Below are 54,945 nucleotides of genomic sequence, written 5' to 3' on the forward strand. Positions count from 1 at the left end.
CACCCGGCCCGGGGCGGATCGAAAACCGCACCGCCCAGCACCACCACACCTCGGGCAACAGACAACCACCGGCAGACGGCACCCGGCCCGGGGCGGATCGAAAACCGCACCGCCCAGCACCACCACACCTCGGGCAACAGACAACCACCGGCAGACGGCACCCGGCCCGGGGCGGGGCCGTGGAGGGTCGTCCCCGCAGGGGACCGGGCGGCCGGGAAACCGTGACCGGGCGCGGGAGCCAAGGCCGCCGGCCCCGAGGAGTCGAGCCCGGAGGGGCCCCGCCCCACCACCCGCGACGGCACCCGCCCCGCGAAACCCGGCGCACCCCGCGGCACCCCGCCCCGCGGAACCGAGCACGCCCCGCGAAACCCAGCGCACCCGCGCCCCCACGCCCCGCGCCGCCCCGCGAAACCCAGCGCACCCGCGCCCCCACGCCCCGCGCCGCCCCGCGAAACCCAGCGCACCCGCGCCCCCACGCCCCGCGCAGGCAGGCGCGACCCCGGCGCGCCGGGGCGTGAGGCAACGCACACCAGGGCCAATGAACCCGATCTCGGCAAAGCGCCTCTTCTCCCGCGGTTCGCCTCACACCCACGAAAGCCGCCACCGATGCCCCTCCGCCGCCCCGGCCGCGCGCCCAGCGCACCCGCGCCGCGCGCCAGCGCCCCCGCCCGCGCCCGCTCCAGACGCCGCCTCTTCCTCGTGGCGCCCTTCGCCGTGCTCATGGGCATCACCGGCGGCACCCTCGCGCTCACCACCGGCTCGTCGGACGCGTCCGACCTGCCGAGCCGCGGCGTACCGGAGTCCGTGGCGGTGAAGCCGGTGCGGACCGCCGGGGAGTCGGTGGTCCAGATCGTGGCGCACCCGGACGACGACCTGTTCTTCATGAACCCCGACACCAGCCAGTCGCTGGCGACCGGCCGCGCCCTGACCTCCGTCTACCTCACGGCCGGCGAGTCCGACGGCCGCAACGCCCGCCGCCAGGACCCGCGCCCGCCGGCCGACAAGGCCGCCTACGCCGAGGCGCGCCAGAACGGCATCCGCGCCGCGTACGCCGAGATGGCGACCGGGAACCGCACGAGCCCGTGGGACCGCACCTCCATCACCACCGCGGGCGGCGGCCGCGCCGAGCTGGACACGCTGCGCGCGCGGCCGCAGATCAGCCTGGTGTGGCTGCAGCTGCGCGAGGCGGGCAGCATCACCGGCGACCGCCCGCACAGCCTGCACGGCCTGTGGGACGGCCGGGTGGAGCGCCTGGAGTCGCAGCTGGCCGCCGGTTCGCCGGTGGGCGAGGACTTCTCGTACAGCAAGACGCAGGTCATCGAGACGATCACCGGTGTCCTGCGCCGCTTCGAGCCCACGTTCGTCCGGATGATGGACCCGACGCCGGGCATCAACGAGCGGACCGGCGAGCTGTCCGACCACCAGGACCACATGTACGGCGCCCGGTTCGCGCAGGCGGCGCTCGCGCGGTACGCGGACGAGCCCGGCCGCCCGCACTTCGCCGTGCAGAACTACCTCGGCTACTCGACCGGCAGCCTGCCGCACTCCCTCGACCCGGCGAGCGTCGAGGCGAAGCTGCGCGCGCTGCGGACGTACGCGTGGACGGACCACACGGACTACTGCGAGGACCCGGCCGGCTGCGGCGACCGGAAGGTGGCGGCCCGCCCCGCCGGGCACGGCTGGGCGCACTCGGTCCGCTACACGCGCTCGGACTCGACGTCGTGGGTGCAGCGGGGCGCCCGGCCCGGGGAGCTGTACGCCTTCGCGGTGCTCGACGGCCGCCTCGCGGTCTGGCACAAGGCGGGCAAGCGGGCCTGGACGGGCCCGGTGATGCGGCCGGGCGGCGGCATGGACGGCGGTGTGACGTCCGTGCGGCTGCCGGACGGCCGGATCGCGGTGCTCGGTACGCGGACGGAACTGGACGAGGACGCTCCGGAGGCGTACCGCCGTGAGGTGGTGACGGCCGTGCAGACGGCGCCGGGCGGCGGGTTCGGGCCGTGGCGCTCGCTGGGCACGCCGGAGCGGGACGACGCGACGGGGACGTCCGACATCAGCGCCCCGGCGGCGCTGGTGGACCGGGCGGGCCTGATGACGGTGTACGTGCGCGACGCGGGCCATGGCCTGGCCGTGACGTCGCAGCGGCCGGACGGCACGTGGACGGCCTGGGCGCCGGCGGGCGGCACGGGTCTGCGCGGCAATCCGGTGGCGGCGACGGACGCGGCCGGCCGCGGTCATGTCTTCGCGGCCACGGCGAGGACGGTCCTGGCGTGGACGCAGGCGGCGCCCGGCGGTCCGGTGACCGGCCCGGTGAGGACCGGCCTGCCGCCGACCACGGTGGCGCTGAGCGCGGTGCCGGACGGCACCGACGGCGTCCGGCTGTGGTTCCGCAAGCCCGACTCGGGTGCGGTGCGCACGGCGCGCTTCACGGACGGCTCGGGAGTGGCATCGCCGGTACGGGAGCTGCCGGGCGGCCTCGCGGGGTACGGCGCGGTGGGCGCGGCCGGCGACCGGCTGGCGCTGCGAACGGCGACGGGCGCGGTGGCGACGGGTCCGGCGGGAGCGCTGCGGGCGGGTGGCGGGCGGACGCTGTTCGGCGGCGCCCCGGCGGCCACCCCGTACGGCTTCGCGACGCTGGGTCTGGACGGCGGGCTGCGCTGGGACGAATGGGGCCGGTCCGAGCGATGAGTCCGCGCGGGGCGGGGAGTCGGGCTTTCATGGACGTGCAACCGACGGAGGAGCGCTCATGAACTGGACACTCGAGGTCGTCCTGGTCCCGGTCACCGACCTGGACCGGGCGAAGGAGTTCTACGGCACCCGGTGCGGCTTCACGGTCGACCTCGACACCGAGGTCGCGCCCGGGGTGCGCATCATCCAGCTGACACCGCCCGGCTCGCGCTGTTCGGTGGCGCTGCAGAGCGGCATGCCGATGGCGCCGGGCGAGGCGCCGATGATCCCGGGCTCGCTCCAGGGGGTGCAGCTGTGCGTGACGGACATCGAGGCGGCGCGCGAGGAGCTGGTGTCGCGGGGCGTGGAGGTGAGCCCGGTCCGGCACCTGGGCCCGGAGGGCTGGGCGGAGGGCAAGGGCGGGACCTGGAACTCGTTCATGTTCTTCAAGGACCCGGACGGCAACGGCTGGACGGTGCAGGAGGCGCCGTCGGAACTGTCGGAACGCTAGGGCGTGTCCGCGAAGTCCCGTCTGCCCGGCAACGCCTAGGAGGCGGCTGCGAGCTCCCAGGGCCACGCCGGGTGCCCGCCGGACTCCAGGAGCGGGATCAGCCGGAACGCCGCATCGCTCAGGCCGCCGAAGGTGTGGCGGTGCGGCCCGGCGGCGCTGTGGCCCGTGGAGTAGCCGGCCAGGTTCCACGTGTAGACGGGGATGTGGTCCGGGACGGCGGCGAGCGGGTCGACGAGGGGCGTCCAGTAGGCCTGTTCGTCGGTGACGATGACGACCCGGTCGTGCTCGGCGTAGTGCCGGGTGACGGCCTCCGCGGTGTTGGTGCCGCCGAGGTCGTGGAAGCGGTCCAGTGCCCGCAGGACGGACTCGCCCGGCGCCGGCTCGACCGGCCGGCTGTCGGTGCCGAACTCGACGAGGTCGGCCCGCTCGGCCCGCAGCGCCAGTGCGGTACCGAAGATCGCGGCGGAGTCCGCGCGGTTGAGCTGGGTCCGCGCACTGGGCAGGTCGAACATCGAGCCAGACCGGTCCACGAGGATCAGGGTCCGCCCGGGCAGGGCGGGCACGTTGGCGAGGGAGTGCCCGAGGGCCGTCTCCAGGGCCTGCTCCCAGCGGGGCGAGGGCGCGTTGCGGTGGGCGGCCAGGTAGCGGAAGGGGAACTGGCGGGAACGCAGCACCTCGGCCGGGTCGGAGATCCGGCGCGCCACGTCCTCGGCCACCCGGTCGCCGACGCCCGCGAGGTCGAAGTTGCGCAGGTTGCGGACGAGCGCCATCGCTCCCATCGACGGGATCACGGCCTCCCAGACGGCGGCGTCCAGCGGCCCGTGCAGCCAGCCGGCCAGCGCTTCCCAGGTCATGCCGGCGGCGGCGAGCCGCTCGGCCCCGTCCGGCGCGGTGACCAGCGCGTACCGGTCGCCGGCGGGGACGGACATCAGGGCGTGGTGGGCCACCAGAAGGGGTTCACCGGCCGGGGGTACGGCGCGTTCGGGGTGGTGGCGCCGGTCGAGGGCGTACCGGAACAGGTCGCCCTGCCAGGGCTTGCCCGGCGCCGGGGCGGGGTGGGTCAGCTCCAGGACGTCACCGAAGCGGAACCCGCGTGAGCCGGTGTCGTACTTGAGCAGCGCGCGGCCGGTCCAGAGCCTGCGTACGGCGTCCCCGATGCCCCGCCTGACCGGCTGCGGCAGCCTGCGCCCGTACCGGGAGGTCCAGTACGCGAGGAACTCGCCGGGTTCGTCGGCCCGTTGCAGTACCGCGTCGACGGCCTGCCGGGAGTAGCCGGCGGCCCGGGCGTCCAGCCGGGCGCGCACGAACTCGGCCGCGCCCACCAGGGAGGCCGTCCGCATGTGGGCTTCGGTGCGGAGCCAGCGCAGCAGCCCGAGGGTCCACCGCGGGTCGCTGACCGCGAGCTCCCGCACCAGCCGGGCGTACCGCTCGTCGCGGGAGGGGGCGCTCTCGTAGAAGCTGTGCTGTCCGGACATGTTGGCGACGGCGAGCAGGAAGAGCTCGGACTTCGGCTCCCGGACGTACCCGGCGCCGCCCTCGTGGTTGACGCCGTGCGGCGGCGCGGGGAAGACGGTCCGCCGGAAGGCCCGCGACGGCGGGACGACCCACTGGCCGTACGTGGAGAGCGGGGATGTCGCTCCGCCCGCGGTCAAGCCCGGTATCTCGGCCCGGATTTCGCTCCTGGCTTCGGCCTTGGCTCGCTGACGGTTGAAGCGGGTCATGCAGTGGTCCCCCTGGAGGCCGGGGTCGGAGGGGCACGCCGCGGCTTCGCACACGGCACGGCGGACGCCTCCCGGGATCAGACTGGGCACCGGTGTGTTTTTGTCAGGAAGTAACCGGGGCGCGGCGCATCGGAAGGCGTCGGAGAGGAAGTTACCCGGACCGTCCCGTGCGTGCATCCGATTTATCGGGGGGCCGTGTTCCGCACATGCCCGACGGGGCGCGGGGGCAGATCGCTCCCACGCCGTCCCGTGCCTGCAGCGGCGGCATATTCCTCTGCGCAGCCGGCAGCCCGATGCCCTTCGTGGACCGTCACCGGCTGTCTCCGGACGACCCACCGGCGATCCGCGCCAGGCTTCCGGTATCACCCAGGGGGGACTGGACGGTCGTCGTCGCCCGGCGCGTGCCGGGGTCAGCCACCCGCTGCCGCCGCTGCCTCTACTGCGGCCCTGTCGGTCTCGGTAGGAGCTGTCCGGCCGATCACGTGACCGGCCGGACAGCTGTAGTTCAGCGGTAGTCGTCCTCTTCGAGGTCGACTACCCGCGCCTCGGCTGGCGGCCTGCCTTGCCGCAGGAAAACAGCCGTCGGCTCACCAGCGCTCGAACGCGGTGAAGGCATGGTCGCCGGCCGCCCCGGCGACGATGATCCGCCCGTCGTGCTCGAAGAAGTAGCCGCTGGGCGCTTCCTCACGGAAATGACGCTCGTCGAGTTCCTCACCGTTGCCGGCGTCGTACACGAGCAGCTCGGTGATGGCGCTGGACTGGGTCGACCACTCGCACAGCACGGTGACCCGGTCGCCCCGCACGGCCAGCCCGGCCGCAGGCTCGTCCAGCTTGTTGTTCCACACCTCTCCGCCGGTCTTCAGATCGAAGGCGATCAGCCGGTAGTGCCGTCCCTTGTGATAGGTCCACGCCAGCGCGTACATCCGCTCGCCGACGACCTCCGCCGCGTCGATCTGGCCGTAGTCGCCGCTGAGCTCGATGCCCGGCTGAGGGTGCCCGTCCTGTCCGAAGGAGACGAACGTGCCCGTCGCCTCGCCCGAGTTGATGCTCGAGGACCGCACGACCCTCAGCACCAAGGGGTCGGCCGACTCGATGACCACGCTGGAGTTCGTCGACACGGGGCGACGGGCATCGATGGGAACGTTCCACTTCAGGGCGCCGGTGCCGCGATCGAAGGCCGCCGCCATCAGCTCGACGTCCTCGCCGCTGTTGGAGCCCGGGTCGTCCGCGTCCTCCCCGCCGCAGGCCAGGACGGCGTGGACTTGTTCCTTGCCCACGAACGTGTCCCACACCCCGCACGTGCCGGGAACGGCCGCCGTCCAACGGACCTTGCCTGTGCGGAGGTCGAGGGCGCGCAGGGAACGGTTGCCACCCGGCGTCCGCGCCTCCTGCTCGGTCCGATCGTGTTCGATCAGGGCCAGGCCGCCCCCCGCTTCCAGGAACTCGTCCCCGGGGAAGTGGCCGTCCGAGACGGTCCGCGGAACGCTCCACAGCTCTCGCCCGTCCTTCGTGTCGAAGGCGAGGACGGTCGAGCAGCCCTTGCCCTTGCCCAGTGCGGCGGGCTTGCCGCTCCCGCCGCTGGTGGCGCGGTTCTCCGTACCGTACGCGACGAGGAGGACCCCCTCGTCCGCGCGAGGCGCGCTTCCGCAGATCTGGGCGCGGCCGGGCGGTACGAACTCCCAGAGCTTCTTCCCGTCCTGCCCGTCGGCGATGCCGAAGCCGGTCACCGCATCGAACCGGCCGCGGACGGCGACGTCCCCGACGACCCAACTGCGGTTGGCCTTATCGTCGCTGGGCCGGTCTTTCGGGGTGGCCCAGGTCCGCACCATGGCGTCGCCAGGCAGATAGCCCTCGAACGACAGGAACCAGGCGGTGATGGACCCGATCACCCCCAGCACGAGCCCGATCGCCACTAGCGCCTTCATGAGCCCTGCTCTGCCCGACATCACGCGCTCCCCCTACCGTGCATGGCACACCCCCCTGCCAGCGGCATTCCGGAGACCCGCCCGACACATTGATCTTCGAACGACGGTCAGGCTAGGGGCAGGGCCTCCCAGCGGTCCATGCCGATCCGGCGCGGGTGGAAAACGTGCCGGCCGAGGGCGAGTGCGAACGCCGCCGGTGGCGCGGCAGTCGGCGGGACGGGCCCCTCCGACGTCCGGCGCGGGCAGATTCGGATAACTCCGCGGAGACCTGCGGAGGCGCGCTCGGCGGGCCGTCGACGGCGTACACAGGGCCTCCCGCGACGTCGGACGGCCCACGGACGGGCCGGGGCGACCGGAACGGGGATGGGCCGCCGGCAGTCCGCCGCCGGCCCAAACCCTCGCGTCAGGGTCGTGCTGCTTCTGACCTGCGCTTACAGCACCGGCAGGTTCTTCCGCAGCTCGAAGGCCGTCACCTCCGAGCGGTACTCCTCCCACTCCTGCTTCTTGTTGCGCAGGAAGAAGTCGAAGACGTGCTCGCCCAGCGTCTCCGCCACCAGTTCGCTGCGCTCCATCAGGGAGATCGCCTCGCCGAGGTTCTGCGGCAGCGGCTCGATGCCCATCGCGCGGCGCTCGGCGTCGGAGAGGGCCCACACGTCGTCGTCCGCGCCGGGGCCGAGTTCGTAGTTCTCCTCGATGCCCTTCAGGCCCGCCGCGAGGAGGACCGCGTACGCCAGGTAGGGGTTGGCGCCGGAGTCGACGGAGCGGACCTCGACGCGGGACGAGCCCGTCTTGCCGGGCTTGTACATGGGGACGCGGATGAGGGCGGAGCGGTTGTTGTGGCCCCAGCAGATGTACGAGGGCGCCTCGCCGCCCGAGCCGGCCGTGCGGGCCGAGCCGCCCCAGATGCGCTTGTACGAGTTGACCCACTGGTTCGTGACGGCCGAGATCTCCGCCGCGTGCTTCAGCAGGCCCGCGATGAAGGAACGCCCCACCTTCGACAGCTGGTACTCCGCGCCCGACTCGTAGAAGGCGTTCCGGTCGCCCTCGAAGAGGGACAGGTGGGTGTGCATGCCCGAGCCCGGGTACTCCGAGAACGGCTTCGGCATGAAGGTGGCCTGCACGCCCTGCTCCAGCGCCACCTGCTTCATGACCAGGCGGAACGTCATGACGTTGTCGGCGGTCGACAGCGCGTCGGCGTACCGCAGGTCGATCTCCTGCTGGCCCGGCGCGCCCTCGTGGTGGCTGAACTCCACGGAGATGCCCATCGACTCCAGCATCGTGATCGCCTGGCGGCGGAAGTCCATGCCCACGTTCTGCGGGGTGTGGTCGAAGTAGCCGGAGTTGTCGGCGGGGACCGGCTTGGAGCCGTCCAGCGGCTTGTCCTTCAGCAGGAAGAACTCGATCTCGGGGTGGGTGTAGAAGGTGAACCCGAGATCGGAGGTCTTGGCCAGGATGCGCTTGAGGACGTAGCGCGGGTCCGCGAAGGAGGGGGAGCCGTCGGGCATCAGGATGTCGCAGAACATCCGGGCCGTGCCGGGGGCCTCCGCGCGCCACGGGAGGATCTGGAAGGTTCCCGGGTCAGGCTTGGCGATCATGTCGGACTCGTACACCCGGGCGAAGCCCTCGATCGCCGAGCCGTCGAAGCCGATGCCCTCGTCGAAGGCCTGCTCCAGCTCGGCGGGGGCGACCGCGACCGACTTCAGGAACCCGAGCACATCGGTGAACCACAGGCGCACGAAGCGGATGTCGCGCTCCTCGAGCGTCCGGAGCACGAATTCCTGCTGCTTGTCCATTTCCCACACCCATCCTCGCTGATCAAACCAGCATGCCACCACTCGGTTTCGTGCACGTTGCAGACCCATACTGCCTGCCGGGCTGTGGCGGACGTAACGGTGGCCTCGCAGACTGGGCCTTATGGACCGTGGCGCGCAGGAACTGCCCGGCACCCGGCTGCCGGCCTGGCTGCGCCTGCTCCCGTGGCTGACGATGGTCCTGCTGGTGATCGTCCAGCTCACGACGCCCGAGAGCGTGCAGCTGGGCTTCGCGTTCGCGGTGGTGCCGCCGCTGACGTCGCTGGTGTACGGCAGGCTCGGCACCGCGCTGGTCGCGGGCACGCTCTTCGTCCTGCTGCTGCTGCCCGCGATCCGGGCGGACGACGTCTCGTACGGCGACCTCATCGCCTTCGTGCTGATCGGCGCGGTCAGCGTCCTGCTGGCGTGGCTGCGGGCGCGCCGGGACGCCCAGCTCGTGTCGGTCCGCACGGTCGCGCAGGCCGCTCAGTTCGCGGTGCTGCCGCCGCTGCCGGAGCGGGTCGGTCCGGTGCGGTGCGGGGCGCTGTACCGGGCGGCGGAGAGGGGCACGCTGGTCGGCGGGGACCTGTACGACGTGCGGGACGGGCCGTACGGGGTGCGGGCCGTCGTCGCCGACGTGCAGGGCCACGGGCTCGCGGCGGTCGGCACGGTGGCGGCGCTGCTCGGTACGTTCCGGGAGGCGGTGCTGGACGAGCCGGAGCTGGGCGGGGTGGCGGCCCGCCTGGACCGGCGGCTCGTGGTGGACGCGGCGGCCCGCGGGGGCCTGCACGGCGAGGTGTTCGCGACCGCGGTGCTGATGGAGTTCCCCGCCGGGGACGCGGGTGCTGTGGGTGCTGGTGCCGGGGGCGGGGACGCCTCGGCGGCCGTGCGGGTGCTCAGCTGCGGCCATCCCGCGCCGCTGCTGGTGCGCGGCGACGGGGCGCGCGAGGTGGCGCTGGAGCCCGGTGCGCCCCTGGGGCTGGGGCTCGCGGAGTTCCGGCCGCCCCCGGCGGTGGTGGTGCCTCTGGGGCCGAAGGACGTACTGCTGGCCCACACCGACGGGGTCACGGAGGCCCGGGACGCGACGGGGTCCTTCTACCCGCTGGCCGCGCGCGTGCCGCGGGACGCGGAGGCCCCGGTGGAGCTGGTGCGCTCGGTGTGGCGCGATCTGTCCGCGTACGCGGGCGTCATCGGCGACGACGTGGCGCTGCTGGCCCTCAGCGCGCCGGGCCGGGTGTCCGCGAGGACCTGACGCCCCGCTCCGGGTCTCCCCGAGGACCCGACGCCCCGCTCCCCGTCTCCGCGAGGACCCGACGCCCCGCTCCGCGCGGGAGCCGCGACGGACGGGCACGGCCGATCCGCGACGGAGGGGCATGGTCCGATCCGGCACACGGCCGTTAACATCAGCGGCCATGGGGGGCCTGCGGCTCATACGCATCGTGCGTCCCATGGCGCTGCCGGGCGCCGTGGTGGCGCTCCTCGCCGCGCTCTTCGTCTGTCTCGGCGGCGCCGACCGCGCCGAGGCCCACCGGGGCCACGCCGACGTCCGTATGACGCTCGCCGCCGGACACGTCACCGAGTACAGCTGCCCGTACGACCGCGACGGCTGCACCCTCTTCCCGTACCTCACCCCCGCCGTCCTCACCGCCCCGCCGCTCGACCCGCCCCAGCAGGCCGACGCGCTCACCCGGCTGGGCGAGGCTCACGCGCCGGATCCGGCGGAGCGCACCGGGGCCCGGCCGCGCGCGCCGGACCTGCACGTCCTCCAGGTGCTGCGGACGTAGGACCTGTGTTCCGGACCGGACCGCGCCAGCCCGGCACGATCCGGAGGACAGGCGCCGGGGCCCGCCGCGCCCCGCATCCCACCCCCGTACCTCCTGACGAAGGACATCGAGATCATGGCTGCCCACCGCAACGCCTCCACCGCCGACCGCCGCGCCCGAATAGAGGAGATGCGCCGCGCGGAGAAGGCCCGCGAGCGCCGCAACCGCATCATCACCATCACCCTGAGCACGGCCGTCGTCGCCGGCCTGGTCGGCTTCGGCGCGTACGTGCTCGACAAGAAGGGTGACGAGAAGGCGCAGGAGGTGGCGTCGGCCAAGGCGCCCATCGAGGACGAGAAGTCCTGGGACCCGAAGAAGCTCGGCCGCAACCACCCCACCACGCCGGTCTCCTACCCGATGAAGCCTCCGGTCGGCGGCGACCACCACCCGGTGTGGATGAACTGCGACGGTGACGTCTACAAGAAGCCCATCCGCAACGAGAACGCCGTCCACTCGCTGGAGCACGGCGCGGTGTGGGTGACGTACACCAGCAAGGCGCCGGCCGCCGAGGTGAAGAAGCTGGAGGAGAAGGTCGGCAAGACGCCGTACACCCTGATGAGCCCGTTCGAGGACCAGGCCGGCGCGATCATGCTGAGCGCGTGGGGCAAGCAGGTCACCGTGGACGGGGCGGACGACCCCCGGGTGAACCGGTTCTTCACGAAGTACGTGCAGGGCCCGCAGACGCCCGAGCCGGGCGCGGCGTGCACGGGCGGGACGGGTCAGTGACGTTCACGCTCACCCGTACGCACTGGGCGGCCCTCACGGCGGTGGTGCTCGCGCTGCTCTTCGCCGGGGCGGCGGCGGTGGCCTCCGCCGGGGAGGGCGGCGAGGCGCGGCCGCCGCGCACGCCGGCAGCGGACTCGGCGGAGGCCGGGTTCGCCCGGGACATGTCCGTCCACCACCAGCAGGCCGTGGAGATGTCGTTCATCGTGCGGGACCGCACGACGGACGCCGAGGTGCGCCGGCTGGCGTACGACATCGCCAACACGCAGGCGAACCAGCGCGGCATGATGCACGGCTGGCTGGACCTGTGGGGGCTGCCGAAGGTCGCCATGGACCAGGAGCCGATGGAGTGGATGGGGATGCCGTCCCACCACGGCGGCGCCGGCCCGGGGCTCATGCCCGGCATGGCGACGAAGGCGGAGCTGGACCGGCTGCGGGCGGCGAGCGGCAGGCAGGCGGAGGTCCTGTACCTGCAGCTGATGACCGACCACCACAAGGGCGGGGTGCACATGGCGCAGGGCTGCGTCGAGAAGTGCGGGGTCCCCGTCGAGCGGCGGCTGGCGCAGGGCATGGTCGACGCGCAGGAGTCGGAGATCCGGCTCATGGCCGACATGCTGGCGCAGCGCGGGGCGAAGCCGCGCGGCTGAGTCCCCGGGCGGGCTCCCCCGCGACCGGCGGTCAGCGGTCGCGTGGGGGCCCGCGCGCGGCGACAATGGGAGGCGCTCGGGGACGTACGGCGTTGTGACGCGTTTACGGAGGTACGGCACCCCCATGACCACCGCCAAGGACATCATGCACCCCGGGGCCCATTGGCTCCCCCGGCACGAGACCCTCGACCGCGCCGCGCAGATGATGCGCGACCTGAACGTGGGGGCCCTGCCCATCGCGGACGAGAACGAACGGCTCTGCGGCATCCTCACCGACCGCGACATCGTCGTCGGCTGTGTGGCCATGGGGCACGACCCGTCGCGGGTGACGGCGGGTGAGATGGCCAAGGGCACCCCGCGCTGGATCGACGCGAACGCGGATGTGAACGATGTCCTGCGGGAGATGAAGGGCCACCGGATCCGCCGCCTCCCGGTGATCGAGAACAAGCGGCTGGTCGGCATGATCAGCGAGGCCGATCTCGCCCGGCACCTCTCGGAGTCGCAGGTCAAGGGCTGGGCGGAGCGGGTGTACTCGGAGGGCTGAGCCGCCCTCCGCCGGTTTCGCGCGGGGGCGTGATGCGGTGTCGCGTCACGCCCCCGCCGCGCGCTGCGCCAGCACGGCGGCGGCCACCGCGTGGCCCTGCGCCGGTTTCGCGCGGAGGTGTGACGCCGTGTCGCGTCACGCCCCCGCCGCGCGCTGCGCCAGCACGGCGCCGGCCACCGCGTCCGGGCGGTCGAGCATCATCAGGTGGCCCGCGCCCGGTACGGCCTCGAAGCGGGCGCCCAGCCGTTCGGCGAGGGCGCGCTGGCGCGAGGTCCAGCGGCGGGACTCGGGCGCGGCGAGAAGGGTGACGGGGACGCCCGCCGGGAGCCGGTGGTGCGCGCGCAGGGCGAGCAGCTCGGCCGCGACGGCCCGGTAGCCGGCGTTCTCCAGCAGGGCGCCGCGCAGCACGCGGGAGGTGGCGTAGCAGCGCCGGACGAGCGCGGCGGGGGCCGGGTCGGGGGCGCATCCGGCGCGGGAGAGGCGGACGGCGGCGCGGCGGGCGGCCGGGCCGAGGGCGGCGGCTGCGCCCGCGGCGGAGAGGACGGCGGCCAGGGCGCGGGCGGTGGCGGCGCGCACCGCGGGTGCGGCGGGCACGCGCGCCTGCTCCTCGACGGAGGTGTCGACCAGGACGATGCCGGCGGTGCGGCGGGGGTGGAGGCGGGCGAACGCCTCCGCGTGGAACCCGGCGATGGAGTGCCCGACGACGGTGGCGGGGCCGTCGAGGCCGAGCGCGTCGAGGAGGCCGGCGATGCGGTGGGCCTCGCCGGTGGCCGACGGGGTGACGGCGGCGGGGCCGCTGAGCCCGTGGCCGGGGCGGTCGAAGCGGACGACGGTGCGGTGGGGCGCGAGCAGCGGGACGACGGGGTCCCAGTCGAACCAGCTCAGGGCGAGCCCGGCGCTGAGGACGCACACCGGTCCGCTGCCCTCGACGACCACATGGTGGGGTATCCCACCGATCCGTACGAACGTCATCGTCTCCCCCTCGCGACCGACGCGGCCAGTACCGCGAGCCAGCCTGCCACGAGCAGGACCTGGAGGCGCTGCCCGGCCCCCAGGGACCAGGTTCCGTGCCCGCTCTGGAAGGCGGCCACGGCGGTGAGGGTCCAGGCGGTGGCGGCGAGGGCGCAGCCGGCGAGGAGGGGTCCGGTGCGGGCGAGGGCCGGCCACCGGCGGTAGCGGCGGGCGGCGAGGGTGAGCGCGACGATGCCCAGGAGGGCGCCGGCCACGGCGACGCCGGAGGTGACGGCGTGGACGGTGTGCGCGGCCGGCAGGAGCCCGGCGGCCTCCCGGGCGGCGCAGGCGGGGTCGGCGGTGGGGGCGCAGGCGAGCGGCAGGCGGGCGTCGGCGACGGTGGCGGCGCCGAAGAGGGCGAGCCCGGCCCAGCCGGCCGCCGCCCAGGGCCGCCGGTCGCCCGTGCGGAGGGCGTACAGCGCGGCGGTGAGGACGAGGGCCCCGGCCACGAGGTCGGTGGTGCGGAAGAAGGCGCCGTAGGGCTGGTCGGTGGCGGCGAGTTCGCTGACGTACGCCTGGAGGGGGTCGAGTCCGGTGGGGAGGAGGATCTCCAGGGCCCAGGCGCTGTACGCGGCGGCTCCCAGGGCGAGCAGCGCGCCGAGGAGCCGGCCGCCGCGTTCCGTCGCGCTCATGGCCTCATGATCACCGCTCGGGTGCGCCGCCGCACCCGTCGGCGCGCGTGGGGTGGGCCACACCGCCGCCGCCAGGACATCGCGTCGCTCTGACGATTAGACTGGCGGCGTGCCTCAACTTCGCCTCGCACTCAATCAGATCGACTCGACCGTCGGCGATCTCGCCGGCAACGCCGAGGCGGTCGTCCACTGGACCCGGCACGCGGCCGAGCAGGGGGCCCACCTCGTCGCGTTCCCCGAGATGGTGCTGACCGGCTATCCCGTCGAGGACCTGGCCCTGCGGTCGTCCTTCGTCGAGGCGTCCCGGGCCGCGCTGCGGGCGCTGGCCGGGCGGCTGGCCGACGAGGGGTTCGGCGGGCTGCCGGTCGTCGTCGGCTACCTGGACCGCTCCGAGAAGGCCCAGCCGCGGTACGGGCAGCCGGCCGGGGCGCCGCAGAACGCGGCGGCGGTGCTGTACGGCGGCGAGGTGGTGCTGTCGTTCGCCAAGCACCACCTGCCCAACTACGGCGTCTTCGACGAGTTCCGGTACTTCGTGCCGGGCGACACGATGCCGGTCGTCCGGGTCCACGGCGTGGACGTGGCGCTGGCGATCTGCGAGGACCTGTGGCAGGAGGGCGGCCGTGTCCCGGCCGCCCGCAGCGCGCGGGCCGGGCTGCTGCTGTCGGTCAACGCCTCGCCCTACGAGCGGAACAAGGACGACGTCCGCCTGGAGCTGGTGCGCAAGCGCGCCCAGGAGGCCGGCTGCACCCTCGCCTACCTGGCGATGATCGGCGGGCAGGACGAGCTGGTCTTCGACGGCGACTCGATCGTCGTGGACAAGGACGGCGAGGTGATCGCGCGGGCCCCGCAGTTCGCCGAGGGCAGCGTGATCCTGGACCTGGACCTGCCGGCGGCGTCCGACGACGCGCCCACGGGCACCGTCGACGACGGGCTGCGCGTCGAGCGCGTGGTGCTGTCGCAGGAGCCGCTGCCCGCGTACGAGCCGGAGCTGACGGGCGGGTACGCCGAGCGCCTCGGTGACGACGAGGAGGTGTACACGGCGCTGGTGGTGGGCCTGCGGGCGTACGCCGCGAAGAACGGCTTCCGGTCCGTGCTGGTGGGCCTGTCGGGTGGTATCGACTCGGCGCTGGTCGCCGCGATCGCCTGCGACGCGCTGGGGGCGGGGAACGTGTACGGCGTGTCGATGCCGTCGAAGTACAGCTCGGACCACTCCCGGGACGACGCGGCCGAGCTGGCCCGCCGCACCGGACTCAACTTCCGCACGGTGCCGATCGAGCCGATGTTCGACGCGTACATGTCGTCGCTCGGTCTGACGGGCCTGGCGGAGGAGAACCTCCAGTCGCGGCTGCGCGGCACGATGCTGATGGCGATCTCCAACCAGGAGGGCCACATCGTCCTGGCGCCGGGGAACAAGTCGGAGCTGGCGGTCGGGTACTCGACGCTGTACGGCGACTCCGTCGGCGCGTACGGGCCGATCAAGGACGTCTACAAGACGTCGGTCTTCCGGCTGGCGACATGGCGCAACCGGGCCGCCGAGGAGCGCGGCCAGACCCCGCCCATCCCGGAGAACTCGATCTCCAAGCCGCCGAGCGCGGAGCTGCGGCCGGGCCAGGTCGACACGGACTCGCTGCCGGACTACGACGTCCTGGACCGGATCCTGGAGCTGTACGTGGACCGCGACCGCGGCAAGGACGCGATCGTCGCGGCGGGCTTCGACGAGGAGCTGGTGACGCGGACGCTGCGGCTGGTGGACGTGGCGGAGTACAAGCGCCGCCAGTACCCGCCGGGCACGAAGATCTCGGCCAAGGGCTTCGGCAAGGACCGGCGCCTGCCGATCACCAACCGCTGGCGCGAGACGGTGAAGTAGCCCCGAACGGCGAAGGGGGCCTCCCGCGTGGTCGCGGGAGGCCCCCTCGGCCGTGCCGGTGCCGGCGGTGTCAGAGCCGGACGCGCGCCGCGATCGGCAGGTGGTCGCTGTCCGTCGCGGGCAGCGACCACGACGCCACCGGCTCGACGCCCTTCACCAGGATCTGGTCGATCCGCGCCATCGGGAACGCGGCCGGCCAGCTGAAGCCCATGCCGTCGCCCGCCGCGCCCTGGGTGGAGCGCATCTGGGACGTGACGGCGTTGAGGGAGCGGTCGTTCATCGTGCCGTTGAGGTCGCCGAGGAGGACGACCTTGTCGAGCCGCTCCCTGGCGATGGCCTCGCCGAGCGCGTCGGCGCTGTCGTCGCGCTGGTTGGCGGTGAAGCCGGCGTTGAGCTTGACCCGTACGGACGGCAGGTGGGCGACGTACACGGCGAAGTCCCCGGTCGGGGTGGAGACGGTGGCGCGCATGGCGCGCGTCCAGCCCATGCGGATGTCGACGGGGCGGCTCGCGCTCATCGGGTACGTGCTCCACAGGCCGACCGTGCCCTGGACGGAGTGGTACGGGTACTTCTCGGCCAGCGCCTCCTCGTACACCGGCACCATGGACGGCTTGAGCTCCTCCAGCGCCACGACGTCCGCGCCCGCCGCGGCGACCTCGCGGGCCGTGCCTTCGGGGTCGGGGTTGTCGGCGTTGACGTTGTGGGTGACGACCATGAGGTCGCCGCCGGTGCCCGCCTTGTCGGTGACGAGGCCGCCGAAGAGGTTCAGCCACACCACCGCCGGCAGCACCAGGGCGATCAGCGCGGTCGCCGAGCGGCGCAGCAGCCCGGCCACCAGGAGCACCGGGAGGAAGACGCCGAGCCACGGCAGGAACGTCTCCGTGAGGCTGCCGAGGTTGCCGATCCTGTTGGGGATCTGCGCGTGGAAGATCATCAGCAGCGCGAGGAGCACCGCGCACGCGGCGAGCAGCACGCCGCGGCGCCACAGCCCCGGATCGTGGCGCAAGCGGTCGGCCACCGACCGGAGCCGGGACCCGGTGCGCCCGCGCCCCGCGCCGCCGCTTCCCGTCGCCGTCACGTCCACCTGCGCCATTCCGTCGTCCTCACTGCCTTGCTTGTCGTGCTCACCGTCCCCCGGCCCCCGACCCTAGGGGATCGGGCGACGGCCGTACTGCCACGAGGACGATTGCCGCGGCGCACGGGGTTCCGGAGGGTGCGGGCGAGGCGGCAGCTGTGACAGAACGCTCACATTTGCGATCAGTCGTCCGGCGGGCGGGCGGTGGCCTGTGGACGGTGGCCGGTGGGCGGCGGCACGCCCGGCTCACTGCCGCACCGGCGCCTCCCGCGCGTCCCCGCGCCCGGGGCCCTTGCCGTGCGGCGCGTGCGGCACGGGCCCGCCGTGCCCGAGGGGCCGCCGCGCGGGCAGGGCGGCGGCCACCACCACCGTGCCGGCCAGGGCGACGGCCGTCGACACCAGGGCCGTGACGTGCATGGCGCCGAGGAAGGCGTCGTAGGCGGACGGGAGCAGCTCGCGCCCCGCCGGGCCGAGCCGTTCGGCGGCGGCCAGGGTCCCCTCGATGGACTCCCCCGCCGCGTCCCGCGCCGCCCCCTCCGGTACCGCGCCGAGCCGGTCCTCGATGCCGCCGCGGTAGGCGGTGGAGAGCACCGAGCCCAGCACGGCGACCCCGAGCGCGCCGCCCACCTGGCGGAAGGTGTTGCTGATCGCGGAACCCGAGCCGGCCCGCGCCCGCGGCAGCGACTGCATGACGGAGACCGTCACGGGAGGCATGACGTGCGCCATCCCGACGCCCTGGACGAACAGCACCAGCTCCAGCACCCAGACGGGCGTCGAGGCGTCGTAGAAGGCGAAGGAGGCGAGGCACGCGGCGATCAGCAGCATGCCGGCGGTGCACACGGCCCGGGCGCCGAACCGCGCCACCGCCAGCCGCGCGCGGGGCGCGAAGAGCATCTGCGCGACGGCCAGCGGCAGCACCAGCAGCCCGGCCTGCAGCGCGCTGTAGCCGCGCAGGCTCTGGAGGTAGAACGCCGACATGAACGTCACGCCCATCAGCGCGAAGAACACCAGCGAGATGGCGGCGACGGCCCCGGAGAAGGGCGGCTTGCGGAAGAGGGCCATGTCGATGGCCGGGTGGTCGGTGCGCAGCTCGTGCAGGACGAAGCCGGTGAGGACCGCGAGCCCGCCGAGCAGCGGCCACAGGGAGGTGGGGTCGGTGAAGTCGGCGAGCTCACCGCCGCGGATGATCCCGTACACCAGCAGCACCAGCCCGACGACGGACAGGACCACGCCCAGCGGGTCGAGCCGCCCGGGGTTCGGGTCCCGGGAGTCGGGGACGAGCAGCACCATGGCGATCAGGGCGACCGCCACGACGGGCACGTTGACCAGGAAGATCGAGCCCCACCAGAAGTGCTCCAGCAGCAGGCCGCCGGTGACCGGTCCGATGGCGATGCCCAGGCCGACGCTGCCGGCCCAGATGCCGATGGCCCTCGGCTGTTCGTCGCGCTCGAAGACGTTCATCAGGACGGCGAGGGTGGCGGGCATCACGAACGCCCCGCCGAAGCCCATGAGGGCGCGGTAGGCGATCAGCTCGCCGGGGGCGTCGGCCAGGGCGGCGAGGGCCGAGCCCGTACCGAACACGACCAGGCCGAAGAGCAGGGCCTTCTTGCGGCCGATCCGGTCGCCGAGGAGGCCGGAGGTGAACAGCAGGCCGGCGAAGACGAGCGTGTAGGCGTTGATCGCCCACTCCAGCTCGCTCTGGGTGGCGCCGAGGCCGGTCGGGGCGGGGGCGGCGACGGTCTTGACCGCGACGTTGAGGATGGAGTTGTCCAGCACCACGATGAGCAGGCTGAACATCAGGACGCTGAGGATCACCCAGCGCCGGCGGTGGACGGCTTCGGGGACGGTGGGGTGCACGGCGGGGGGAGCGGCGGCGGAGGCGGGCTGATCTTCCGGTACGGGCATATTCCGACCGTAATGCCGTGTTTGGTACGAGACCGTCCGGTGGTGGCGCGGCTTACGCCACCGGAGTGCCGGAGTGTTGCGGGCCCACTTCCCCCCGCGCGGCACGAAGTGCCACCATGGACGTGGTCCGGGGACGCCGTCAGGGCGCCTCGAGATGACGAAGGAGCCGTTTCCATGACGCTTCAGGCTGCCCGCACGCAGCCCGCCGACAGCAGCAAGGCGCTGTACGGCGGCAAGGGCACTCGCCGCATCACCGTGCTGGACCTCGCCGCCGCCAAGGAGCGGGGCGAGAAGTGGCCCATGCTGACCGCCTACGACGCGATGACCGCCTCCGTCTTCGACGAGGCCGGCATCCCGGTGATCCTGGTCGGCGACTCGATGGGCAACTGCCACCTCGGCTACGACACCACCGTGCCCGTCACGATGGACGAGATGACGCTGCTGTCCGCCGCCGTCGTACGGGGCACCAAGCGCGCCCTCGTCGTCGGCGACCTGCCCTTCGGGTCGTACCAGGAAGGGCCCGTCCAGGCCCTGCGCTCCGCGACCCGGCTGGTCAAGGAGGCGGGCGTCGGCGCGGTCAAGCTGGAGGGCGGCGAGCGCTCGCTGCCGCAGACCGAGATGCTGGTGCAGGCGGGCATCCCCGTCATGTCGCACCTCGGGCTGACCCCGCAGTCCGTCAACACCATGGGCTACCGCGTGCAGGGCCGCGGGGACGAGGCCGCGCACCGGCTGCTGCGCGACGCGAAGGCGGCGCAGGACGCGGGCGCCTTCGCGGTCGTCCTGGAGCTCGTGCCGGCCGAGCTGGCCGCCGAGGTCACCCGGTCCCTGCACATCCCGACCATCGGCATCGGCGCCGGGCCCGACACGGACGCGCAGGTCCTCGTCTGGACCGACATGGCCGGGCTCACGGGCGGCAAGGTGCCGCGGTTCACCAAGCAGTACGCCGACCTGCGCCGGACGCTCGGCGACGCGGCCAAGGCGTTCGCCGACGACGTGGTCGGCGGCGCGTTCCCGGCCGAGGAGCACACCTTCCACTAAGGGGTGTCCCACGGCACCCCTGGGCCGTGCGCACGGCCACCGGGCCACTCCCCGCACAGACGACAGCCCGCCGACTTCCCCCATCGGCGGGCTGTCGGGCGTATCCGGCCGTTCGGAACTAGCCTCGGAAGAGGAGGCGAGAAAACATGGCCGGAATCGTACGCAAGAGTTTCGAATCCCCCGATGAAACGCGTCCTTTCGAGGGCGACAAGGGCAGGCTCGACCTGGTCAGCACCGACCGCGGCCCCGTGGGCCGGGCGGTGTTCGAGCCGGGCTGGAAGTGGTCCGATCACGTCAAGCCCATCGCCGGTACGGACAGCTGCATGGCGGCACACGCCTGCTACACCGTCAGCGGCCGGCTCAGGATCGTCATGAACGACGGCACCGAGGACGAGGTGGGTCCCGGCGACTTCTTCGCCGTCGAGCCCGGTCACGACGCATGGGTCGTCGGCGACGAGCCGTGCGTGGTGCTCGACTGGGTCGGCTTCGGCGACTACGCCAAGCAGTAGCGCCCGCCGGCCGGCCGCCGGCCGCTGAAAGCGCGCCGGTCGCGGCCGCACGGGGGTGCCGGCGCCGTGTCGGCACCGTGTCGGTGCCGTGTCGGTGCCGTGTCGGTGACGGCTGGTGCCATGGACCGCATGACACCACCATCCGACACGAACGCCGTCGAGGTACGGGGCCTCGTCAAGCACTACGGCGGGACCAAGGCCCTCGACGGCGTGGACCTGGCCGTCCGCGAGGGCACCGTCCTCGGCGTCCTCGGCCCGAACGGCGCCGGCAAGACCACGCTCGTCCGCTGCCTGTCCACGCTGGTCGTCCCCGACGCCGGCACCGCCACCGTGGCCGGGTACGACGTGGTGCGCCAGCCGCACCTGCTGCGCCGCACCATCGGCCTCACCGGTCAGTACGCCTCGGTCGACGAGAAGCTGTCCGGCCGGGAGAACCTGTACATGATCGGGCGGCTGCTCGACCTGTCCCGCGCCGCGGCCCGCCGGCGCGCCGACGAGCTGCTGGAGCGCTTCTCCCTGACGGAGGCCGCCCGGCGCCCCGCGCAGCAGTACTCCGGAGGCATGCGGCGACGCCTCGACCTGGCCGCCTCCCTGGTGGGCCGCCCGTCGGTGCTGTACCTGGACGAGCCGACGACGGGCCTCGACCCCCGCTCCCGCAACGAGGTGTGGGACGAGATCAGGACGATGGTGGCCGAGGGCACGACGGTCCTGCTCACCACCCAGTACATGGAGGAGGCCGAGCAGCTGGCGCACGAGCTCACCGTCGTCGACCGGGGCCGGGTCATCGCCACGGGCGGGGTCGACGAGCTGAAGGCCAAGGTCGGCGGCCGCACCCTCCAGGTCCGCCCGGCGGACCCGGCCGACCTGCCCGCGATGGCGCGGGCGCTGGCCGAGAGCGGCCTGGACGGCATCGCGGGCTCGACGGTCGTCCCGGACGAGGGCCTGCTGTACGTACCGATCCTCAGCGACGCGCAACTGACCGCGGCCGTCGGCCTGCTGGGCACGCGCGGCTTCGCCCTGGCGCACATCGGCACCCATCTGCCCAGCCTGGACGAGGTGTTCCTGGCCGTCACCGGCGAGAAGTCCTCGCCGTCCGTCTCCGAGGAGGTGGCCGCGTGAGCGCGGTCGGTGCCCGCTCCCACCTGCGGCACGTCGGCGCCCTGGTGCGGCGCAACGCCCTGCAGATCAAGCAGGATCCGCAGTCCATGATCGACGTCCTGCTGACGCCCGTCGTCCTGACCCTGCTGTTCGTGTACGTCTTCGGCGGCTCGGTCGGCCTGGCGCTGGGCGGCGACCGGGACGCGTACGTGAACTACGTCGTCCCCGGGCTGATGGCGATGATGGGCCTGAACATCGCCATGGCCGTCGGCTCGGGCGTCAACGACGACTTCCGCAAGGGGGTCATGGACCGGTTCCGGACCCTGCCGATCGCGCGGTCCTCCGTCCTCGTCGCGAAGATCGTCGTCGAGACGGGCCGGATGGTGGTCGCCTCGGTGATCCTCCTCGGCATGGGCTTCCTGCTGGGGCTGGAGGTCAGCACTTCCGTGCCGGCCGTGCTCGGCGCCGTCGGCCTGTCCATGGTCTTCGGGGCGTCCCTGATGTGGCTGTTCATCCTGCTCGGTCTGACGTTGCCGACGGCGCAGGCCGTCCAGGGGGTGGCTCTCCTCGTGCTGATGCCTCTTCAGTTCGGTTCCTCGATCTTCGCCCCGCCCGACTCGATGCCGGGCTGGCTGCGGGCGTTCGCCGAGTACAACCCGCTGTCGAACCTGGCGGACGCGGCCCGCGGCCTCGTCAACGGCGGCCCGGTCGCCGGCGCGGTGTGGACGACGCTCGCCTGGGCGGCGGCCCTCACGCTGGTGACGGCCCCGCTCGCGGTGGCGAGGTTCCGCAACCGGACGTGAGCGCGGTGGCCCGGCGGCGGTCCGGTACGGTCTCTACCGTCCCCGAGCCCAGGAGCGCCGCCCATGGCCACCGCCACGTCCCGTCCCAGCGAGCGGCGGATCAGCCCCGTCTTCCTCGGTATCGCCGCCGTCATGCTGGTCACGGGGTGGGCGGTGTGGACCGGTTTCTCGGCCGACCCGGGTCTGGCCGTGTTCCTGTTCGTCACGTCGACGTGGATCGTCTCGCTGTGCCTGCACGAGTACGCGCACGCGCGCACCGCGCTGCACGGCGGTGACATCTCCATCGGCGCGAAGGGCTACCTCACGCTGAACCCGCTGAAGTACACCCATGCCCTGCTGAGCGTGGTGCTGCCGGTGATCTTCGTGATCATGGGCGGCATTGGCCTGCCGGGCGGGGCGGTCTTCATCGAGCAGCACCGCATCCGCAGCCGGTGGAAGCAGAGCCTGGTCTCGGCGGCGGGCCCGCTGACGAACGTCGCGTTCGCGGCCGTCCTGACCGCGCCGTTCTGGCTGGGCGCCCTGGACGGTGTGCCGCTGCCGTTCCGCCTCGCGCTCGCGTTCATCGCGCTGCTGGAGGTGTCGGCGGTGATCCTGAACTTCCTGCCGGTGCCCGGGCTGGACGGCTACGGCGTGATCGAGCCGTGGCTGTCGTACCGGGTCCGCCGGAAGGTCGAGCCGTACGCGCCCTTCGGGCTGCTCGCGGTCTTCGTGTTCCTCTTCATCCCCGAGGTGAACGCGGCCTTCTTCGGGCTGGTGGACACCGTCCTCGGCGGGCTCGGCATCCCCGAGCTGGAGACGTACTGCGGACGCGACCTGTACACCAGCCTGTGGCAGGAGCAGGCGCCGCTGTGCGAGTCGCTGGTCAGCGAGTGACGGCCCTGCCGCGGCGCCAGTAGTACCAGGCCATGTTGGACGAGACGCCGGCCAGCAGCACCCACACGATGCCGAGCCAGCTGCCCTGGACGAAGGAGACCACGGCCGCGGTGACGGCGAGGGCGCAGACGACGAGGGCGTACAGAGCGAGGCGGGGCATGGGGGTCGGCTCCTGTCCGGGTGCGGGTGGTGCCCGTCCAGTGTCCCCCATGCCCGTCGCGTGCTAGATGTCGGTCACGCGCAGGCCGGCGTGGGCCTTGTAGCGGCGGTTGACCGAGATCAGGTTGGCTACCAGCGCCTCCACCTGGTGGGCGCCCCGGAGCCGGCCCGCGAAGATGCCCCGCATGCCGGGGATGCGGGCCGCGAGGGCCTGGACGATGTCGGTGTCGGCCCGCTTCTCGCCCAGCACCATCACGTCCGTGTCGATCTCCTCGACCGTCTCGTCCTGGAGCAGGACGGCGGACAGGTGGTGGAAGGCGGCGGTCACGCGCGAGTCGGGCAGCAGGGCGGCGGCCTGCTCGGCGGCGCTGCCCTCCTCGGGCTTGAGGGCGTACGCGCCCTTCTTGTCGAAGCCCAGCGGGTTGACGCAGTCGACGACGAGCTTGCCGCCGAGCTCCTCGCGCAGCGCTTGCAGCGTCGCGGCGTGGCCGTCCCACGGCACGGCGATGATCACGACGTCGCTGCGGCGGGCGCACGTGGCGTTGTCGGCACCCTCGATGCCGAGGCCCAGCTCGGCGGCCGCGGCCTCGGCGCGCCCGGCGGCCCGGGAGCCGATGATCACCTTCTGGCCGGCGCGGGCGAACCGGTAGGCGAGGCCGCGGCCCTGGTCGCCGGTGCCGCCGAGGACGCCGACGACGAGCCCGGAGACGTCGGGGAGGTCGTACGGATCAGTAGTCATGGGCCCGACACTACGGCCCCGGCCGGGGCGCCGACCCGTCCGGGTGATGTCTCGGCGAACGCCCGCGGCGGGGCGGCGGGCGGGGCAGGATGCGGCGCCATGGATGCCGTACGCGTCGCACTGCTGCGTGAGGTCCTGGCCGGGACGGAGTGGCCCGCGGCGACCCGCCGGTTCGCCGGGGTGCTGCGGTCCTCGGTGGTGCCGCACGGCGGCGGGCTGCTGCTGGTGGGCACCGCGGAGTACGAGCCGTGGCACCTGACGGCGCACCTGGTGGACGAGGCGGCGTGGTCGGGCCAGCCGGAGCTGGCGCCCACGCTGGTGCGGCACCGGGTGCGCCCTTCCGATCCGGCGCACCTGGCGGTGGGGCTGGGCCGGCTGGAGGCCGCGGGCCGCGGCTCGACGCTGCTGGTGGTGGCCCCGGCGCGGCCGGACGGCGGCCTGCTGGAGCGGGTGCACGACGCGCGGCGGGCCGGGGCGACGGTGCTGTCGCTGGACGGCGGCGACCGCGAGGTGCACGGGCTGGCGCACGAGGGGCTGACGGTGACGGAGGCGGACGACCTGGACCTGGACATCGTCCAGCACCTGGTGAGCGCCGCGGCCGGCGAGAACACGCTGCCGTCCCCGGCCCCGCGGGCCCGCCGCCACTTCCGCGACCGCCTCTCGCGCCTGGCCGACCACCTGACGTCGCCGCCGCCGACGCGCTGGTGATCCGGCCGCCCGCCCGGGTCCGTCAGGGGGTGTCGCGGGGGCCCGGGGCGTCCTTGTCGTGCCAGTGGGGGTCGGTGTCCCACTGGAGGTTACGCTCGCGGGCCGTGTCCATCGCGTGGGCGGCCTCCTCGCGGGAGGTGTACGGGCCGAAGCGGTTCTTGGCGGGGCACTCCGGGCCCTCCTCCACCTTCTGGTGCTTCAGGCAGTAGTACCACTCGCCCGGCTTTCCGGTCGTGCGCTTCTTGAACAGGGCCATTCCCGGCTCCTTCCTCTGACGCCATGGTGCCCCCGTGGGGGCTGGTTAGACTCGCTGCATGTCTGGCCAGTCGCTGCTCGTACCAGGGGAGCTCTCTCCCCCTCGTTCCGTTCCCGGGTCCATCCGCCGCCCCGAATACGTCGGAAAGCCCATGCCGTCGCCGTACACCGGTCCGGAGGTGCAGGACTCCGACACCGTCGAGCGGATGCGCATCGCGGGACGCATCGCCGCGCGGGCGATGGAGGAGGCCGCGAAGCACATCGCCCCGGGCGTGACCACCGACGAACTGGACCGGGTCGCGCACGAGTACATGTGCGACCACGGCGCCTACCCCTCGACGCTGGGCTACCGCGGCTTCCCCAAGTCGCTGTGCTCCTCGGTCAACGAGGTCATCTGCCACGGCATCCCGGACTCCACCGTCCTGCGCGACGGCGACATCGTGAACCTGGACGTCACGGCGTACATCCACGGCGTCCACGGCGACAACAACGCCACCTACCTCTGCGGTGACGTCGACGAGGAGTCGCGGCTCCTGGTCGAGCGGACCCGCGAGTCGCTCAACCGCGCCATCAAGGCGGTGAAGCCGGGCCGCCAGATCAACGTCATCGGCCGGGTCATCGAGTCGTACGCCAAGCGCTTCGGCTACGGGGTGGTCCGGGACTTCACCGGGCACGGCATCAACTCCTCGTTCCACTCCGGCCTGATCATCCCCCACTACGACTCGCCGCACGCGACGACCGTCATGCAGCCCGGCATGACGTTCACGATCGAGCCGATGCTGACGCTGGGCACGCACGAGTACGACATGTGGGACGACGGCTGGACCGTCGTGACGAAGGACCGCAAGCGGACCGCGCAGTTCGAGCACACCCTCGTCGTCACGGACACCGGGGCCGAGATCCTCACGTTGCCGTGAGCCGCGGGGCGGGTAGGCTCTTTACCGACGGACCGTCGGGATCCCGTTGACTTAGGCTGGCCTAAGCCGGGATGATCGGCGGTGGTGGCCTCCGGGCGCGCTCCGGCGGGTCCGGCTGCCACCCCCCGTCCCCTCGGCCCGGGAGGCCCGCCTTGGACGCACGCGCCACCGTCACCCCCTTCTCGACGCTCATCCGCACGGCCTCGCACCAGCAGCACACCGAGGCGGAGAGCTCGGCCTTCATGAGCGACCTGCTCGGGGGCCGGCTGGGCGTGGAGGCCTACGCCCGGTACACCGAGCAGCTGTGGTTCGTGTACCGGGCCCTGGAGGGCGCCGCCGGTCCGCTGGCGCAGGACAGGGTGGCGGGCCCGTTCATACGGCCCGAGCTCTTCCGCACCGCCGCGCTGGAGCGCGACCTGGAGCACCTGCGCGGCGACGGCTGGCGCGCAGCGGCGACGGCGCTGCCGGCGACCGCCGCGTACGCCGCCCGCATCGAGGAGTGCGCCCGCACCTGGCCGGCGGGGTACGTGGCGCACCACTACACCCGCTACCTCGGCGACCTGTCCGGCGGCCAGATCATCCGCGACAAGGCCGAGCGGACGTGGGGCTTCGCCCGCAAGGGCGACGGCGTGCGGTTCTACGTCTTCGAGCAGATCCCCAACCCGGCGGCGTTCAAGCGCGGCTACCGCGAGCTGCTGGACCGGGTCGACGCGGACGACCTGGAGAAGCAGCGGATCGTCGACGAGTGCAGGCGCGCCTTCGACTACAACGGCGCGGTCTTCCGGGAGCTCGGCTCGGAGTTCCCGCTCAGCGCCTGATCTCCCGCACGCGGCCGCCGAGTTCGATCGTGCCGTCCGGGCCGGGGGCCGTCAGCAGCTGCGACCCCCGGCCCTGCGTGATGTTGAGCGCCCGGTCCAGCCGTGCGGTGAGCAGCAGGGCCGCCGCGCCCGTCGCCTCGTCCTCGTCGATGGAGTCGCCGCGCCCCGGGAACGCCCGCGCCCGGACGCGGCCGGCGGCCTCGTCCTCCCACGCCCAGGCGTACACCCACTCACCCGGCGGCGGCACGTCGAGCGCCTCGACCTCGGCGGCCGACGCGTACTGCCGCAGGATGCGCGGCGGGGCCCACTCCGCGCGGGCGGTGATCCACGTGAACTCGCCGTCGTGGCGCACCCACACCTCGCCCGCCGGCGGGTTCACCACCTCCAGGTCGAGCAGCCAGGCGGCCCCCACGACCGGGTGTCCGGCGAAGGGCAGGCGCACCGTCGGGGTGTAGATGTCGACGTCGCCGCGCTCGGGGTCGTCGACGAACACGGTCTCGCTGTAGCCGAGGTCCCGGGCGAGCGCCTGCCGGGATGCCTCGTCGGGGAGGACGCGGCCGTCGCGTACGACGCCGAGGAGGTTGCCGTACCGCCCGTCTGCGGCGCAGAAGACGGCCAGGACGTCGTGGGAACTGTTCACCCGGGCATTCAAGCACGCGGCGGAGGACGCCCCCCTCGGTGGGATATGGGGTCGAATCGGGCGGCTTGACCAGTACTTGACTGCGTTCTGGACCGTCCATGGGGCTCCCGTGACCGCCTCGTGTCGAAGCCTTGTAAGGCTCCCATAAGTTAGGCAGCCCTCACCTTTGATCCACCCCCTGTCCGGGCTTTCCGAGCAGTCCTTCCTACGGAGTACGTATGCGACCGGTCCGTCTGTCCGTCGTCACCGCCGCCACCGTGGCCGCTCTGACCGCCGTCCCGGGGTGCGCCGAGAAGAGCGACGCCAAGGGCGGCGACGGCGCCGTCGGCGTCGTCGCGAAGGACGACGCCTGCGAGGTGTCGAAGAAGGAGTTCCCGGCCGGGCACGTGCGGCTGGCCGTGGAGAACAAGGGCACCAAGGTGACCGAGGTCTACCTCCTCTTCCCCGACGACCGGATCGTCACCGAGCGCGAGAACATCGGCCCCGGCACCCGGGCCACCATCACCGCCGAGGTGAAGGCCGGTGACTACGAGATCGCCTGCAAGCCCGGTATGAAGGGCGACGGCATCCGCCAGAAGGTCACCGCCACCGGCGGCAAGGCCGCGGCCCGCTCCCCCGAGATGGACGCCGCCGTCGCCGCCTACCGCACGTACGTCCAGCAGCAGGCCGACGAGACGCTGCCCAAGGTGAAGGTCTTCACCGACGCCGTGCGCGCCGGCGACATCGAGGGCGCGAAGAAGGCGTACGCGGCCTCCCGCATCGGCTGGGAGCGCACCGAGCCGGTCGCCGAGTCGTTCGGCGACATCGACCCGAAGGTCGACGTCCGCGAGGACGGCCTGGAGCCGGGCCAGAAGTGGACGGGCTGGCACCGCCTGGAGAAGGCGCTGTGGCAGGAGAAGAAGCTCGGCCCCGAGGCGACGGCACTGGCCGGCACCCTCGACAAGGACCTGGCCGACTGGGTGAAGCGCGTCGGCAAGGCCGAAATCACGCCCACGTCCATGGCCAACGGCGCCAAGGAGCTGCTGGACGAGGTCGCCACCGGCAAGGTCACCGGCGAGGAGGAACGGTACTCCCACACCGACCTGGTCGACTTCAAGGCGAACGTCGAGGGCGCCCAGACGTCGTACGAGCTGCTCAAGCCGATCGCCTCCAAGAACGACCCGGCGCTCGTCGCCGAACTGGACCGCCAGTTCGCCTCTTTGAACGCCCTGCTCGACAAGTACCGTGCGGACAAGGCGTCGTACGACTTCACGCCGTACGACAAGGTCGGCCCGGCGCAGCGCAAGGAGCTCTCCGACGGCGTGAACGCGCTGGCGGAGCCGCTGTCCAAGCTCGCCGCCGCGGTCGTGAAGTAGGCCCCGGTGACGGACAACGACACCGGGGGGCAGCGCGGGCCGTCGCGGCGGTCCCTGATCGGGTGGAGCGGCGCGGGCCTCGCCCTGGGGGCGGCGGCCGGCGGCGCCGCCGTCGCCGTCGCACGCGGCGCGCGGGGGGATGCGGCCCCGGCCGCCGGCGGCGGTGCGGCCGTGCCGTTCCACGGCGCCCACCAGGCGGGCATCGCCACCCCCGTGCAGGACCGGCTCCACTTCGCGGCGTTCGACGTGACGACGAAGGACCGCGCCGCGCTGGTGCGGCTGATGCAGGAGTGGACGCGGGCGGCCGAGCGGCTGACCGAGGGCCGCGAGGTCGGCGAGGGCGCGTACGGCGGCCTGCCCGAGGCGCCGCCGGACGACACCGGCGAGGCGCTGGGGCTCAAGCCGTCACGGCTCACCCTCACCATCGGCTTCGGACCGTCCCTGTTCGACGGCCGCTTCGGGCTGGCCGCCCGGCGCCCGGCGGCCCTGGCCGGCCTGCCGCCGTTCCCGGGCGACAACCTGGACAGGGCCCGCAGCGGTGGCGACCTGTGCGTCCAGGCGTGCGCGGACGACCCGCAGGTGGCGGTGCACGCCATCCGCAACCTGGCCCGCATCGGGTTCGGCAGGGTCGCCGTGCGCTGGTCGCAGCTCGGGTTCGGCAAGACATCCTCGACGACGCCCGACGCACAGACCCCGCGGAACCTCTTCGGCTTCAAGGACGGCACCCGCAACATCGCCGGCACCGACACCGCCGCGCTGGACGAGCACGTGTGGGTGGCGCCGGAGGACGGCCCACGGTGGATGGCGGGCGGCTCGTACCTGGTGGCCCGCCGCATCCGGATGAACGTCGAGACCTGGGACCGCACCCCGCTCCAGGAGCAGGAGGACATCTTCGGCCGCGACAAGCGCGAAGGCGCCCCGGTCGGCAGGGCCCGGGAGCACGACGAGCCGTTCCTGCCGGCGATGAAACCGGAGGCGCACGTGCGCCTCGCGCACCCCGACTCCAACGGCGGGGCGAGGATGCTGCGCCGCGGCTACTCGTTCACCGACGGCACGGACGGCCTGGGCCGGCTGGACGCTGGGCTGTTCTTCCTGGCGTACCAGCGGGACGTGCGCACCGGCTTCATCCCGGTGCAGACGCGGCTGGCACGGCACGATGTGCTCAACGAGTACATCCAGCACGTGGGTTCGGCGCTCTTCGCCGTCCCGCCGGGCGTCCGCGGCGCGGACGACTGGTGGGGCCGGGCGCTGTTCACCTGAGGGGACGGGGACGGAATGTTCGGCAACTACCTGATAGGGCTGCGCGAGGGGCTGGAGGCGTCCCTGGTCGTCTGCATCCTCGTGGCGTACCTCGTGAAGACCGGCCGGCGGGACGCGCTTAGGCCGGTGTGGGCCGGTGTCGGCATCGCGGCGGGGCTGTCGCTGGCCTTCGGCTGCGTCCTCGAATTCGGCTCCCAGGAGCTGACGTTCGAGGCGCAGGAGCTGCTGGGCGGCTCGCTGTCCATCCTGGCCGTGGTGCTGGTGACGTGGATGGTCTTCTGGATGCGGCGGACCGCGCGGCACCTGAAGGCCGAGCTGCACGGGCGGCTGGACGAGGCGCTCCGGCTCGGTACGGGCGCCGTGGTGGCCACCGCGTTCCTCGCGGTGGGCCGGGAGGGCCTGGAGACGGCGCTGTTCGTCTGGGCGTCGGTGCGCGCGGCGGCCGACGAGGCCGGGTCGGCCGAGCCGCTGACGGGCGTGCTGCTGGGCATCGCCACGGCGGTGCTGCTGGGCTGGCTGTTCTACCGGGGCGCGGTGCGGATCGACCTGGCGCGGTTCTTCACCTGGACCGGCGGGATGCTGGTCGTGGTCGCGGCCGGTGTACTGGCCTACGGCGTGCACGACCTGCAGGAGGCGCGGTTCCTCGGCGGCCTCGCGGACAAGGCGTTCGACGTCAGCACGGCGGTCCCGCCGGACAGCTGGTACGGCACGCTGCTGAAGGGCGTCTTCAACTTCCAGCCGGACCCGACGGTCCTCCAGGTCACGGTGTGGGCGCTGTATCTGGTCCCGGCACTCGCGCTGTTCCTTGCCCCGGTAGGGTTCGGACGGTCAGTGGGGGTCGAGGAGCAGAAGGCAACCGATGAGAAGGCTGGGTCGGGGTCGAGGCCGGGCGGCGGGGCTCGCGTCGGTGACGATGGCGACGGCGCTGGCGCTGACGGCGAGCGGGTGCGTGACGGTGCACGGCGAGCTGGAGGTCGTCCCGGCGGCGACGAAGGCTGAGGCCGCGCAGGCGCTGAAGGACTTCACGACGGCGTACAACGCGGCCGACAAGGCGTACGACCCGGGCCTGAACGCGGGCCGGGTCACCGGCGCGCTCGGTGCCATCAACCAGGCGGGGCTGAAGTCGCGCAGCATCACCAGTCCCGGCGGCAACCCCGAGCACCAGCCGCTGGTGCTGTCGGACGCCGAGTTCGTGATCCCGAAGAAGGCGGGCTGGCCGCGCTGGTTCGTCGCGGACACCGACTCCAACCGCGACACCGACCGGGGCACGGGGGACACCCGCTGGGTGCTCCTGTTCGTCCGCAACAGCGCCCAGCAGCTGTGGGAGGTCGCGTACCTGTCGATCCTCACGCCGGACGAGGTGCCGGAGTTCCGCAAGGACGGCGACGGCTGGGCCGAGCCGGTCGCGGCGGATTCCGCGTCGGTCGCGGTGGCGCCGAAGGACCTGAGCGAGGAGTACACCGCGTACCTCGCGTCCGGGAAGCCCGCGCACTTCGCGGCGGGCCCGCACACCACCGCGTGGCGTGAGGAGCGCCGGAGCGTCGCGCGGCGGCCCGGGCTGTCCACGCAGTACGTGGACCAGCCCCTGGACACGGGCGACTACGCACCGCTCGGGCTCGTCACCGATGACGGCGGAGCGCTGGTCTTCTTCGCCACCCGCTTCTTCGACCGCCAGACCGCGGCCCCGGGCTACCGGCCGAAGGTGAGCCCCGAGGTGCGGGCGCTGATGACGGGCGAGGTGAAGAGCACCCTCACCAAGGAGTGGGTGGCCAGCCTCACGGTCCGGGTGAAGCCCGCCGGGGCGGCCTCCGACCAGGTGACCGTCCTCGGCCGCCTCCAGGGCGTGACCTCGGCGACGGGGTCGTGAGGGTCGCCGGCCCGGGCCCGGCGGGGCGTGACCCTCGGCAGCCGGGCCCCGGCGACCTGGGCGTGACCCTCGGCGGCCGGGCGGCGCGGGCGTGACGCTCGGCGGCTCAGCTCAGCGGCTCAGCGGCCAGGCGACCGAGTGGTGCTCGTGCTCGTCGGTGTGGCGGGCGCACGCGTCGGTGAGCGTCTCCAGCAGCGTCAGCGGGTCGGGCAGCGGGTGCTCGGGGCCGCGCACCCAGGCCACGCCGAGGTCACCGGGGAGCCGCGCGGGCGGTACGAGGACGTAGGAGCCGCGGCAGTGCCAGCGCAGGCCGGGGTGCTCGTCCATGGTCTCGGGGTGGCAGTCCAGCTCGCACGGCCACCACTCGTCCTCGTCCTCAGGGGTGCCGCGGGTGGCGGTGAAGAAGAGCATGCGGTCGTCCCCGGACTCGGCGACCGGCCCCACGTCGACGCCCTCGGCGAGAAGGCGCTCCAACGCGGCGCGACCGGCCTCCAGCGGAACGTCGAGGACGTCGTGGACCATGCCGGTCGCGGTGATGAAGTTGGCCTGCGGCTGGTTCTCGGCCCACCGCTCGATCTGCGCGCGGTCGGTGGTGGACTGCGTCTGCCAGGCGAAGGAGACGGGATGGCGGGCCGGGGTGGGACAGCCGATGCGCTCGCAGGAGCACCGGTAACCGACGGGATACGCGGCCGGGGCGAGGGGCAGGCCCGCATCGGCGGTGGCGAGGAGCAGGTCCTCGCGGCTCGGGACGTCGGCCGCGGGTTTCCTCGGGCGCCGGCGCAGCCAGTGCGCGAGTTTGCTCTCCGTGCCGCGGTAGCGGCCGATACCGTCGCCCATCTATCCCCTCACACCTGCTGCAAGCCCTGCGGTCCCTGCCATGGTCCCACCATCCTGCGCCCCGGGTGACCGGAGTCCCCAACCGGGGTGGGCCCGCGGGGTGCGATGGGCGGCTATGTCGGGATTGGTCAGCCGGCCGGGCGGGGGCCGATGCCGCGCAGGGTGTACTCGACGATCCGGTCGGCGTACGCGTGGGTCAGCGGGCGGGTGCGCATCAGCCAGCGGTGGGCGAGCGTGCCGGTGAGCAGCTCCAGGGCGGTGCGCGGGTCCACGTCCGCACGGACCTGGCCGGCGTCCTGGGCGGCACGCAGCCGCTGCACGAACAGCTGGAGCCTGGGCTCCAGGAGCTCCCGGACGAAGCGGGCGCACAGCTCGGGGTCGGTCACGCTCTCCGCGGCGAGGGCGCGGGCGGGGGCGTCGTACGACGGCTGGTTCATCTCGTCCACGGTGGCGCGCAGCACGAGCTTGAGGTCCGCCTCCAGGTCGCCGGTGTCGGGGAGCCCGCCACCGGCCTCGCAGCCGGTCGCCTCCTCGGCCTGCCGGGCTAGATCCAGGGAGGCCTCCAGGAGGACGGCCGCCTTGGAGGGCCACCAGCGGTAGATGGTCTGCTTGCCGACGCCGGCGCGGGCCGCGATGCCCTCGATGGTGGTCCGCGCGTACCCGACCTCGCCGACGAGGGCGAGGGCGGCGGCGTGGATGGCACGGCGGGATCGTTCGCTGCGGCGCGTGGAGTCGGGCACCTTGGTCTCTGCCATGCGCCTCAATCTAACAGCCGTACGAGTCGAGACGTATCGTCTCAATTCGCCGCCCGATTCGGGGCCCGGGTCAACTCACCCGTACGGTCCACTGCGCAGGGGGCTCCGCACGGCGCACCATGGCTTGCACGCACACACCGTGCGTCCTGCCGTCCGTGAGGAGCCTTTCTTGCCTCGTGACGCATCACCCCGCCGCTACCTGATGTGCCCACCCGCGCACTTCAGGGTGACCTACTCCATCAACCCGTGGATGGACCCGGCGAAACCGGTCGACCTGCCGCTCGCCCTCACCCAATGGGAAGACCTGCGCGACCGGTACCTCTCCCTCGGCCACACGGTCGAGCTGCTGGAGCCCCGCACCGACCTGCCGGACATGGTGTTCGCCGCCAACGGCGCCACGGTCATCGACGGCCGCGTCCTGCTCGCGCAGTTCGCGCACGCCGAGCGGGTCCCGGAGGCCGCGGTGCACGGCGCCTGGTTCCGGGCGCACGGCTTCACCGACATCCACGAACCCGACCACATCAACGAGGGCGAGGGCGATTTCGCGGTCACCGCCTCCTGGATCCTGGCGGGGCGGGGCTTCCGCTCCAGTCCCCTGTCGCACGACGAGGCACAGGAGTTCTTCGGCCGGCCGGTGATCGGCCTGGAGCTGGTGGACCCCCGCTACTACCACCTCGACACGGCGCTGTGCGTGCTGGACGACGCGGCCGACGAGATCATGTACTACCCCGGCGCCTTCTCCCCCGGCAGCCGGGCCGTGCTCCGCCGGCTCTTCCCCGACGCGCTGATCGCCGAGGAGGAGGACGCGGCGGCGCTCGGGCTGAACGCGGTGAGCGACGGCAGGCACGTGCTGCTGCCGCAGGCGGCGGTGGGGCTCTTCCGGCCGCTGCGGGAGCGCGGCTTCGAGCCGGTCGGCATGGACCTGGGCGAGCTGCTCAAGGGCGGCGGCAGCGTGAAGTGCTGCACCCAGGAGCTGCGGGCCTGAGCACCCGGCGGCCGTACGGCAGGCCGCGGCCCCAGGGCCGCGGCCTGCCGGAGTCGGGACCCGGGACCCGTGGCGGGTCAGTCCTCCAGGGTGATCCGGAAGGTGGCTCGCTCGCCGTGGAGCACGACCTCGGCCTTGCCCTCGGCGTCCTCGTACGCGCCGCTGCCGCCGGTGATGGCGGACTCGGTGCCGTGCGGCCCGGGACCGTAGCGGTCGATGGTGTCGGTGAGGCTGATGCTGCCGTCGTCGGTGCGCAGCACCCGCTGGCACTGCGTCACGTACCCCTCGCGCTCCACCTTCACCGCGGTGCACAGCGACGTGGCGTCGCCGATCTTCTTGCCGGGCTTGCCGTTGTCGTTCTCGTACAGGTGCGAGAAGACGCTCCAGTCGGAGCCCTCGCGCAGCAGCGGCCCGAACGGCTTGGTGTCGGACTGCTTCTCCGCGAGCCAGTCGAGCACGGTGGGGGCTTCCGCGGGCGCGGACGCCGCGGGTGAGGCGGCGGTGAAGGCGAGGGCGGCTGCGGCGAGCGCGGTGGCCACGGAGCGGAGCACGGGTCCTCCCGGGGAGCGGAGCGGGGGCGGGACAGCCCCAGCTCAACGCGGCCCCGGGGCGGCGGCAACCGCCCCCGGCGCGCGGTCACCCGCGTGGTCCCGCGCTGTCACCTCATCGGCCGGGCGGGCGGTGCCCCGCCCGGCGGATGGGCTTCAGCGGGGCGGCCACTCGTCGCCCCAGGCGGCGTCCCGCGCCGCCTTGTAGAGCGCGCCGTGCCGCTTGGTGACGGTGTCGCGGCGCAGCCCGTCGTCCTCCGTGCACAGGTCGAGCAGCACCTGCCCCTTGCGGATCTGCGGCTTGCGGATGACCCGCGCGGGCACGGGCACGACCGGGAACCGGGTCGCCACGACGTAGCTGAACTTCTCGTCCTCGTACGCCAGCGAACCGCCCTTCACCTGGCGGTGGAGGGAGGAGCGGCTGACGCGGGCGGCGAAGTGGCACCAGTCCGCGCCGGGTTCGATGGGGCAGGCCGCGCTGTGCGGGCAGGGCGCGGCGATGCGCAGGCCGGCGGCGACGAGCGCGTCGCGGGCGGCGATGATCCGGGCATAGCCGTCGGGGGTGCCGGGTTCGACGATCACGACGGCCTGCGCGGCGCGCGCGGCCTCGGTGACGACGGCGGCGCGGTCCTGTGCGGTGAGCTCCTTGAGCACGTACGAGACCGTGACGAGATCACTGCTCTCGATGCGGAGCGCCGCGCTGATACGAGAGCGCTGCCAGGCGGCGCCTGTCAGTCCCGGGACGCCCGAGGCGGCCGCCAGTTCGCGGCCCAGCGCGAGCGCCGGCTCGGCCCAGTCCAGGACGGTGGTGCGCGCCGCGGAGTCCCACGCCTCGGCGACGGCCCAGCTCGCCGCGCCCGTGCCGCCCCCGATGTCGGTGTGCGTGCCCGGCACCCACTCCGGTGCCGCGTCCCGCAGCGCCCCCAGCGCGGCCCGCACCGCCTCGAACGTCGCCGGCATCCGGTACGCGGCGTAGGCGACGACGTCGGACCGGTCGCGCAGCACGGGTGCGTCGGTCGGGGTCGTCCCGCGGTAGCTGGCGATGAGCCGGTCGACGGCCTGCGCGGCCTTGGTCGGCGGCAGCCCGTCGAGCAGCCCGGCCAGGGCGTCGCGCAGCGCTTCCGCGGGGGACAGAGAGAGGTTCACCGACCCATCGTAGGCGGCCCCCGGAGGTGGTCCGCGTTGCTAGGCTGACCGCCGTTGATCCGATGGCCGGGGCGGTGACCGCGACGCGGTGGCCGTGCCGGTGGCCGTGCTCGCGGGGGGACCATGAGACAGAGGATCGTGCGCGCCGCCCTGGTGGCCGGCGTGGCCGTCCTGGCCCTGATTCTCCTGCTCTCCACCTGCGGCGTCGGCGCGGACGACCCCGAGGGCGGGAGCAGCCCCACCCCCACGGCGTCCGCGCGCGCGGACGCCGGCCCGGCGACCCGGCTCACCGCCCCCGCCGCGTACGACACCGCCCGCGGCTGGGAGCTCCCGGACCTCGCGGGCGAGTACGCCCTGGACCCCGTCACCGGTCTGGTCGCGCACCTCGAACGGTCCGGTGACGCCGGCTTCCGCCTGCGTACCGTCGACGTCGTGACCGGCAAGCCCGGGTGGACGGGCCGGCCCTTCCACCCGCTCGGCGAACCCGGCGCCGTACCGCACCTGCTGACCCTGGCCGAGGACGGCCGGCAGTACTTCGTGGTCTGGTCGTACGGCACGATCGGCGGCGACCCGCTGACACCGGCGAGCAGCCTCGTCTCGCTCGACGTGTACGACGCGGCCGACGGCACCCGCAAGCGCGTGGAGGTGCCGTGGCCCGACGCGCCGATAGTGACGGCCACCGGTCCCGGCGTCGTCGTCAGCGACGGCAAGGCGCGCAGCGCCGTCGTCGCCCCCGGCACCGGCGAGGTCACCCGCGTCCCGCCGGCCCGCCTCGGCCACCCCAAGGGCTGCGCGCCGTGCCGCACGCTGACCGAGGTGCGCGGCATGACCCCGAAGGGCCTGCTCGTCAGCGGCGCCCGCGGCTTCTGGGTGCGCGGGAGCTGGTCCAGCCGCGACCGGGCCCCGGCGGGCGCGGACCCGGCGAGCGGGGTGCCCACCGCGTTCACCCCCGGCCACGTGCTGGCCCGCTGGCAGCACCGGAAGGGCGCGGCGCGGGCGGCCACCCATGACATCTGGGCGGTGCACGACGTCCGCACCGGCACGCCGCTGGTACGGGTGCAGTGCCACCGGCCGGCCATCGAGCCCGGCGAGTACCCCCGGGCCGTGACCTCGCCCGGCGGGCGGTACCTGATCGCCGGGAGCCTCGCCTTCGACCTGGACGCCCGTACCGGCCGCTGCTTCGAGAACCCCGACGGGACCGCGCCGCTCACGCTGACCACGGTCACCGACGAGGGCGTGGTGTACGGCGCGAGCGGCGCCCGCGGCCCGGCCGACGCCCTGGCCGGCGGCGGCACTCCGGTCCTGATCGACCTGGCCGCCGGCGCACCGCGGGCGCTCGCGCCCAGCGTGCGGCTGCCGGAGGCGGACGTGGCGGGCGTCGGACTCTTCCGCTGGACGGACCCGGCGGACCGCGTCCACCTGATCGCGTACGCGCGCCGCGACTGAGCTTGTCGTGCAACGTTCGACGGCCGGAAACCGGCATCTTGAGCGTCCGTGCGACCAACACTGTCGTTCCGCGGCGAGCAGCAGGTCGTGGAGTGACTCGTTCCGCGCCGGGCGTATGCCTCGCCGGTGGAGGACTCCGCCGACGTCGTGGCGGGTGGCCAGGCGCTGGTTTCTTCGAACCTGGCGGTCGCCCTGGCCCGCGTCGGGACGGTTTCGGTGCACCAGCCGGGGAGCCGGTCTTCGTGGGAGTTCCCTGTCCTGAACTCCCTGCGGACCCGGGCGGGTGCGAGCCGGGCCCTCGTGCTGGTTCCTCTGCCTCTGTGACGGGGCACAGGATCGGACGAATGCCCTCTCACGTCCGCTGAACTGCGAAATCACTGGTCGAGTTCGAGCCGCGTTCGATGCCCGGACCGTGAACGACAAGCTGAGGAGCTGTTGCGAGAGTGCCGGTCACAGCCACTCGTTGAGGACCGCTACCACTCGGTGGTCCCGCATTCGACCGCGTGGCCTTTGCGGGGTGGTCGGCCTTGTCGGCATCGGCGGTCGGCCGCCCGCGAGAGCCGAGCTGGTGCCGGTGGCGAACACGGTCCGCAGCGACCGAATCGTCGTCCTGCTACCCGAGTCCACGCAGGCGGGAGCGGTTCTCTCGTGCGTACGCCCCCCTGCACGCACCCGGTCCGGCCGCTTGCGTGGTCGCCCCCCGGAGCACCGACAGGGTGACACATCGGCGCGTTTCGCCCAAAAACGGGCATACGTGTCCTAGCTTGCAAGCTTGTACGGTTCCACCCTCACTGATCACGTCGATTCCGACGGAAGTGGAGATGTTGTGCGCAAACTTCGAAATGCCGCCCTGGTAGCTGCCATGCTCGGGAGCTTCAGCATGCTCGGAGCCGGTGCCGCTGTCGCCGACTCCTACAGCGACCAGGACGGCCAGGACGGCAACGTGGTCATCTGCGACCAGCAGGCTCGGGTCAGCAATGACACCTACCAGCTCGGCCTCATCAACATCGGCGGCCCCCTCACCCTCCTCGGCAGCGGGCCGGCGACCGCGACTGCGATCCAGCAGATCTGCAGTGGCGAGGACACGGTGGCCGGGAACGGTGCCGCCGCCGAGACGGGACCGGGGCTCGACCTCGACCTCGGCCTCGATCTCCTGTAAACGACGGCACACGTACCGGGGCTCGCCGGCCAGCGAGAAACGGGCATACCCGTTGACCTCAGCCGACGTGGGCAACGTCGCGAACAACCGCTGTACACCCGTCCTGCGAGCCATGGTGTCCAGCCCGTCGACTGCCTGAACCACAGGAGGAGGGCACTTTCACGCCCGCCACAGGGAGCAGTCGGTGGGTGGACCGCGAGCCGTTCATTCAGGCGCTCGGCTGGGCTTCCCAGCCGAGCGCTCTGCGTGAGCGGCTGTTGCATTCGGTCGCGCCGGCGATCAGAAACCCTCCTGGGCGAGACCGATATGCCGGAGACCCGGCTACCGCGGCAGGCCGCTGCCGCAGCCCCGGGCCGCGAGCGTGCGTGCATGGCGTCGCGGGGCAGACGGGAATGTGACGACAGGGCCTAGGGGCTGAGCCTCAGGGAACGACCGCCTGCCGCCTCGGTGAGCGAAGGCCGGGGACCCCGGACCGGGCGCCGTGGCCAGGGCCTCGGGGGTGCCGCACGGTGGAGGGGATGGACATGCGGGAGACGGCACGGCCTTCCCGGTCGCGGGATCGACACGCTGCGCGAGCCGCCGAGTACCGGGACTGAGCGAAGCCGCCCCAGAGGCCGGATCATGGCCGGAATCCAGCACCGATCCAGTTCGCGACACGCTTTGGGCGTCCGGGGGTGTGCCCGCCGGACAGGACCTACCGGGGCTGCGGCGCGCGCCAGGGGCGGCACAGCGCCAGGAAGCACACCATCGCCCCGGCGGCGCACACGAGCTGGACGACCGCCATCGGGACGGCCGTGGCCTCGCCCGCGATGCCCACCAGCGGCGAGGCGACCGCGCCGACCAGGAACGACGACGTGCCGAGCAGCGCGGAGGCCGAGCCGGCCGCGTGCGGGGTGCGCATCAGCGCCTGGGCGTTGGTGTTGGGCATCACGAGCCCCATCGCCGACATCAGCACGAACAGCCCGGCGGCCACCGGTGCCAGGCCGACGCGCCCGAAGACACCGGCGGTCATCAGCAGCAGCCCGGTGGCCGCCAGCACGAGCACGGCCAGCCCGACGGCCAGCACCTTGTCCATGCTGACCCGGCCCACCAGCAGCTTGCCGTTGATCTGCCCGACCGCGACCAGGCCGACGGAGTTGAGGCCGAACAGCAGGCTGAAGGTCTGCGGCGACGCGCCGAAGATCTCCTGGACCACGAACGGCGAGGCGGCGATGTACGCGAAGAGCGCGGCGAAGGCGAGCGACCCGGCCGCCATGTAGCCGGTGAAGATCCGGTCGGCGAGCAGCCCGCGCATGGTCCGCAGCGCCTCGCCGACACCGCCGCCGTGCCGCCGCTCGGGCGGCAGCGTCTCCCCCAGCCACTTCCACACCACCAGGGTGAGGAGGAACCCGACGGCGGTCAGGACGTGGAAGACACCGCGCCAGTCGGTGAGCCGCAGCACCTGTCCGCCGATGAGCGGCGCGACGATCGGGGCGGCCCCGGAGATGAGCATGAGCGTGGAGAAGAAGCGGGCCATCTCGACCCCGTCGTACAGGTCGCGCACGACCGCCCGGGCGATCACGATGCCCGCAGCGCCGGCGAGGCCCTGGAGCAGCCGGAAGGCGATGAGCAGTTCGATGCCGGGGGCCAGGGCGCACACCGCCGTGGCGGCGACGTACACCACCATGCCGATGAGCAGGGGCCGGCGGCGGCCCCACTTGTCGCTCATGGGTCCGACGACGAGCTGGCCGAGCGCGAGGCCGGCGAGGCAGGCGGTGAGGGTGAGCTGCACGGTGGCGGCGGGCGCGCCCAGTGCCCGGGTGACCTCCGGCAGGGCCGGGAGGTACATGTCCATGGAGAGCGGCGGGAGGGCGGTGAGCCCGCCGAGGACGAGCGTGACGAGGAGGCTCGTCCGGCGCGCGGCGGCGAGGGGGGCGGCGGAGGCCGCGGAAGCCGGGCCGGCGCCGGAAGCGGGACCGGCGCCGGAAGCGGCGGGGGCCGGTGCGGACTTCGCGCCGCGCGTGCCGGGGACGGCCGGGCCGGTCTGGGTGCCGGGGGTCGCGGCGCCGCCCCGGGTGCGCTCCGTGGGGCATTCGGCGGGTATGGGGCTCGGGCCGCTCTCCGGCATCGTGTCTCCTGTTCCGGTGTCCTGGGCGCTGTCGGGTGCCTATGCTCTCAGCTCGACCGGAATGGTTGAAAACTCAATGGTGCTGAAGGGCGGACAGATGACCGGGACCGTGCGGTGGGGCGTACTGGCGACGGGCGGGATCGCGGCGGCGTTCACTGCGGACCTGCTCCGCATGCCCGACGCGGAGGTGGTCGCGGTGGCATCGCGTTCGGCCGATTCCGCGGAGGCGTTCGCCGGGCGCTTCGGCATACCGCGGGCGTACGGGGACTGGGCGTCCCTGGCCGCCGACGAGGACGTCGACGTGGTGTACGTGGCGACGCCGCACGCGGCGCACCGGGCGGCCGCCGGGCTGTGCCTGGAGGCGGGGCGGGCGGTGCTGTGCGAGAAGCCGTTCACGCTGAACGCCCGCGAGGCCGCCGAACTGGCCGGGATCGCCCGGGAGCGCGGGGTGTTCCTGATGGAGGCCATGTGGATGTACTGCAACCCGGTCATCCGGCGTCTGGTGGAGCTGGTGCGGGACGGGGCGATCGGCGAGGTGCGGTCGGTGTGCGCGGACTTCGGTATCGCGGGGCCGATCGAGGCCGGCCACCGGCTGCGCGACCCCGCGGCCGGCGGCGGGGCGCTGCTCGACCTGGGCGTCTACCCCGTGTCGTTCGCCCAGTTGCTGCTGGGTGAGCCCGACCGCGTCCAGGCCGACGCGCTGCTCTCGCCGGAGGGCGTCGACCTGAACACGGGAGTCCTGCTGGGCTGGGACTCGGGCGCCACGGCGCTGCTGTCGTGCTCGATCGAGTCGGACACGCCGCTGACGGCGTCGGTGTCGGGCACGGCCGGCCGCATCGAGTTCCCGCGCGGCTTCTTCGACCCGGAGGGGTTCGTGCTGCACCGCGCGGGGCGGGAGCCCGAGGAGTTCACCCTGCCGGGGCCGCTCGACGGCTTCCAGCACGAGGCGGCGGAGGTGATGCGGTGCCTGCGGGCGGGCCGGACCGAGTCGCCGCTGGTGCCGCTGGACGGGACGCTCGCGGTGATGCGGACGCTCGACGCGGTACGGGACCGCATCGGCGTCCGCTACCCGGCGGAGGTCACACCGGTGTGAGGCCCGGGTTCCCGGCCTCCGTCACGAACGAGGCGGCGGTGGTGACGGGGGCGCCGGGGGTGGTGACCGCGGAGACGGTCCGGAAGTCGGCGCGGGCCTGCCCGGGTTCGAGCGTGACGGCGAGGTAGCCGCGGCGCCCGTTGTAGAACTTCAGGTGGGGATTGGCCCGGGTGAGGTTGTCCCAGTTGGCGGGCCGGTCGGCGCCGTCCTTGCCGCTGGCGATGGAGGTGGCGACCAGCTCGGTGCCGACGGTGCGGGAGGCGGGGTCGTCGAAGTCGGCCTTCAGGTCGAAGGCGTACCCCACGTGCACGTCGCCGGTCAGCACGACGAGGTTCTCGATCCCGGCGGCCTGCGCGCCGTCGAGCAGGCGCTTGCGGGAGGCGGGGTAGCCGTCCCAGGCGTCCATGGAGAGCTTGTAGTCGGGGGTGGGGACGTTGCGCCGCCGGGCGAAGGTGACCTGCTGCGGCACCACGTTCCACACCGCCCGGGAGTCCTTCCAGCCGTCGATCAGCCACCGCTCCTGCTCGGCGCCGGTCATCGTCCGCGCCGGGTCCTCCGACTCCGGTCCGGGTGTCTGCCAGCCGTCGCCGTACGCCTGGTTGGAGCGGTACTGGCGGGTGTCGAGGATGTCGAACTGCGCCAGGTCGCCGAAGCGCAGCCGCCGGTAGAGCCGCATGTCCGGGCCCTGCGGCCGCTGCGGCGCGCGCAGCGGCTGGTTCTCCCAGTACGCGCGGTAGGCGGCGGCCCGGCGGAGCAGGAACTCCTCGGGCGGTACGTCGTTCTCGGGCGTGCCGCCCGCGTAGTTGTTCTCGGTCTCGTGGTCGTCCCAGGTGACCACGAAGGGGTGCGCGGCGTGCGCCGCCCTGAGGTCCGGGTCGGACTTGTACAGGCCGTAGCGCAGCCGGTAGTCCTCCAGGGTGACGGTCTCGCGGTTGAAGTGCGCGGGCAGGCGCCGGTCGGTGTAGGCGCGGGCGCCGCCGGTGGCGTTCACCGCGTACTCGTACAGGTAGTCACCGAGGTGGAGGACGAGGTCGAGGTCCTCCTCCGCGAGGTGCCGGTAGGCCGTGAAGTAGCCGTCGTGGTACGCCTGGCACGAGACGGCCGCCAGCCGCAGCCCGCCGACGCGGGCGACGGCGTGCGGGGCGGTCCGGGTCCGCCCGGCGGGGCTGATCCAGTCGCCCGCGCGGAAGCGGTAGTGGTACTCGCGCCCGGGGGCCAGGCCGCCGGCCTCGACGTGGACGCTGTGGTCGAACTCGGGGTGGGCGGTGGCGTGCCCGCGTCTGACGATCCGGGTGAACCGGGCGTCGTGCGCCAGCTCCCAGCGCACCTGGACCCGCCGCCGGGGAAGTCCGCTGCCGGGCTCGTACGGGCGGGGCGCGAGGCGGGTCCACAGCAGGACGGATCCGGGCAGGGGGTCGCCGGAGGCGACGCCCAGCGTGAACGGGTCCTCGTCGATCGTGCGCGCGTCCAGCTCGGCTGCGCTCGCGGCACCCGCGGCGGGCAGGTGCGCGGCGAAGGCGAGGGCGGCGGCGGCCCCGGTGACGGTGAGGAAGCGACGGCGGTCGAAACGGCGGGCGGCGGCGCGTAGTTCGGCTGTCATGCGCCCAGTGCAGCGCGACCCCTTGTCGAGTACACAACATCCACATGTCGGCCGTATGAGGTCCAGGTGCCGGACCGTCCCGTACGCTGCGCCCCCATGGACGCTGTACGGAGGATCGCGGTGGTGACCGGCGCCGGCTCCGGTATCGGCCGGAGCGTTGCCCTGGCGCTGGCGGAGGACGGCTGGTCGCTGGCGCTCGCGGGCCGCCGGGACGGGCCGCTGCGGGAGACGGCGGCGCTCGCCGGTGCGGGCGCGGAGGTGCTGTGCGTCCCGGCGGACGTCACCTCACCCGACGCCGTGGCGGGCCTCTTCACGGCCGTACGGGACCGGTACGGCCGTGTCGACCTGCTCTTCAACAATGCGGGCAGCTTCGCGGGCGGCGGCACGCCGGTCGAGGACCTGGACCACGAGACCTGGCGCTCGGTGGTGGACGTGAACCTCACGGGCGCGTTCCTCTGCGCGCAGGCGGCGTACCGCCAGATGAAGGAGCAGTCCCCGCAGGGCGGCCGGATCATCAACAACGGCTCGATCTCGGCGCACGTGCCGCGCCCGCACTCGGTCGCCTACACGGCGACCAAGCACGCGCTGACGGGCCTGACGAAGTCCCTCTCCCTGGACGGCCGCCCGTACCGCATCGCGTGCGGCCAGATCGACATCGGCAACGCGGCGACGGAGATGACCCGGCGCATGGAGTCGGGCATCCTCCAGGCGAACGGCACGCTCGCCCCCGAGCCGGTGATGGACGCGGCGGACGTGGCCCGGACCGTGGTGCACATGGCGTCGCTGCCGCTGGAGGCGAACATCCAGTTCGCCACGATCATGGCCACGACGATGCCGTACATCGGCCGCGGCTGACCCCTGCCGGCCGCCGGGGGCCGGCCCCGCGCCCGGCCCCCGGCGCGTCCGCCGGTGTGGCAGTCTCGGCCCATGGACGAGACCTGGGACACCATCGACCGCCTCCACGCCTGGCTCGTGGGCGCCTCGGACCGGGCACCGGAAGAGCAGCTGTTGCTGCGGATGCTGAAGCTGTCGGAGGAGGTCGGCGAGGTGGCCCAGGCGGTCATCGGGGTGACGGGCCACAACCCGCGCAAGGGCACCACGCACACCTGGCAGGACGTCGAGTCGGAGCTCTGCGACGTGATCGTCACGGCGATGGTGGCGCTGCGCACGCTGACCCCGGAGGCGGAGGGCGTCTTCGCCGCGCATCTGGGGCGGATCGCCGACCGCTCGCTCGACGCCTGAGGAAACCCGGGGGCGGGGCTCCGGCGCCTTACGCGGTGCGGACGGTCCGCTCGATGCGCTCGAACATGTTCGCGTCCGTCTCTTCCCGCACCATCGGCCGGCCCGAACCGCTACCCTCCCAGGAAGCCGCCTCCCAGCTCGCAGGAAGCACGATGGACGACGAACCGCTGTCCCAGTGGGCCGAGCGCCGCGACCTGAGGATCGGCCGGCTCCGCGCCGTGCCTCTCGTACCGGGTGCCGGCCGGCAGGGGTCACATCTGCACCCGGAGGCGCCACGGGCGATCCAGCGGTGGAACGGACACATGTGGGAGCCCCACGGCTTCGCGGTCAACCTCGCGGAGGCCCAGCGCGTTCTCTTCCCCGACGCCGAGGAAGCCCCAGCCCCGGGGCCCGCACCGAGGCCCGGCCCCGGGACCGGAAGACACCGGAAGCCCCAGGCTCCCCGGTAGCGGCCCCGAGGGGCAGACGAGTCGGGCTGTACGCCGGGTTCTGTACCCCGGGACCTCGCGGTCGTCGGGGTGACGGCCATCCATCTAGGACCGGCGTTGCCGCCGGCCTCGTGCGGTCTACCCGCGGACTCGGGCGGGCAGCCCTCGAACGTCCGCGCAGGGCCGCCTGACGGCGGCCCCTCTTGACCTTGCTCCGGGTGGGGTTTACCTAGCTGCCCAGGTCACCCTGGGCACTGGTGGTCTCTTACACCACCGTTTCACCCTTACCGAGGACCGAGGTCCCCGGCGGTCTGCTTTCTGTGGCACTGTCCCGCGGGTCACCCCGGGTGGCCGTTAGCCACCACCCTGCCCTGTGGAGCCCGGACGTTCCTCGGGAGGATCCTGCGATCCCCACGCGGCCGTCCGCCCGGCTCGTCTGCCGTGCGGACCATGGTACCCGCCGCATGGGACGCCCCCGGCCTCAGAGAAGTTCGGCGGTCTCCAGGTCGAAGCCGAACGGCTCGGGAAGGGGCAGCGGCTTGCCGAACGGAACGGTGACGACCTGCCGGTAGTCCTCGCCCTCCGGGTCGCTGAAGAGGGTCACGGAGGACGCCTCCCGGTCGACCAGCAGGTACAGCGGGATCCCGCCGCGGGCGTAGCACCGCCGCTTGGTCTCGCGGCCCCCCTGCGGCCGGGTGGAGGTCACCTCGACCACGAGCGCCACGCCGTCGCACGGCATCCACGACTCGGCGCCCCGGAAGAGCCGCAGCTCCGCGGGGGCGAAGGTGCCGTCGGGGATGACGAGCCCTCCAGCAGGACGTCCGCCTGCGTAAGCGGTTCATGCGGCATGGCACTCATGTCACGCCCCTTCCTCGGTCGCTCCTCGGACTGGGACATCGCTGCTCCCGCCGTACGTGAATCAGGAGGTGTTCCTTCGATCGTGGCACATGATCACGTCGGGCATCGGGAACGCCGTTGACCTTGCCGCAGCGTCAACGTTTCTACTGGCCTCATGCGGATCGGAGAGATCGCCGCGCTCGTCGGCGTCAGCACACGTGCCGTGCGGCACTACCACCACCTCGGGCTGCTGCCCGAGCCGCGGCGGCTCGGCAACGGATACCGGGACTACGCGCTGCGTGACGCCGTGCTGCTGGCACGGATCAGGCGGCTGACCGAGCTGGGGCTCGGGCTGGACGAGGTGCGGGACGTGCTCGCCGACGACGCGGGGCGCGAGTTCGCCGACGTACTGGAGGAGCTGGACGCCGACCTGGCGCGGCAGGAGGGGGAGATCCGGGCGCGGCGGGAGCGGCTCGGGGTGCTGCTGGCGCAGGCGCGGGAAGGGCGGCTGCCGGCCGAGGGGCCGGTGTCGCCCGGGCTCGCGGAGCTGTTCGGGGACATGGCCCGCGCCTCGGCCGCGCTGCCCGGGCCCGAGCCCGCGATGGCCGCGCGCGACCGGGAGATGCTCACACTGCTGGAGGCCGTGGTGCCCCCGGAGGAAGGGGCGCGGCTCCTGGAGGCGATGCGGACCATGACGCGGGCGCCCGGAGCGATGGAGCGGGCGTACGCGGTGTACGCGCAGCTCGACGCCCTCGCGGACGCCGCGCCCGACGACGTACGGGTCGAGGAGACCGCGCGGGCGCTCGCCGGGCTCCTGCCGGACGAGCTGGTGCCCGCTGCGGGGGACACGGGGGACGGCGCCTTCGCCGAGGCGTTCTTCGCGGACTTCCCGCCCGCGCAGGCCGCGGCCGTCCGGCGGGCGCTGCGGATCGCGGCGGAGCGTGCGCGGTGAGGCGGAGGGGGCAGAGGGGGCCGACGAGGCGGAGGGACCTGGTGCGGGTGCTGCGGGGCGTGGCGTACGCGGTGCTGCCCGCCGAGCTGGTGCTGGCGGTGTGCCTGCCGGCCGGGGTGCGGATACCGGGCGCGGTGCTCCTGGGGGCGGAGGCGGCGGTCGTCGCCCTGATGGCCGCGGAGGCCGCCGCGTTCCTCCGGCTGAGGCGGCGCGGGCGGGGTCCGCGGGAGGCCCTGCACGCACTGGTGCCGGAGCCTGTCGTGCGGCTCGTCGGGCACGAGCTGCGGCTGCTGGCGAGCCTGGTGCGGTGGGTGGCCCGGCGGCCGGAGGGGGTCGGCGGCGCGGCGGCGCGGGCCTTCGGGCACGCGCGGGACCAGGCCGCGTACCTGTACGGCTTCGCCTTCGTCTGCGTGGTCGAGACGGTCGGCATGTCCTGGCTGCTGGCCTCCTGGCCGCTCGTGCACGCGGTCGTCCTCGTCCTCGACGTATACACGGTCCTGTTCGTGCTCGGACTGCACGCGGCGTCCGTGACCCGGCCGCACGTGCTGGGCGCCGACGCGCTGCGGGTACGGCAGGGGGCGCATGTGGACCTGGTGATACCGCTGGAGCGGATCGGCGCGGTCCGGCACGAGCCGCGCTTCTCGCACCCCCGGCAGGAAGGGATGCTGGACCTGCCGGTCGCCTCGCAGACGTCCGTGACCATCGAGCTGACGGAGCCCGTCACCGCCGTACGGCTGCTGGGGAAGCGGTACCCGGTGCGGACGGTCCGCTGCCACGCCGACGACGCGCGGGCCCTGGTGGAGGCGGTCAGGCGGGCGCGAACAGAACCTTCTCCCGCCCCGGGTCCGCCCGGGTGAGCCGCACCCGCAGCCGCTCGCCGAGCGGAAGCTCCCGGGTACCGCCCTCGACCCGCACGACCGCCGGATCCTCCAGGTGGACGGTGCCGACGGACGGGTCGCGGTCGTGGACGTCGATGACGTACGCGTCGAACACCTCGCCCACCCGGCCCGCGAGCACGGCCGCCTCCACGATGTCGACGCACTCCCGCTCGACGGTCCCCGCGCGGCGCGTGCCCGCGGCCATCTCCTGCGGGAGGGCGGGCAGGGCGGCGAGGACCCATTCGGGCGGTTCCCGGCCCGCGGCGACCGCCGCGCACAGCTCCCCCGCGTACCGGTCGACGAGCCGGCGCAGCGGGGCGGTGCAGTGGGTGTACTCGTCGGCGACGGCGGCGTGGACCGCGGGCACGGGGAGGTCGCCGTCGGTGAAGACGGTGTAGCCGGCGCCGCGCAGCAGGGTGGTGCAGTCCTGCAGGAAGGCGGCGTGGCGGGTGTCGTGCGGGTCGAGGGAGCGGACGAGGGCGGCGTACGAGACGTGGTGCGGCCAGTCGATGCCCAGCGCCTTCGCGGAGCGGCGGAGCCGGGCGACGGCTCCGGAGGGTGCGGTGGGCAGGGTGCGCAGGATGCCGGTTCCGGCGGCGGTCATCAGGTCGGCGGCGGCCGCGCCGGTCAGGAGGGAGATGTGCGCGTTCCACGCGTCGGCGGGGCGCGGGGCGCGGTACTCCAGGGCGTAGCCGCCGTCGCGCTCGACGATCTCCTGCTCGGGGACGGCGAGGGAGATGCCGCCGCGCTCGACCTCCAGGCGCTCGCGCAGCAGCCCGATGTCGCGGAGGAGGGCGATCGGCTCCTCGGCGGTGCCTGTGTCGATCCGTTCCTGCACCTCGGCGTAGTCGAGGCGGGCCCGGCTGCGCACGAGGGCGTGTCCGACGTCGGTGGCGACGCGGTGGCCGTACGCGTCGAGGTCGATGCGCCAGAGCAGCGCGGGGACGGTCCGCCCGGGCAGCAGGCTGGCGGCCCCCTCGGAGAGGACCGGGGGGTGCAGGGGGACGCGGCCGTCGGGGAAGTACAGGGTCATGACACGCCAGTGGGCCTCGGCGTCGACCGCGCCGCCGGGGGTGACGAAGGCGGCGACGTCGGCGATGGCGTACTGGACACGGAAGCCCCCGTCGGCGCGGCGGGAGAGGTGCATCGCCTGGTCGAGGTCGGTGGAGCCGGGCGGGTCGACGGTGAAGAAGGGGATGTCGGTGGCGTCGCGCGCGGGCAGGCGCGGCGCCTTCGCCGCGGCCTCCGCCTCGGCGAGCACGGCGGGCGGGAAGACGTCGGGTACGCCGAGCTCGGCGCGCAGCGCACGCAGGGCGGCCCGGAGGGGAGCCTCGGCTGCGCCGGTGACGCGGATCTGGCGGCGGGGCATGTGCCGAGCCTAGGGCGGCGGGCGCGGCACGGCACCTCGGTGGCTCCGGCGGAACCGGCCGTCGCACGGCCGCGGGCGGTGCGCCCGCTCCCTGTGCGCCGGCGCGGGGCCGCCGCCCCATTCCGTACGCTGGCGCGGGGGCCGCACCCCCCGTTCCGTACGTGATGAAGGAGAACCACCGTGCTCGTGCTGTTGCCGCCCTCCGAGGGAAAGGCCGCATCGGGGAGCGGCGCGCCGCTGGAGCCGGGCGCGCTGTCGCTGCCGGGGCTCGCCGCGGCGCGGGCCGCCGTGCTGGACGAGCTGGTCGAGCTGTGCGCAGGCGACGAGGGCAAGGCCCGTGAGGTGCTGGGGCTGAGCGAGGGCCTGCGCGGCGAGGTCGCGAAGAACGCGGAGCTGCGGACCGCCGGGGCGCGGCCGGCCGGTGAGATCTACACGGGCGTGCTGTACGACGCGCTCGGGCTGGCCACGCTGGACGCGGCGGCCCGGGAGCGGGCCCGCGCGTGGCTGCTGGTGTTCTCGGGGCTGTGGGGTGTGGTACGGGTGGACGACCGGATCCCGTCGTACCGCTGCTCGATGGGCGTGAAGCTGCCCGGGCTGGGGGCGCTGGGCGCGTACTGGCGTACGCCGATGGCGGACGTGCTGCCCGAGGCGGCCGGCAGCGGACTGGTGCTGGACCTGCGGTCGGCGGCCTACGCGGCGGCGTGGAAGCCGAAGGGCGAGGTCGCGGGGCGGACGGCGACGGTGCGGGTGCTGCACGCGCCGACGCGCAAGGTGGTCAGCCACTTCAACAAGGCGACGAAGGGCCGGATCGTGCGGAGCCTGCTGGAGGCGGGCGACGCCCCCGCCTCACCGGCCGAGCTGGTGGTGGCGCTGCGGGACCTCGGTTACGTCGTCGAGGGCGGGGCCCCGGGGAAGGCGGGCAAGGCGTGGCAGCTGGACGTGCTGGTGGACGAGATCCACTGAGCCCGGGTCCGTCGCGGCCAGGCAGCCGCGGCGTGGGACGCGGGTGAGCCCCCGGCCTCGTGAGGCGGGGGGCCACCCGTGCCCGGTCTACTTCGTCCCGAGGTAGTAGCTGACCTGCGGCGGCTGGTTGTAGCCGGTGTTCTGCCAGGCCACGCCCGTGCGGTACACCGGGTCGTGCATCAGCGTCGGCAGCCGGTACTCCGTCGGGTGCGGGGTGCTGTAGAGCCGCAGCGCGGTGGAGTCGGCGTTCCGCCAGATCATCTCCTCGCGCCAGTCGCCGAGGAGATCCGCGGAGAGCGCCGGGTTGCCCTTGGTCCAGTTGTTGGATTTGGCGTCCTGGTCGTGCCAGATGCGGGTGAGCTCGCCGTCGCCGTCGTACTTCAGGACCTGCCCGTGGCCGGTCCTCGCCGAGCCCGACCAGCGGTGGTCGAGCAGTTCACGGTTCGCGTCGCCGTCCCACCAGATCGCGGAGTTGTACGAGGGGCCGCCGCCGAACGCCGGGACGCTGTCGCTGATCTTCGTGCCGGCCGCCGTGTAGAGCCCGCCGCCGCTGGACCAGCACTCGGCGCCCGCGTACTTCCTGGTCAGGTCCGCGCAGATGCCGCGGCCGACGTCCGTGCCGGTCTTCCGGCCCCACAGGACCTGGCCCGTCCTGGCGTCGTGCATCTCGAAGCCGTACGCGGAGTCCTTGTGCTCGTGCACGTTGAAGGACTCCAGGCCGGGGTGCGCCGGGTCCAGGTCGCCGACGTGGAGGGCGTCGCCGTGGCCCAGTTTCGTGGTCCACAGGCCCGAGCCGTTGTCGTCGACGGCCATCGCGCCGTACAGGATCTCGTCCTTGCCGTCACCGTCGACGTCGGCGACCGCGAGGTTGTGGTTGCCCTGCTGGTCGTAGCCCTTGCCGCGGTTCTTCGAGCTGTTGCTGTCGAACGTCCAGCGCCGGGTCAGCTCCGCGCCGTTCCAGTCGTAGGCGGCGAGTGCGGTGCGCGCGTAGATACCGCGGGTGAAGACCATGCTGGGCCTGGTGCCGTCGAGGTAGGCGGTGGCGGAGAGCAGCCTGCCCTCGCGGTTGCCCCAGGTGTCGCCCCAGTCGGCGGCGGTGCCGCGGGCCGGTTCGAACGGCACGGAGTCCATGACCTTGCCGCTCGCGCCGTTGAAGACGGACAGGTACTCGGCTCCGCTGATGACCGCGCAGTCGGCAGCGAGGTGCGAAGCGTTCCTGTTGCCGATGACGGTGCCCGCCGCGTCCTTCGAGCCGTCGGAGGTGCGGACGGCCATCTCGGCCCTGCCGTCGCCGTCGTAGTCGAACACCTGGAACGAGTCGTAGTGGGAGCCGCTGCGGACGTTGGTGCCGAGATCGATCCGCCAGAGGCGCTTGCCGCTCAGCTCGTAGGCGTCGTAGACCGTCGGGCCGGTGCAGGTGCCGGAGTTGGCGACGTCGGTGGCGTTCGAGGGCACCCACTTGACGACCAGCTCGTACTGGCCGTCGCCGTCCAGATCGCCCGTGGAGGTGTCGTTGGCGGAGTAGGTGTAGGCGACGCCGTCGCGGGTGGTGCCGCCGGCGGGCTTCCGCAGGGGGATGTCGAGGCGCCCGGACCTCCACACGCCCGCCTTCCCGCCGGGCTTCTCCGTGCCGTTGACGACGGCGCGGATCTCGTACGTCGACGACGGACTGCCGCCGGTGTCGAGGTGGTTGGTCTTCCGCGTCTCCGCGATGAGTGTGCCGCCGCGGTAGAGCTTGAAGGTGATGCCCTCCGGGTCGTCGCCGAGCATCCGCCAGGTGACGAGGGTTCCCCCTTCTGCGGGTACCGCCACCAGGCCGCGGTCGAGGCGCTCCGCGACGCGGGCGACGGCCGGGGTCTTCGTCGCCTCGTCGGCGGGCGCGGGCAGCGCGTCGGCGGCGTCCGCGAACCGGTTCAGGGCCAGCGAGCCGCCGGTGCCGACGAGGACGGCGGCGACAGCCGCGGCGAGGAGTCGGCCTCTGCGGCTGCGGCGGTGCGTTGCGGGAGGGGCAAGGGACATCGGGACCTCACGGGCGGGGGGTAGTGACACCTGCTGGTCGCCACGGCCGCGTGAAAGGTTGCCGGTTCAACGGCACGGATGTGGGGCCCGCGCCCCCACCGCGCGGGCCCTGCCGGCTCCCGGTGCGCCTCGGTCGTCCCGCCGGTGCGCGGCGCGCTGCCGGGCCGTCCGGGGCTGTGCTCAGGCCGCGGCCTTCCCGCGCGTGGCTCCGCCGCGGGCGCGGAAAGCGGCGCCGGCCTCTCCCAGGAGGCGGTGCACGGCTCCGTAGGAGCGGCCGGTCTCCTCGGCCAGCGCGCGGATGGAGGCACCCGCGTCGTACTTCTCCTTCAGGCCGGCGGCGAGTTCGTCACGGTCGGGGCCGGGCGGCAGCCGACGAGCCGGGTTCTTCCTCGTCATGGTGTGTCTCCCCTCTCCGGAAGGATCATCGGGCAACGCTGCAAAGCGGCTTACCCCGGCTCGCGGCCTGCACACCGGAGAGCGGACGAGGGACCACCAGCCGGGCTTTTGCGGAGGCGTCGGCAGGAAGCGTTGCATGCTGCGCAACGTCAATTGCGGGGGATGCGTGCGGCCGCCACGATGGCCGCATGACTTCCGCTGCGCCGTCCGCGCCGGCTCTCGCGCCCGTCCTGCCCGTCGCCGTGATCGAGTACGCCGCCGACGCCGTACCGCTGGCCCGTGCCCTGGTGGCGGGCGGGCTGCCCGCGATCGAGGTGACGCTGCGCACGGCGGCCGCGCCGGCCGCCATCCGGGCCATCGCGGACGGCGTGCCGGGCGCGGTGGTCGGCGCGGGCACCGTGCTCTCGGCGGCCGCCGTGGCGGAGGCGGTCGCGGCGGGGGCGCGGTTCCTGGTGAGCCCGGGGTGGACGGACGGGCTGCTGGACGCGATGGCGGGAGCGGGCGTGCCGTTCCTGCCGGGGGTGTCGACGGCGTCGGAAGTGGTCGCGCTGCTGGAGCGCGGCGTGAGCACGATGAAGTTCTTCCCCGCGGAGGCGGCCGGCGGCACCGCGTACCTCAAGTCGCTGGCCGGGCCGCTCCCCCGGGCGCGCTTCTGCCCGACCGGCGGCATCTGCGCCGCCTCCGCCCCCGCGTACCTGGCGCTGCCGAACGTCGCCTGCGTGGGCGGCTCCTGGATGCTGCCGCCGGACGCGCTCGCGGCCCGGGACTGGGCACGGGTGGAGTCCCTGGCCCGTGAGGCGGCGGCGCTGCGCCCGGCCGCCGCCCCGACCCGGCGCTGACCCCTCCGCCGGGCAGGCCCCTTCGGGTCGGCAAGCCCCTGCCCCGCGGCACACCCGGACCCGGCACTGCCCCCTCCGTCCGGCACGCCCGTGCCCAGGGGGCGGAAAGTCAGGCCAGGCGGCGGGCAGGAGGCAGCGACGCGCAACTATCGGTCCGAGCCGGGGCGGCCCGGGGCGGGGTCGCACGAACGCCCCCGCGCCCGGCCGCTCAGCGCAGGTGCGAGGTGTCGTTCAGCAGCCGCACCGAGGCGTTGCCGTCCTTGTAGTAGGCCACCACCGACAGGGACGCCGCGGAGAGCTCCATGCGGAACAGCGACTCGGGCGGGGCGCCGAGGGCCAGGCGCACCAGCGTCTTGATCGGGGTGACGTGCGTGACGACCAGAACGGTGCGGCCTGCGTAACGGGCCGTCAGCTGGTCGCGGGTGGCCGCGACCCGGCGGGAGACGGCCGCAAAGGACTCGCCGCCCGGGGGCGCCGCCTTGGCGGAGGCCAGCCAGGCGTTCAGCTCGTCGGGGTACCGCTCCCGGACCTCCGCGAAGGTCAGTCCCTCCCAGGCCCCGAAGTCGGTCTCGCGCAGGCCGTCCTCGATACGGACGTCCAGGCCGAGCCGCTGGGCGACCGCCGCGGCCGTCTGGCGGCAGCGCTGGAGCGGCGAGGAGACGATCTCCTGGACGGTACCGCGGGCCGCGAGCATGGCGGCCACGGCGTCGGCCTGGCGCAGGCCCGCCTCGGTCAGTTCGGGATCGCTGCCCCCGCTGCCCGAGAAGCGCTTCTCGGGGGTGAGGACGGTCTCCCCGTGCCGCAGCAGCACGAAGGTGGCGGGCGCGCCCAGGTCCGCCGGGCCCCAGCCGACGGACGGAGCGGCGGCCTCCGTCTCGGTTTCGAGGGACGTGGTGCGCTCGCTGCGGGCAGCCGGGGCCGGAACCGCGGCGGGAGCCGGAACGGCAGCCGGGGCCGGGAGGGTCGCGGTCCCGCCCCCTGCGGTGCCGCCCCCTGCGGACGCGGCCGGTGCGGCGGCGGAAGCGGCCGCGGAGGCCGAAGCACCGGAGACGGAGGCGCCTGAGGCCGAAGCACCGGAGGTGGAGGCGCCGGTGGCCGGGGCGCCGGAGACCGCCGCCGCGCCCGCGAGGGCCGCGCGGGCCCTGGCCGCGCCGGCCGCGGCGTCACCGACCACGCGTGCGGCGCTCGCGTCCAGCGCGGCCACCGAGCCGGACGGCTGCCACTGCTTGCCGCGCTTGCCCGCGTCCATCGCCTCGTTGGCGAGCCGGTCCGCGTGCTTGTTCTTCTCGCGCGGGATCCACTCGTAGGCGACCTGCGACGCGGGGAACACCCGGGCCGCCTCGGCCGCCAGCGGCTTCATGTCCGGGTGCTTGATCTTCCAGCGGCCGGACATCTGCTCCACGACCAGCTTGGAGTCCATGCGGACCCGGATTCGCGCGTCGGGCGCCAGTTCCCGCGCCGCCTTGAGG

General features: G+C 73.7%; 52 protein-coding genes, 1 other RNA gene and 1 pseudogene (1 of these 54 cut by a window edge). 31 read left to right on the forward strand and 23 right to left on the reverse strand.

Features of this window, described 5'->3' with window-relative positions:
* Positions 1-606 precede the first annotated feature (606 nt).
* Complete coding sequence (locus tag ACIA79_RS00415; protein WP_399425594.1) at positions 607-2,685, forward strand: PIG-L family deacetylase; 2,079 nt, start codon at positions 607-609, stop codon at positions 2,683-2,685.
* A 58-nt stretch (positions 2,686-2,743) separates the two neighbouring features.
* On the forward strand, positions 2,744-3,175 hold the full coding sequence (locus ACIA79_RS00420) for a VOC family protein (RefSeq protein WP_399425595.1): 432 nt from the start codon (positions 2,744-2,746) through the stop codon (positions 3,173-3,175).
* Positions 3,176-3,210: 35 nt separating this feature from the next.
* On the opposite strand, the gene ACIA79_RS00425 is transcribed toward ACIA79_RS00420, so the two are convergent.
* The 3 genes from ACIA79_RS00425 to ACIA79_RS00435 all read right to left on the reverse strand — a co-directional run bounded on the left by ACIA79_RS00425 (position 3,211) and on the right by ACIA79_RS00435 (position 8,614).
* The gene (locus ACIA79_RS00425) at positions 3,211-4,896 is read right to left on the reverse strand and encodes a TROVE domain-containing protein (protein ID WP_399425597.1); all 1,686 of its coding nucleotides are present in this window, start codon (positions 4,894-4,896) and stop codon (positions 3,211-3,213) included.
* A gap of 587 nt (positions 4,897-5,483) precedes the next feature.
* On the reverse strand, positions 5,484-6,842 hold the full coding sequence (locus tag ACIA79_RS00430; protein ID WP_399425599.1) for a PQQ-binding-like beta-propeller repeat protein: 1,359 nt from the start codon (positions 6,840-6,842) through the stop codon (positions 5,484-5,486).
* Positions 6,843-7,252: 410 nt separating this feature from the next.
* The gene (locus ACIA79_RS00435) at positions 7,253-8,614 is read right to left on the reverse strand and encodes a glutamine synthetase family protein (protein ID WP_399425601.1); all 1,362 of its coding nucleotides are present in this window, start codon (positions 8,612-8,614) and stop codon (positions 7,253-7,255) included.
* Positions 8,615-8,735: 121 nt separating this feature from the next.
* Between ACIA79_RS00435 and ACIA79_RS00440 the strand changes: the two genes are divergently transcribed.
* The 5 genes from ACIA79_RS00440 to ACIA79_RS00460 all read left to right on the forward strand — a co-directional run bounded on the left by ACIA79_RS00440 (position 8,736) and on the right by ACIA79_RS00460 (position 12,348).
* Positions 8,736-9,863, forward strand: coding sequence for a PP2C family protein-serine/threonine phosphatase (locus tag ACIA79_RS00440; RefSeq protein WP_399425602.1), 1,128 nt, complete (start codon positions 8,736-8,738; stop codon positions 9,861-9,863).
* 160 nt (positions 9,864-10,023) lie between these two features.
* The gene (locus ACIA79_RS00445) at positions 10,024-10,395 is read left to right on the forward strand and encodes a hypothetical protein (protein ID WP_399425603.1); all 372 of its coding nucleotides are present in this window, start codon (positions 10,024-10,026) and stop codon (positions 10,393-10,395) included.
* Between the two features lie 114 nt (positions 10,396-10,509).
* On the forward strand, positions 10,510-11,160 hold the full coding sequence (locus ACIA79_RS00450; RefSeq protein ID WP_399425605.1) for a DUF3105 domain-containing protein: 651 nt from the start codon (positions 10,510-10,512) through the stop codon (positions 11,158-11,160).
* The gene (locus ACIA79_RS00455; RefSeq protein WP_399425606.1) at positions 11,157-11,804 is read left to right on the forward strand and encodes a DUF305 domain-containing protein; all 648 of its coding nucleotides are present in this window, start codon (positions 11,157-11,159) and stop codon (positions 11,802-11,804) included. The genes ACIA79_RS00450 and ACIA79_RS00455 overlap by 4 nt, the downstream gene beginning before the upstream one ends.
* Positions 11,805-11,928: 124 nt before the next feature.
* Entirely contained in the window at positions 11,929-12,348 is a 420-nt protein-coding gene (locus ACIA79_RS00460; protein ID WP_399425608.1) for a CBS domain-containing protein, read from the forward strand.
* Positions 12,349-12,483: 135 nt separating this feature from the next.
* Here the strand turns inward: ACIA79_RS00460 and ACIA79_RS00465 are convergent, their stop codons facing one another.
* Entirely contained in the window at positions 12,484-13,320 is an 837-nt protein-coding gene (locus tag ACIA79_RS00465; RefSeq protein ID WP_399425610.1) for an alpha/beta fold hydrolase, read from the reverse strand.
* Positions 13,317-13,991 (reverse strand): DUF998 domain-containing protein, encoded by a 675-nt coding sequence (locus ACIA79_RS00470; RefSeq protein WP_399425611.1) that lies wholly within the window; start codon positions 13,989-13,991, stop codon positions 13,317-13,319. The genes ACIA79_RS00465 and ACIA79_RS00470 overlap by 4 nt, the downstream gene beginning before the upstream one ends.
* A 109-nt stretch (positions 13,992-14,100) precedes the next feature.
* Between ACIA79_RS00470 and ACIA79_RS00475 the strand changes: the two genes are divergently transcribed.
* A complete protein-coding gene (locus ACIA79_RS00475) occupies positions 14,101-15,858 on the forward strand; it encodes an NAD+ synthase (protein ID WP_399425613.1) in 1,758 nt (585 codons plus the stop codon).
* A 70-nt stretch (positions 15,859-15,928) separates the two neighbouring features.
* Here ACIA79_RS00475 and ACIA79_RS00480 read toward each other — a convergent pair whose 3' ends face one another.
* Positions 15,929-16,951 (reverse strand): endonuclease/exonuclease/phosphatase family protein, encoded by a 1,023-nt coding sequence (locus ACIA79_RS00480; RefSeq protein ID WP_399425615.1) that lies wholly within the window; start codon positions 16,949-16,951, stop codon positions 15,929-15,931.
* Between the two features lie 228 nt (positions 16,952-17,179).
* The gene (locus ACIA79_RS00485) at positions 17,180-18,838 is read right to left on the reverse strand and encodes an MFS transporter (protein WP_399425617.1); all 1,659 of its coding nucleotides are present in this window, start codon (positions 18,836-18,838) and stop codon (positions 17,180-17,182) included.
* Positions 18,839-19,012: 174 nt separating this feature from the next.
* Between ACIA79_RS00485 and panB the strand changes: the two genes are divergently transcribed.
* The 5 genes from panB to ACIA79_RS00510 all read left to right on the forward strand — a co-directional run bounded on the left by panB (position 19,013) and on the right by ACIA79_RS00510 (position 23,159).
* On the forward strand, positions 19,013-19,876 hold the full coding sequence (panB, locus tag ACIA79_RS00490; RefSeq protein WP_399425618.1) for a 3-methyl-2-oxobutanoate hydroxymethyltransferase: 864 nt from the start codon (positions 19,013-19,015) through the stop codon (positions 19,874-19,876).
* A gap of 146 nt (positions 19,877-20,022) precedes the next feature.
* Positions 20,023-20,385 (forward strand): cupin domain-containing protein, encoded by a 363-nt coding sequence (locus ACIA79_RS00495; protein WP_399425620.1) that lies wholly within the window; start codon positions 20,023-20,025, stop codon positions 20,383-20,385.
* Between the two features lie 120 nt (positions 20,386-20,505).
* On the forward strand, positions 20,506-21,504 hold the full coding sequence (locus ACIA79_RS00500; protein WP_399425621.1) for an ATP-binding cassette domain-containing protein: 999 nt from the start codon (positions 20,506-20,508) through the stop codon (positions 21,502-21,504).
* Complete coding sequence (locus ACIA79_RS00505) at positions 21,501-22,286, forward strand: ABC transporter permease (protein WP_399425623.1); 786 nt, start codon at positions 21,501-21,503, stop codon at positions 22,284-22,286. The genes ACIA79_RS00500 and ACIA79_RS00505 overlap by 4 nt, the downstream gene beginning before the upstream one ends.
* Before the next feature lie 63 nt (positions 22,287-22,349).
* Positions 22,350-23,159, forward strand: coding sequence for a site-2 protease family protein (locus tag ACIA79_RS00510; RefSeq protein WP_399425624.1), 810 nt, complete (start codon positions 22,350-22,352; stop codon positions 23,157-23,159).
* Here ACIA79_RS00510 and ACIA79_RS00515 read toward each other — a convergent pair.
* On the reverse strand, positions 23,149-23,370 hold the full coding sequence (locus ACIA79_RS00515) for a hypothetical protein (RefSeq protein ID WP_078887541.1): 222 nt from the start codon (positions 23,368-23,370) through the stop codon (positions 23,149-23,151). The genes ACIA79_RS00510 and ACIA79_RS00515 overlap by 11 nt on opposite strands.
* Before the next feature lie 12 nt (positions 23,371-23,382).
* Positions 23,383-24,057, reverse strand: coding sequence for an NADPH-dependent F420 reductase (gene npdG, locus ACIA79_RS00520; protein WP_399425626.1), 675 nt, complete (start codon positions 24,055-24,057; stop codon positions 23,383-23,385).
* 99 nt (positions 24,058-24,156) lie between these two features.
* On the opposite strand from npdG, the gene ACIA79_RS00525 reads away from it, so the two are divergent.
* The gene (locus tag ACIA79_RS00525) at positions 24,157-24,765 is read left to right on the forward strand and encodes a hypothetical protein (RefSeq protein ID WP_399425628.1); all 609 of its coding nucleotides are present in this window, start codon (positions 24,157-24,159) and stop codon (positions 24,763-24,765) included.
* A gap of 22 nt (positions 24,766-24,787) precedes the next feature.
* On the opposite strand, the gene ACIA79_RS00530 is transcribed toward ACIA79_RS00525, so the two are convergent.
* Positions 24,788-25,021 (reverse strand): hypothetical protein, encoded by a 234-nt coding sequence (locus ACIA79_RS00530; protein WP_399425630.1) that lies wholly within the window; start codon positions 25,019-25,021, stop codon positions 24,788-24,790.
* A gap of 58 nt (positions 25,022-25,079) precedes the next feature.
* Here ACIA79_RS00530 and map point away from each other — a divergent pair, with 58 nt between their 5' ends.
* Both map and ACIA79_RS00540 read left to right on the forward strand, forming a co-directional pair.
* The gene (gene map, locus ACIA79_RS00535) at positions 25,080-25,937 is read left to right on the forward strand and encodes a type I methionyl aminopeptidase (protein ID WP_399425632.1); all 858 of its coding nucleotides are present in this window, start codon (positions 25,080-25,082) and stop codon (positions 25,935-25,937) included.
* A 152-nt stretch (positions 25,938-26,089) separates the two neighbouring features.
* Complete coding sequence (locus ACIA79_RS00540) at positions 26,090-26,755, forward strand: heme oxygenase (biliverdin-producing) (protein WP_399425634.1); 666 nt, start codon at positions 26,090-26,092, stop codon at positions 26,753-26,755.
* On the opposite strand, the gene ACIA79_RS00545 is transcribed toward ACIA79_RS00540, so the two are convergent.
* On the reverse strand, positions 26,745-27,395 hold the full coding sequence (locus tag ACIA79_RS00545; protein WP_399425636.1) for a PhzF family phenazine biosynthesis protein: 651 nt from the start codon (positions 27,393-27,395) through the stop codon (positions 26,745-26,747). The genes ACIA79_RS00540 and ACIA79_RS00545 overlap by 11 nt on opposite strands.
* Positions 27,396-27,613: 218 nt before the next feature.
* Between ACIA79_RS00545 and efeO the strand changes: the two genes are divergently transcribed.
* The 4 genes from efeO to ACIA79_RS00565 are packed head-to-tail and all read left to right on the forward strand — an operon-like array spanning position 27,614 to position 31,877.
* Positions 27,614-28,750, forward strand: coding sequence for an iron uptake system protein EfeO (gene efeO / locus ACIA79_RS00550; RefSeq protein WP_399425638.1), 1,137 nt, complete (start codon positions 27,614-27,616; stop codon positions 28,748-28,750).
* A gap of 6 nt (positions 28,751-28,756) precedes the next feature.
* Complete coding sequence (gene efeB / locus ACIA79_RS00555) at positions 28,757-30,010, forward strand: iron uptake transporter deferrochelatase/peroxidase subunit (protein ID WP_399425639.1); 1,254 nt, start codon at positions 28,757-28,759, stop codon at positions 30,008-30,010.
* 15 nt (positions 30,011-30,025) lie between these two features.
* Positions 30,026-31,009 carry an iron uptake transporter permease EfeU gene (gene efeU, locus ACIA79_RS00560; RefSeq protein ID WP_399425640.1) on the forward strand — a complete coding sequence of 328 codons (984 nt, stop codon included), beginning with the start codon at positions 30,026-30,028 and terminating at the stop codon, positions 31,007-31,009.
* Positions 30,924-31,877, forward strand: a complete 954-nt coding sequence (locus ACIA79_RS00565; RefSeq protein ID WP_399426253.1) for a hypothetical protein — start codon at positions 30,924-30,926, stop codon at positions 31,875-31,877. The genes efeU and ACIA79_RS00565 overlap by 86 nt, the downstream gene beginning before the upstream one ends.
* Positions 31,878-31,988: 111 nt before the next feature.
* On the opposite strand, the gene ACIA79_RS00570 is transcribed toward ACIA79_RS00565, so the two are convergent.
* Both ACIA79_RS00570 and ACIA79_RS00575 read right to left on the reverse strand, forming a co-directional pair.
* The gene (locus ACIA79_RS00570; RefSeq protein WP_399425642.1) at positions 31,989-32,714 is read right to left on the reverse strand and encodes a bifunctional DNA primase/polymerase; all 726 of its coding nucleotides are present in this window, start codon (positions 32,712-32,714) and stop codon (positions 31,989-31,991) included.
* Between the two features lie 128 nt (positions 32,715-32,842).
* Positions 32,843-33,469 (reverse strand): TetR/AcrR family transcriptional regulator, encoded by a 627-nt coding sequence (locus ACIA79_RS00575; protein ID WP_399425644.1) that lies wholly within the window; start codon positions 33,467-33,469, stop codon positions 32,843-32,845.
* A 169-nt stretch (positions 33,470-33,638) separates the two neighbouring features.
* Between ACIA79_RS00575 and ddaH the strand changes: the two genes are divergently transcribed.
* Positions 33,639-34,454 carry a dimethylargininase gene (ddaH, locus tag ACIA79_RS00580; RefSeq protein WP_391811327.1) on the forward strand — a complete coding sequence of 272 codons (816 nt, stop codon included), beginning with the start codon at positions 33,639-33,641 and terminating at the stop codon, positions 34,452-34,454.
* A 77-nt stretch (positions 34,455-34,531) separates the two neighbouring features.
* Here ddaH and ACIA79_RS00585 read toward each other — a convergent pair whose 3' ends face one another.
* Positions 34,532-35,005 carry a hypothetical protein gene (locus ACIA79_RS00585; protein ID WP_399425645.1) on the reverse strand — a complete coding sequence of 158 codons (474 nt, stop codon included), beginning with the start codon at positions 35,003-35,005 and terminating at the stop codon, positions 34,532-34,534.
* Between the two features lie 153 nt (positions 35,006-35,158).
* Positions 35,159-36,148: a small ribosomal subunit Rsm22 family protein gene (locus tag ACIA79_RS00590; RefSeq protein WP_399425647.1), complete on the reverse strand. Its 990-nt coding sequence runs from the start codon at positions 36,146-36,148 to the stop codon at positions 35,159-35,161.
* Between the two features lie 123 nt (positions 36,149-36,271).
* Between ACIA79_RS00590 and ACIA79_RS00595 the strand changes: the two genes are divergently transcribed.
* Complete coding sequence (locus ACIA79_RS00595; protein WP_399425649.1) at positions 36,272-37,594, forward strand: hypothetical protein; 1,323 nt, start codon at positions 36,272-36,274, stop codon at positions 37,592-37,594.
* A gap of 880 nt (positions 37,595-38,474) precedes the next feature.
* Complete coding sequence (locus ACIA79_RS00600; RefSeq protein WP_399425651.1) at positions 38,475-38,753, forward strand: hypothetical protein; 279 nt, start codon at positions 38,475-38,477, stop codon at positions 38,751-38,753.
* A 694-nt stretch (positions 38,754-39,447) separates the two neighbouring features.
* Here the strand turns inward: ACIA79_RS00600 and ACIA79_RS00605 are convergent.
* Positions 39,448-40,860 (reverse strand): multidrug effflux MFS transporter, encoded by a 1,413-nt coding sequence (locus ACIA79_RS00605; RefSeq protein WP_399425653.1) that lies wholly within the window; start codon positions 40,858-40,860, stop codon positions 39,448-39,450.
* Positions 40,861-40,957: 97 nt separating this feature from the next.
* Here ACIA79_RS00605 and ACIA79_RS00610 point away from each other — a divergent pair, with 97 nt between their 5' ends.
* Positions 40,958-41,953 carry a Gfo/Idh/MocA family protein gene (locus ACIA79_RS00610; RefSeq protein ID WP_399425655.1) on the forward strand — a complete coding sequence of 332 codons (996 nt, stop codon included), beginning with the start codon at positions 40,958-40,960 and terminating at the stop codon, positions 41,951-41,953.
* Here ACIA79_RS00610 and ACIA79_RS00615 read toward each other — a convergent pair.
* Complete coding sequence (locus ACIA79_RS00615) at positions 41,940-43,553, reverse strand: alkaline phosphatase D family protein (RefSeq protein WP_399425657.1); 1,614 nt, start codon at positions 43,551-43,553, stop codon at positions 41,940-41,942. The two genes, ACIA79_RS00610 and ACIA79_RS00615, sit on opposite strands and share 14 nt — an antisense overlap.
* 96 nt (positions 43,554-43,649) lie before the next feature.
* On the opposite strand from ACIA79_RS00615, the gene ACIA79_RS00620 reads away from it, so the two are divergent.
* The 3 genes from ACIA79_RS00620 to ACIA79_RS00630 all read left to right on the forward strand — a co-directional run bounded on the left by ACIA79_RS00620 (position 43,650) and on the right by ACIA79_RS00630 (position 45,244).
* Entirely contained in the window at positions 43,650-44,408 is a 759-nt protein-coding gene (locus ACIA79_RS00620; protein WP_399425658.1) for an SDR family oxidoreductase, read from the forward strand.
* A 72-nt stretch (positions 44,409-44,480) separates the two neighbouring features.
* On the forward strand, positions 44,481-44,795 hold the full coding sequence (locus ACIA79_RS00625; protein WP_399425660.1) for a MazG-like family protein: 315 nt from the start codon (positions 44,481-44,483) through the stop codon (positions 44,793-44,795).
* A 152-nt stretch (positions 44,796-44,947) separates the two neighbouring features.
* Positions 44,948-45,244: a DUF6087 family protein gene (locus ACIA79_RS00630; protein WP_399425662.1), complete on the forward strand. Its 297-nt coding sequence runs from the start codon at positions 44,948-44,950 to the stop codon at positions 45,242-45,244.
* A 13-nt stretch (positions 45,245-45,257) separates the two neighbouring features.
* On the opposite strand, the gene rnpB is transcribed toward ACIA79_RS00630, so the two are convergent.
* Both rnpB and ACIA79_RS00640 read right to left on the reverse strand, forming a co-directional pair.
* An RNA gene (rnpB, locus tag ACIA79_RS00635) (RNase P RNA component class A) lies at positions 45,258-45,658 on the reverse strand.
* Positions 45,659-45,704: 46 nt separating this feature from the next.
* Positions 45,705-46,025 (reverse strand): annotated as a pseudogene (locus ACIA79_RS00640) (Uma2 family endonuclease); the annotation flags it as partial.
* 210 nt (positions 46,026-46,235) lie between these two features.
* Between ACIA79_RS00640 and ACIA79_RS00645 the strand changes: the two are divergent.
* Positions 46,236-47,012, forward strand: a complete 777-nt coding sequence (locus ACIA79_RS00645) for a MerR family transcriptional regulator (protein WP_399425664.1) — start codon at positions 46,236-46,238, stop codon at positions 47,010-47,012.
* Positions 47,013-47,053: 41 nt separating this feature from the next.
* Positions 47,054-47,869, forward strand: coding sequence for a hypothetical protein (locus ACIA79_RS00650; RefSeq protein WP_399425666.1), 816 nt, complete (start codon positions 47,054-47,056; stop codon positions 47,867-47,869).
* Here the strand turns inward: ACIA79_RS00650 and ACIA79_RS00655 are convergent.
* Positions 47,820-49,259: an RNB domain-containing ribonuclease gene (locus tag ACIA79_RS00655; protein WP_399425668.1), complete on the reverse strand. Its 1,440-nt coding sequence runs from the start codon at positions 49,257-49,259 to the stop codon at positions 47,820-47,822. The genes ACIA79_RS00650 and ACIA79_RS00655 overlap by 50 nt on opposite strands.
* A gap of 180 nt (positions 49,260-49,439) precedes the next feature.
* Here ACIA79_RS00655 and yaaA point away from each other — a divergent pair, with 180 nt between their 5' ends.
* On the forward strand, positions 49,440-50,222 hold the full coding sequence (gene yaaA / locus ACIA79_RS00660; RefSeq protein WP_399425670.1) for a peroxide stress protein YaaA: 783 nt from the start codon (positions 49,440-49,442) through the stop codon (positions 50,220-50,222).
* 87 nt (positions 50,223-50,309) lie between these two features.
* Here the strand turns inward: yaaA and ACIA79_RS00665 are convergent, their stop codons facing one another.
* Both ACIA79_RS00665 and ACIA79_RS00670 read right to left on the reverse strand, forming a co-directional pair.
* The gene (locus tag ACIA79_RS00665) at positions 50,310-52,241 is read right to left on the reverse strand and encodes a rhamnogalacturonan lyase (protein WP_399425671.1); all 1,932 of its coding nucleotides are present in this window, start codon (positions 52,239-52,241) and stop codon (positions 50,310-50,312) included.
* A 180-nt stretch (positions 52,242-52,421) separates the two neighbouring features.
* On the reverse strand, positions 52,422-52,637 hold the full coding sequence (locus ACIA79_RS00670) for a helix-turn-helix domain-containing protein (RefSeq protein ID WP_399425673.1): 216 nt from the start codon (positions 52,635-52,637) through the stop codon (positions 52,422-52,424).
* 188 nt (positions 52,638-52,825) lie between these two features.
* On the opposite strand from ACIA79_RS00670, the gene eda reads away from it, so the two are divergent.
* Positions 52,826-53,476 (forward strand): bifunctional 4-hydroxy-2-oxoglutarate aldolase/2-dehydro-3-deoxy-phosphogluconate aldolase, encoded by a 651-nt coding sequence (eda, locus tag ACIA79_RS00675; protein ID WP_399425675.1) that lies wholly within the window; start codon positions 52,826-52,828, stop codon positions 53,474-53,476.
* 208 nt (positions 53,477-53,684) lie between these two features.
* Here eda and ACIA79_RS00680 read toward each other — a convergent pair whose 3' ends face one another.
* Positions 53,685-54,945: the 3' portion of a bifunctional RNase H/acid phosphatase gene (locus ACIA79_RS00680; protein WP_399425677.1), read on the reverse strand. Its footprint extends 185 nt past the window's final position; only the last 1,261 of its 1,446 coding nucleotides appear in the window; the start codon falls outside the window, past its right edge; the stop codon is at positions 53,685-53,687.

It is taken from the genome of Streptomyces sp. NPDC051310 (assembly GCF_044455245.1).
Classification (GTDB): domain Bacteria; phylum Actinomycetota; class Actinomycetes; order Streptomycetales; family Streptomycetaceae; genus Streptomyces.

Bases quoted from the DNA above. Each gene is read 5' to 3' on its own strand.
- ACIA79_RS00415 (WP_399425594.1), top strand. From the start codon at position 607: ATGCCCCTCCGCCGCCCCGGCCGCGCGCCCAGCGCACCCGCGCCGCGC.
- ACIA79_RS00420 (WP_399425595.1), top strand. From the start codon at position 2,744: ATGAACTGGACACTCGAGGTCGTCCTGGTCCCGGTCACCGACCTGGAC.
- ACIA79_RS00425 (WP_399425597.1), bottom strand. From the start codon at position 4,896: ATGACCCGCTTCAACCGTCAGCGAGCCAAGGCCGAAGCCAGGAGCGAA.
- ACIA79_RS00430 (WP_399425599.1), bottom strand. From the start codon at position 6,842: ATGTCGGGCAGAGCAGGGCTCATGAAGGCGCTAGTGGCGATCGGGCTC.
- ACIA79_RS00435 (WP_399425601.1), bottom strand. From the start codon at position 8,614: ATGGACAAGCAGCAGGAATTCGTGCTCCGGACGCTCGAGGAGCGCGAC.
- ACIA79_RS00440 (WP_399425602.1), top strand. From the start codon at position 8,736: ATGGACCGTGGCGCGCAGGAACTGCCCGGCACCCGGCTGCCGGCCTGG.
- ACIA79_RS00445 (WP_399425603.1), top strand. From the start codon at position 10,024: ATGGGGGGCCTGCGGCTCATACGCATCGTGCGTCCCATGGCGCTGCCG.
- ACIA79_RS00450 (WP_399425605.1), top strand. From the start codon at position 10,510: ATGGCTGCCCACCGCAACGCCTCCACCGCCGACCGCCGCGCCCGAATA.
- ACIA79_RS00460 (WP_399425608.1), top strand. From the start codon at position 11,929: ATGACCACCGCCAAGGACATCATGCACCCCGGGGCCCATTGGCTCCCC.
- ACIA79_RS00465 (WP_399425610.1), bottom strand. From the start codon at position 13,320: ATGACGTTCGTACGGATCGGTGGGATACCCCACCATGTGGTCGTCGAG.
- ACIA79_RS00470 (WP_399425611.1), bottom strand. From the start codon at position 13,991: ATGAGCGCGACGGAACGCGGCGGCCGGCTCCTCGGCGCGCTGCTCGCC.
- ACIA79_RS00480 (WP_399425615.1), bottom strand. From the start codon at position 16,951: ATGGCGCAGGTGGACGTGACGGCGACGGGAAGCGGCGGCGCGGGGCGC.
- ACIA79_RS00485 (WP_399425617.1), bottom strand. From the start codon at position 18,838: ATGCCCGTACCGGAAGATCAGCCCGCCTCCGCCGCCGCTCCCCCCGCC.
- panB (WP_399425618.1), top strand. From the start codon at position 19,013: ATGACGCTTCAGGCTGCCCGCACGCAGCCCGCCGACAGCAGCAAGGCG.
- ACIA79_RS00495 (WP_399425620.1), top strand. From the start codon at position 20,023: ATGGCCGGAATCGTACGCAAGAGTTTCGAATCCCCCGATGAAACGCGT.
- ACIA79_RS00500 (WP_399425621.1), top strand. From the start codon at position 20,506: ATGGACCGCATGACACCACCATCCGACACGAACGCCGTCGAGGTACGG.
- ACIA79_RS00510 (WP_399425624.1), top strand. From the start codon at position 22,350: ATGGCCACCGCCACGTCCCGTCCCAGCGAGCGGCGGATCAGCCCCGTC.
- ACIA79_RS00515 (WP_078887541.1), bottom strand. From the start codon at position 23,370: ATGGGGGACACTGGACGGGCACCACCCGCACCCGGACAGGAGCCGACC.
- npdG (WP_399425626.1), bottom strand. From the start codon at position 24,057: ATGACTACTGATCCGTACGACCTCCCCGACGTCTCCGGGCTCGTCGTC.
- ACIA79_RS00525 (WP_399425628.1), top strand. From the start codon at position 24,157: ATGGATGCCGTACGCGTCGCACTGCTGCGTGAGGTCCTGGCCGGGACG.
- ACIA79_RS00530 (WP_399425630.1), bottom strand. From the start codon at position 25,021: ATGGCCCTGTTCAAGAAGCGCACGACCGGAAAGCCGGGCGAGTGGTAC.
- map (WP_399425632.1), top strand. From the start codon at position 25,080: ATGTCTGGCCAGTCGCTGCTCGTACCAGGGGAGCTCTCTCCCCCTCGT.
- efeO (WP_399425638.1), top strand. From the start codon at position 27,614: ATGCGACCGGTCCGTCTGTCCGTCGTCACCGCCGCCACCGTGGCCGCT.
- efeU (WP_399425640.1), top strand. From the start codon at position 30,026: ATGTTCGGCAACTACCTGATAGGGCTGCGCGAGGGGCTGGAGGCGTCC.
- ACIA79_RS00565 (WP_399426253.1), top strand. From the start codon at position 30,924: ATGGCGACGGCGCTGGCGCTGACGGCGAGCGGGTGCGTGACGGTGCAC.
- ACIA79_RS00570 (WP_399425642.1), bottom strand. From the start codon at position 32,714: ATGGGCGACGGTATCGGCCGCTACCGCGGCACGGAGAGCAAACTCGCG.
- ACIA79_RS00575 (WP_399425644.1), bottom strand. From the start codon at position 33,469: ATGGCAGAGACCAAGGTGCCCGACTCCACGCGCCGCAGCGAACGATCC.
- ACIA79_RS00595 (WP_399425649.1), top strand. From the start codon at position 36,272: ATGAGACAGAGGATCGTGCGCGCCGCCCTGGTGGCCGGCGTGGCCGTC.
- ACIA79_RS00600 (WP_399425651.1), top strand. From the start codon at position 38,475: ATGCTCGGAGCCGGTGCCGCTGTCGCCGACTCCTACAGCGACCAGGAC.
- ACIA79_RS00605 (WP_399425653.1), bottom strand. From the start codon at position 40,860: ATGCCGGAGAGCGGCCCGAGCCCCATACCCGCCGAATGCCCCACGGAG.
- ACIA79_RS00610 (WP_399425655.1), top strand. From the start codon at position 40,958: ATGACCGGGACCGTGCGGTGGGGCGTACTGGCGACGGGCGGGATCGCG.
- ACIA79_RS00615 (WP_399425657.1), bottom strand. From the start codon at position 43,553: ATGACAGCCGAACTACGCGCCGCCGCCCGCCGTTTCGACCGCCGTCGC.
- ACIA79_RS00620 (WP_399425658.1), top strand. From the start codon at position 43,650: ATGGACGCTGTACGGAGGATCGCGGTGGTGACCGGCGCCGGCTCCGGT.
- ACIA79_RS00625 (WP_399425660.1), top strand. From the start codon at position 44,481: ATGGACGAGACCTGGGACACCATCGACCGCCTCCACGCCTGGCTCGTG.
- ACIA79_RS00630 (WP_399425662.1), top strand. From the start codon at position 44,948: ATGGACGACGAACCGCTGTCCCAGTGGGCCGAGCGCCGCGACCTGAGG.
- ACIA79_RS00645 (WP_399425664.1), top strand. From the start codon at position 46,236: ATGCGGATCGGAGAGATCGCCGCGCTCGTCGGCGTCAGCACACGTGCC.
- ACIA79_RS00655 (WP_399425668.1), bottom strand. From the start codon at position 49,259: ATGCCCCGCCGCCAGATCCGCGTCACCGGCGCAGCCGAGGCTCCCCTC.
- ACIA79_RS00665 (WP_399425671.1), bottom strand. From the start codon at position 52,241: ATGTCCCTTGCCCCTCCCGCAACGCACCGCCGCAGCCGCAGAGGCCGA.
- ACIA79_RS00670 (WP_399425673.1), bottom strand. From the start codon at position 52,637: ATGACGAGGAAGAACCCGGCTCGTCGGCTGCCGCCCGGCCCCGACCGT.
- eda (WP_399425675.1), top strand. From the start codon at position 52,826: ATGACTTCCGCTGCGCCGTCCGCGCCGGCTCTCGCGCCCGTCCTGCCC.